The 56,387-nt window shown below is 71.8% G+C and carries 51 protein-coding genes and 2 pseudogenes (1 of these 53 running past the window's edge); 22 read left to right on the top strand and 31 right to left on the bottom strand.

The genetic code is table 11. The features are described from left to right. Both QIS99_RS09720 and QIS99_RS09715 read left to right on the top strand, forming a co-directional pair. On the top strand, window positions 1-258 hold the 3' end of the coding sequence (locus QIS99_RS09720; RefSeq protein WP_282512433.1) for an enoyl-CoA hydratase/isomerase family protein. Its footprint begins 534 nt before the window's first position; the window shows 258 of its 792 coding nt (coding positions 535-792); its start codon lies beyond the left edge, outside the window; the stop codon is at window positions 256-258. 109 nt (window positions 259-367) lie between these two features. Continuing rightward, window positions 368-991: a flavin reductase family protein gene (locus QIS99_RS09715; RefSeq protein WP_282512765.1), complete on the top strand. Its 624-nt coding sequence runs from the start codon at window positions 368-370 to the stop codon at window positions 989-991. Here QIS99_RS09715 and QIS99_RS09710 read toward each other — a convergent pair. Further along, a complete protein-coding gene (locus QIS99_RS09710; protein ID WP_408909524.1) occupies window positions 981-2,210 on the bottom strand; it encodes an MFS transporter in 1,230 nt (409 codons plus the stop codon). The two genes, QIS99_RS09715 and QIS99_RS09710, sit on opposite strands and share 11 nt — an antisense overlap. Before the next feature lie 218 nt (window positions 2,211-2,428). Here QIS99_RS09710 and QIS99_RS09705 point away from each other — a divergent pair, with 218 nt between their 5' ends. Further along, window positions 2,429-3,529, top strand: coding sequence for a GlxA family transcriptional regulator (locus tag QIS99_RS09705; protein ID WP_282512429.1), 1,101 nt, complete (start codon window positions 2,429-2,431; stop codon window positions 3,527-3,529). 431 nt (window positions 3,530-3,960) lie between these two features. Here the strand turns inward: QIS99_RS09705 and tgmC are convergent, their stop codons facing one another. Genes tgmC through QIS99_RS09690 form a run of 3 tightly spaced genes read right to left on the bottom strand, consistent with a single transcriptional unit; the run spans window position 3,961 to window position 6,750 of the window. Continuing rightward, window positions 3,961-5,121, bottom strand: a complete 1,161-nt coding sequence (tgmC, locus tag QIS99_RS09700; protein WP_282512427.1) for an ATP-grasp peptide maturase system methyltransferase — start codon at window positions 5,119-5,121, stop codon at window positions 3,961-3,963. After that, the gene (gene tgmB, locus QIS99_RS09695) at window positions 5,118-6,083 is read right to left on the bottom strand and encodes an ATP-grasp ribosomal peptide maturase (RefSeq protein WP_282512426.1); all 966 of its coding nucleotides are present in this window, start codon (window positions 6,081-6,083) and stop codon (window positions 5,118-5,120) included. The genes tgmC and tgmB overlap by 4 nt, the downstream gene beginning before the upstream one ends. A 1-nt stretch (window position 6,084) precedes the next feature. Continuing rightward, the gene (locus QIS99_RS09690; RefSeq protein WP_282512424.1) at window positions 6,085-6,750 is read right to left on the bottom strand and encodes an ATP-binding protein; all 666 of its coding nucleotides are present in this window, start codon (window positions 6,748-6,750) and stop codon (window positions 6,085-6,087) included. 310 nt (window positions 6,751-7,060) lie between these two features. On the opposite strand from QIS99_RS09690, the gene QIS99_RS09685 reads away from it, so the two are divergent. Both QIS99_RS09685 and QIS99_RS09680 read left to right on the top strand, forming a co-directional pair. Beyond that, on the top strand, window positions 7,061-8,305 hold the full coding sequence (locus tag QIS99_RS09685; protein ID WP_282512422.1) for a helix-turn-helix transcriptional regulator: 1,245 nt from the start codon (window positions 7,061-7,063) through the stop codon (window positions 8,303-8,305). A gap of 14 nt (window positions 8,306-8,319) precedes the next feature. Further along, the gene (locus tag QIS99_RS09680) at window positions 8,320-8,685 is read left to right on the top strand and encodes a hypothetical protein (RefSeq protein WP_282512420.1); all 366 of its coding nucleotides are present in this window, start codon (window positions 8,320-8,322) and stop codon (window positions 8,683-8,685) included. Window positions 8,686-8,731: 46 nt separating this feature from the next. Here the strand turns inward: QIS99_RS09680 and QIS99_RS09675 are convergent, their stop codons facing one another. Both QIS99_RS09675 and QIS99_RS09670 read right to left on the bottom strand, forming a co-directional pair. Beyond that, on the bottom strand, window positions 8,732-9,799 hold the full coding sequence (locus QIS99_RS09675; RefSeq protein WP_282512418.1) for a Zn-dependent alcohol dehydrogenase: 1,068 nt from the start codon (window positions 9,797-9,799) through the stop codon (window positions 8,732-8,734). A 70-nt stretch (window positions 9,800-9,869) separates the two neighbouring features. Continuing rightward, complete coding sequence (locus QIS99_RS09670; protein WP_282512416.1) at window positions 9,870-10,781, bottom strand: SDR family NAD(P)-dependent oxidoreductase; 912 nt, start codon at window positions 10,779-10,781, stop codon at window positions 9,870-9,872. 84 nt (window positions 10,782-10,865) lie between these two features. On the opposite strand from QIS99_RS09670, the gene QIS99_RS09665 reads away from it, so the two are divergent. Further along, window positions 10,866-11,792: a cyclase family protein gene (locus QIS99_RS09665; protein WP_282512414.1), complete on the top strand. Its 927-nt coding sequence runs from the start codon at window positions 10,866-10,868 to the stop codon at window positions 11,790-11,792. A 248-nt stretch (window positions 11,793-12,040) separates the two neighbouring features. On the opposite strand, the gene QIS99_RS09660 is transcribed toward QIS99_RS09665, so the two are convergent. The 4 genes from QIS99_RS09660 to QIS99_RS09645 all read right to left on the bottom strand — a co-directional run bounded on the left by QIS99_RS09660 (window position 12,041) and on the right by QIS99_RS09645 (window position 16,186). Next, complete coding sequence (locus tag QIS99_RS09660; protein WP_282512412.1) at window positions 12,041-12,505, bottom strand: ATP-binding protein; 465 nt, start codon at window positions 12,503-12,505, stop codon at window positions 12,041-12,043. Window positions 12,506-12,945: 440 nt separating this feature from the next. Continuing rightward, window positions 12,946-13,818, bottom strand: a complete 873-nt coding sequence (locus QIS99_RS09655) for an acyl-CoA dehydrogenase family protein (protein WP_282512410.1) — start codon at window positions 13,816-13,818, stop codon at window positions 12,946-12,948. 8 nt (window positions 13,819-13,826) lie between these two features. After that, on the bottom strand, window positions 13,827-14,990 hold the full coding sequence (locus QIS99_RS09650) for an acyl-CoA dehydrogenase (RefSeq protein ID WP_282512408.1): 1,164 nt from the start codon (window positions 14,988-14,990) through the stop codon (window positions 13,827-13,829). A gap of 5 nt (window positions 14,991-14,995) precedes the next feature. Then, window positions 14,996-16,186, bottom strand: coding sequence for an amidohydrolase family protein (locus QIS99_RS09645; RefSeq protein WP_282512406.1), 1,191 nt, complete (start codon window positions 16,184-16,186; stop codon window positions 14,996-14,998). A gap of 205 nt (window positions 16,187-16,391) precedes the next feature. Between QIS99_RS09645 and QIS99_RS09640 the strand changes: the two genes are divergently transcribed. Continuing rightward, complete coding sequence (locus QIS99_RS09640) at window positions 16,392-17,939, top strand: class I adenylate-forming enzyme family protein (RefSeq protein WP_282512404.1); 1,548 nt, start codon at window positions 16,392-16,394, stop codon at window positions 17,937-17,939. A gap of 4 nt (window positions 17,940-17,943) precedes the next feature. Here the strand turns inward: QIS99_RS09640 and QIS99_RS09635 are convergent, their stop codons facing one another. After that, window positions 17,944-18,462: an EF-hand domain-containing protein gene (locus QIS99_RS09635; RefSeq protein ID WP_282512402.1), complete on the bottom strand. Its 519-nt coding sequence runs from the start codon at window positions 18,460-18,462 to the stop codon at window positions 17,944-17,946. A 314-nt stretch (window positions 18,463-18,776) separates the two neighbouring features. Continuing rightward, complete coding sequence (locus QIS99_RS09630) at window positions 18,777-19,151, bottom strand: STAS domain-containing protein (RefSeq protein ID WP_282512400.1); 375 nt, start codon at window positions 19,149-19,151, stop codon at window positions 18,777-18,779. 418 nt (window positions 19,152-19,569) lie between these two features. On the opposite strand from QIS99_RS09630, the gene QIS99_RS09625 reads away from it, so the two are divergent. Together QIS99_RS09625 and QIS99_RS09620 are read left to right on the top strand one after the other, a co-directional pair. Continuing rightward, window positions 19,570-20,151, top strand: a complete 582-nt coding sequence (locus QIS99_RS09625; RefSeq protein ID WP_282512398.1) for a sigma-70 family RNA polymerase sigma factor — start codon at window positions 19,570-19,572, stop codon at window positions 20,149-20,151. After that, window positions 20,148-21,713: a zf-HC2 domain-containing protein gene (locus QIS99_RS09620; RefSeq protein WP_408909517.1), complete on the top strand. Its 1,566-nt coding sequence runs from the start codon at window positions 20,148-20,150 to the stop codon at window positions 21,711-21,713. Before QIS99_RS09625 ends, QIS99_RS09620 begins: the two co-directional genes overlap by 4 nt. Before the next feature lie 57 nt (window positions 21,714-21,770). On the opposite strand, the gene purU is transcribed toward QIS99_RS09620, so the two are convergent. Together purU and QIS99_RS09610 are read right to left on the bottom strand one after the other, a co-directional pair. After that, entirely contained in the window at window positions 21,771-22,619 is an 849-nt protein-coding gene (gene purU / locus QIS99_RS09615) for a formyltetrahydrofolate deformylase (RefSeq protein WP_282512396.1), read from the bottom strand. Window positions 22,620-22,737: 118 nt separating this feature from the next. Next, window positions 22,738-23,184 carry an SCO4402 family protein gene (locus tag QIS99_RS09610; protein WP_282512761.1) on the bottom strand — a complete coding sequence of 149 codons (447 nt, stop codon included), beginning with the start codon at window positions 23,182-23,184 and terminating at the stop codon, window positions 22,738-22,740. A gap of 171 nt (window positions 23,185-23,355) precedes the next feature. Between QIS99_RS09610 and QIS99_RS09605 the strand changes: the two genes are divergently transcribed. After that, entirely contained in the window at window positions 23,356-24,678 is a 1,323-nt protein-coding gene (locus QIS99_RS09605) for an ABC transporter substrate-binding protein (protein WP_282512759.1), read from the top strand. A 172-nt stretch (window positions 24,679-24,850) separates the two neighbouring features. Here QIS99_RS09605 and QIS99_RS09600 read toward each other — a convergent pair whose 3' ends face one another. Then, window positions 24,851-26,725 carry a chromosomal replication initiator protein DnaA gene (locus QIS99_RS09600; protein ID WP_282512394.1) on the bottom strand — a complete coding sequence of 625 codons (1,875 nt, stop codon included), beginning with the start codon at window positions 26,723-26,725 and terminating at the stop codon, window positions 24,851-24,853. 159 nt (window positions 26,726-26,884) lie between these two features. Continuing rightward, window positions 26,885-28,264 carry a transcriptional regulator gene (locus QIS99_RS09595; protein WP_282512392.1) on the bottom strand — a complete coding sequence of 460 codons (1,380 nt, stop codon included), beginning with the start codon at window positions 28,262-28,264 and terminating at the stop codon, window positions 26,885-26,887. A gap of 429 nt (window positions 28,265-28,693) precedes the next feature. On the opposite strand from QIS99_RS09595, the gene QIS99_RS09590 reads away from it, so the two are divergent. Continuing rightward, window positions 28,694-29,353, top strand: coding sequence for a bifunctional DNA primase/polymerase (locus QIS99_RS09590; RefSeq protein WP_282512390.1), 660 nt, complete (start codon window positions 28,694-28,696; stop codon window positions 29,351-29,353). 248 nt (window positions 29,354-29,601) lie between these two features. Here QIS99_RS09590 and QIS99_RS09585 read toward each other — a convergent pair whose 3' ends face one another. Continuing rightward, complete coding sequence (locus QIS99_RS09585; RefSeq protein ID WP_282512388.1) at window positions 29,602-30,453, bottom strand: alpha/beta fold hydrolase; 852 nt, start codon at window positions 30,451-30,453, stop codon at window positions 29,602-29,604. A 556-nt stretch (window positions 30,454-31,009) separates the two neighbouring features. Then, window positions 31,010-31,702 (bottom strand): metal-dependent transcriptional regulator, encoded by a 693-nt coding sequence (locus QIS99_RS09580; RefSeq protein ID WP_282512386.1) that lies wholly within the window; start codon window positions 31,700-31,702, stop codon window positions 31,010-31,012. Between the two features lie 237 nt (window positions 31,703-31,939). Here QIS99_RS09580 and QIS99_RS09575 point away from each other — a divergent pair, with 237 nt between their 5' ends. Further along, on the top strand, window positions 31,940-32,734 hold the full coding sequence (locus QIS99_RS09575) for an SIS domain-containing protein (protein WP_282512384.1): 795 nt from the start codon (window positions 31,940-31,942) through the stop codon (window positions 32,732-32,734). A gap of 127 nt (window positions 32,735-32,861) precedes the next feature. Here the strand turns inward: QIS99_RS09575 and QIS99_RS09570 are convergent, their stop codons facing one another. Together QIS99_RS09570 and QIS99_RS09565 are read right to left on the bottom strand one after the other, a co-directional pair. Next, a complete protein-coding gene (locus QIS99_RS09570; protein ID WP_408909516.1) occupies window positions 32,862-34,310 on the bottom strand; it encodes a PAS domain-containing protein in 1,449 nt (482 codons plus the stop codon). Between the two features lie 517 nt (window positions 34,311-34,827). Further along, window positions 34,828-35,928 (bottom strand): citrate synthase 2, encoded by a 1,101-nt coding sequence (locus tag QIS99_RS09565; RefSeq protein ID WP_282512382.1) that lies wholly within the window; start codon window positions 35,926-35,928, stop codon window positions 34,828-34,830. Window positions 35,929-36,188: 260 nt separating this feature from the next. On the opposite strand from QIS99_RS09565, the gene pdxH reads away from it, so the two are divergent. Next, window positions 36,189-36,881, top strand: a complete 693-nt coding sequence (gene pdxH, locus QIS99_RS09560; RefSeq protein ID WP_408909523.1) for a pyridoxamine 5'-phosphate oxidase — start codon at window positions 36,189-36,191, stop codon at window positions 36,879-36,881. Window positions 36,882-36,973: 92 nt separating this feature from the next. On the opposite strand, the gene QIS99_RS09555 is transcribed toward pdxH, so the two are convergent. The 3 genes from QIS99_RS09555 to QIS99_RS09545 are packed head-to-tail and all read right to left on the bottom strand — an operon-like array spanning window position 36,974 to window position 39,908. Next, on the bottom strand, window positions 36,974-37,576 hold the full coding sequence (locus tag QIS99_RS09555) for a TetR/AcrR family transcriptional regulator (protein ID WP_282512380.1): 603 nt from the start codon (window positions 37,574-37,576) through the stop codon (window positions 36,974-36,976). Continuing rightward, window positions 37,564-38,298: an enoyl-CoA hydratase family protein gene (locus tag QIS99_RS09550; protein WP_282512378.1), complete on the bottom strand. Its 735-nt coding sequence runs from the start codon at window positions 38,296-38,298 to the stop codon at window positions 37,564-37,566. Before QIS99_RS09550 ends, QIS99_RS09555 begins: the two co-directional genes overlap by 13 nt. Continuing rightward, window positions 38,295-39,908: a 4-coumarate--CoA ligase family protein gene (locus QIS99_RS09545; RefSeq protein WP_282512753.1), complete on the bottom strand. Its 1,614-nt coding sequence runs from the start codon at window positions 39,906-39,908 to the stop codon at window positions 38,295-38,297. The genes QIS99_RS09550 and QIS99_RS09545 overlap by 4 nt, the downstream gene beginning before the upstream one ends. Window positions 39,909-40,210: 302 nt before the next feature. Between QIS99_RS09545 and QIS99_RS09540 the strand changes: the two genes are divergently transcribed. The 4 genes from QIS99_RS09540 to QIS99_RS09525 all read left to right on the top strand — a co-directional run bounded on the left by QIS99_RS09540 (window position 40,211) and on the right by QIS99_RS09525 (window position 44,861). After that, complete coding sequence (locus QIS99_RS09540; RefSeq protein WP_282512376.1) at window positions 40,211-41,029, top strand: bestrophin-like domain; 819 nt, start codon at window positions 40,211-40,213, stop codon at window positions 41,027-41,029. A 240-nt stretch (window positions 41,030-41,269) separates the two neighbouring features. Next, window positions 41,270-42,685, top strand: coding sequence for a family 2B encapsulin nanocompartment shell protein (locus QIS99_RS09535; protein ID WP_282512374.1), 1,416 nt, complete (start codon window positions 41,270-41,272; stop codon window positions 42,683-42,685). A gap of 60 nt (window positions 42,686-42,745) precedes the next feature. Continuing rightward, window positions 42,746-43,606, top strand: coding sequence for a geranyl diphosphate 2-C-methyltransferase (locus QIS99_RS09530; protein WP_282512372.1), 861 nt, complete (start codon window positions 42,746-42,748; stop codon window positions 43,604-43,606). A gap of 145 nt (window positions 43,607-43,751) precedes the next feature. Then, entirely contained in the window at window positions 43,752-44,861 is a 1,110-nt protein-coding gene (locus tag QIS99_RS09525) for a family 2 encapsulin nanocompartment cargo protein terpene cyclase (RefSeq protein ID WP_282512370.1), read from the top strand. Between the two features lie 205 nt (window positions 44,862-45,066). Here the strand turns inward: QIS99_RS09525 and QIS99_RS09520 are convergent, their stop codons facing one another. Both QIS99_RS09520 and QIS99_RS09515 read right to left on the bottom strand, forming a co-directional pair. Beyond that, window positions 45,067-45,480, bottom strand: coding sequence for an NUDIX hydrolase (locus tag QIS99_RS09520; protein ID WP_282512368.1), 414 nt, complete (start codon window positions 45,478-45,480; stop codon window positions 45,067-45,069). Continuing rightward, window positions 45,477-46,136, bottom strand: a complete 660-nt coding sequence (locus QIS99_RS09515; protein ID WP_282512366.1) for an NUDIX hydrolase — start codon at window positions 46,134-46,136, stop codon at window positions 45,477-45,479. The genes QIS99_RS09520 and QIS99_RS09515 overlap by 4 nt, the downstream gene beginning before the upstream one ends. A 355-nt stretch (window positions 46,137-46,491) precedes the next feature. On the opposite strand from QIS99_RS09515, the pseudogene QIS99_RS09510 reads away from it, so the two are divergent. Beyond that, a pseudogene (locus QIS99_RS09510) lies at window positions 46,492-46,857 on the top strand (class I SAM-dependent methyltransferase); the annotation flags it as partial. Between the two features lie 7 nt (window positions 46,858-46,864). Continuing rightward, a complete protein-coding gene (locus tag QIS99_RS09505) occupies window positions 46,865-47,119 on the top strand; it encodes a DUF397 domain-containing protein (RefSeq protein WP_349017291.1) in 255 nt (84 codons plus the stop codon). Here QIS99_RS09505 and QIS99_RS09500 read toward each other — a convergent pair. The 5 genes from QIS99_RS09500 to QIS99_RS09480 form a co-directional block, all read right to left on the bottom strand. Further along, complete coding sequence (locus QIS99_RS09500; protein WP_282512364.1) at window positions 47,084-48,250, bottom strand: acyl-CoA dehydrogenase family protein; 1,167 nt, start codon at window positions 48,248-48,250, stop codon at window positions 47,084-47,086. The genes QIS99_RS09505 and QIS99_RS09500 overlap by 36 nt on opposite strands. Further along, window positions 48,247-50,106, bottom strand: coding sequence for an acetyl/propionyl/methylcrotonyl-CoA carboxylase subunit alpha (locus tag QIS99_RS09495; protein ID WP_282512362.1), 1,860 nt, complete (start codon window positions 50,104-50,106; stop codon window positions 48,247-48,249). Before QIS99_RS09495 ends, QIS99_RS09500 begins: the two co-directional genes overlap by 4 nt. Window positions 50,107-50,202: 96 nt before the next feature. Continuing rightward, window positions 50,203-51,816, bottom strand: coding sequence for an acyl-CoA carboxylase subunit beta (locus QIS99_RS09490; protein ID WP_282512360.1), 1,614 nt, complete (start codon window positions 51,814-51,816; stop codon window positions 50,203-50,205). Then, on the bottom strand, window positions 51,813-53,528 hold the full coding sequence (locus QIS99_RS09485; protein WP_282512358.1) for an acyclic terpene utilization AtuA family protein: 1,716 nt from the start codon (window positions 53,526-53,528) through the stop codon (window positions 51,813-51,815). The genes QIS99_RS09490 and QIS99_RS09485 overlap by 4 nt, the downstream gene beginning before the upstream one ends. Continuing rightward, window positions 53,521-54,315, bottom strand: a complete 795-nt coding sequence (locus QIS99_RS09480) for a TIGR03084 family metal-binding protein (RefSeq protein ID WP_282512356.1) — start codon at window positions 54,313-54,315, stop codon at window positions 53,521-53,523. Before QIS99_RS09480 ends, QIS99_RS09485 begins: the two co-directional genes overlap by 8 nt. 121 nt (window positions 54,316-54,436) lie before the next feature. Here QIS99_RS09480 and QIS99_RS09475 point away from each other — a divergent pair, with 121 nt between their 5' ends. Both QIS99_RS09475 and QIS99_RS09470 read left to right on the top strand, forming a co-directional pair. After that, entirely contained in the window at window positions 54,437-54,703 is a 267-nt protein-coding gene (locus QIS99_RS09475; protein ID WP_282512354.1) for an Arc family DNA-binding protein, read from the top strand. Beyond that, window positions 54,700-55,086 (top strand): PIN domain-containing protein, encoded by a 387-nt coding sequence (locus tag QIS99_RS09470; protein ID WP_282512352.1) that lies wholly within the window; start codon window positions 54,700-54,702, stop codon window positions 55,084-55,086. The genes QIS99_RS09475 and QIS99_RS09470 overlap by 4 nt, the downstream gene beginning before the upstream one ends. Before the next feature lie 55 nt (window positions 55,087-55,141). Here the strand turns inward: QIS99_RS09470 and QIS99_RS09465 are convergent, their stop codons facing one another. Further along, window positions 55,142-56,068 carry an EamA family transporter gene (locus QIS99_RS09465; RefSeq protein ID WP_408909515.1) on the bottom strand — a complete coding sequence of 309 codons (927 nt, stop codon included), beginning with the start codon at window positions 56,066-56,068 and terminating at the stop codon, window positions 55,142-55,144. Window positions 56,069-56,272: 204 nt separating this feature from the next. On the opposite strand from QIS99_RS09465, the pseudogene QIS99_RS09460 reads away from it, so the two are divergent. Beyond that, a pseudogene (locus QIS99_RS09460) lies at window positions 56,273-56,387 on the top strand (phosphoserine transaminase); the annotation flags it as partial.

Here is a 56,387-nt window from a genome sequence, read left to right as displayed (position 1 = left end):
CTCGGGCTCGTCAACCGCGTCGTACCGGCGGACGAGCTGGAGAAGACCGCGCACGCCTGGGCCGAACGGCTCGCGCAGGGGCCGACCCGGGCCATCGCCCTGACGAAACAGCTGGTCAACGCCTCCCTGGAGGTCGACCGCAGCGCGGCGTTCGCGGCGGAGGCGGCGGCGCAGGAGATCAACATGACGACGGCGGACGCGAACGAGGGCGTGGCGAGCTTCGTGGAGCGGCGCAGCCCGGTGTACCGCGGGCGTTGACGGGACGGGGTCGGTTGACGGGACGGGGTCGGTTGACGGGACGGGGTCGCGAGGGTTCCTATCTGACGCTCCGTCAGCTTCAATGAGAGGTGTGATGGGACACGCAGGGATGGCCGAAACGGCCGTCCGATACCTCAGGTCCGTCGGCGCCGCCACGGTCGCCGAGCCCGCCCCCGCGCGCGCCCACCCGGACGCGCACCCGCACCCCCGCCCTCGCCCCGGCCTGCGCGCCGTCCGCGAGGACGAGCGGCTGCCGCTCGACCCGGGCGAGTTCCGGCGGGTGCTCGGCCACTTCGCCTCCGGGGTCACCGTGATCACGGCCCGCGACGCCGAGGGCCCCGCCGGCTTCGCCTGCCAGTCGTTCGCCTCGCTCTCCCTGGACCCGCCGCTGATCGCGTTCATGGTCGCGCGTACGTCGACGACCTGGCCGCGGATCGCCCGCGCGGGCGCGTTCTGCGTGAACGTACTGGGCGCGGACCAGGGCGAATTGTGCCGCGGCTTCGCGGTGAGCGGCGCCGACAAGTTCGCGGGCGTCGGCCACGGACCGGCCCCGGTGTCCGGCGCGCCCCGCCTCACCGGCGTACCGGCGTGGCTGGACTGCACGATCCACGCCGTGCACACCGGGGGCGACCACCTGATCGTGGTGGGGCGGGTGGACGCCCTGGACGCGGTGGCGGAGGGGGGCGAGCCGTTGCTGTTCCACCGGGGCCGGTTCGGGCACTTCACCGCGTAGGCGCGACCCTGCGGATCACCACCGCCATCAGCGCCGCCGCCGCGCACAGCGCCCCCGACGCGTACCAGACCACGTCGTACGAACCCGTCACATCCCGTACGAGACCGCCGAGGAACGCCACCGCCGCCGCGCCGATCTGGTGCGAGGCGAGGACCCAGCCGAAGACGATGGCCGAGTCGTCGCCGTAGTGCTCGCGGCACAGGGCCAGGGTCGGCGGGACGGTGGCGACCCAGTCGAGGCCGTAGAACACAATGAAGAACAGCATCGGCGGGCGCACGTCGGGCGCGAGCAGCATCGGCAGGAAGAGCAGCGAGATGCCGCGCAGCGCGTAGTACACGCCGAGCAGGCGGCGGGCGTCGAAGCGGTCGGTGAGCCAGCCGGAGCAGATCGTGCCGATGACGTCGAAGACGCCGATCACCGCGAGCAGCGAGGCGGCGGCCGTGATCGGCATGCCGTGGTCGTGCGCGGCGGGCACGAAGTGGGTCTGGATCAGGCCGTTGGTGGAGGCGCCGCAGATCGCGAAGGTGCCCGCGAGCAGCCAGAACGGCCCGGTGCGGGCCGCCTTGAACAGCACCGTCACGGCACGGCGCGCGGCCCCGGTCACCGGCGGCGGCTTCGGCACGAACTCCTTGGCCCCGTACGGCGCGAGGCCCACGTCGGCCGGATGGTCGCGGAGCAGCAGCCAGACGAACGGCACGACGGCGAGCGCGGTCAGGGCGACGGTGATCGCGGCCGGGCGCCAGCCGTGGCCCTCGACCATCCAGGAGAGCAGCGGCAGGAAGATCAGCTGGCCGGAGGCGCTCGCGGCGGTGAGGATGCCGGTGACCAGGCCGCGCTTCTCGGTGAACCAGCGGTTGGTGACCGTGGCGGCGAACGCGAGCGCCATCGAGCCGGAGCCGAGGCCGACCAGGAACCCCCAGTAGAGGATGAGCTGCCAGGCGGCCGTCATCCACACGGCGAGCCCGGAGCCGAGCGCGATCACGGTCAGGGCCACGGCGACGACGCGGCGGATGCCGAAGCGGTCCATCAGCGCGGCGGCGAACGGCGCGGTGATCCCGTACAGCGCGAGGTTCACGGAGACGGCGAAGCCGATCGTGCTGCGCGACCAGTCGAACTCGCGGTGCAGCGGGTCGATGAGCAGGCCGGGCAGGGAGCGGAAGGCGGCGGCGCCGATGATCGTCACGAAGGCGACGGCGGCGACGAACCAGGCGCGGTGGATACGGCCGGAGGACGGCGCGGGACGGGGCTTGCGGGGGCTGCGAGGGCTGCTGGAGCTGCTGGGGCTGCTGGGGCTGCTGGGGCTGCTGGGGCTGCTGGGGCTGCTGGGGCTGCTGGGGGAGGCGTCGGCTGCGGTCGTCTCGGTCACGCACGCCAGCGTGCCGGGCGCGGACATGGCAATCGAGTGGCCCGAGAGACATGGTTCGCTAGGATCGGGCCATGGACGGAAACGGAAACGGGAACGGGAACGGAAACGGGAACGGAAACGGGAACGGGAACGGGAACGGGAACGGGAACGGGAACGGGCACAGCAACCGGAACCAGAACCGGAACGGCACGCCCCCGCCCCGCCACCGCGTCGTCGTCCTCGCCCTGGACGGCCTGCTCCCCTTCGAGCTCGGCATCCCGCACCGGATCTTCAACCGCGCCAGGGACGCCGACGGCTTCCGCCGGTACGAGACGGTGACCTGCTCGCTCCGGCCGCCGGGTCCGGTCCGTACGGACTCCGACTTCTCGGTGCTCGTCGAGCACGGCCCTGAGGCGCTGGCCACGGCGGACACGGTCGTCGTTCCCGCCTCGCACGAGCTGGGCCCGGTGTACGAGGAGGGCCGGCTCACCGACGAGCTGGCCGCCGCGCTCGCCCACGTCCGGCCCGGCACGCGCATGGTCGGCATCTGCACCGGCGGGTACGTCCTGGCCGCCGCCGGCTACCTGGACGGGCGCCCCGCGACCACGCACTGGGAGCGGGCCGAGCACTTCCAGCGGGTCTTCCCACAGGTCGAGGTGGACGCGGACGTGCTGTTCATCGACGACGGGGACGTGCTGACCTCCGCCGGGGTCGCGGCCGGCATCGACCTGTGTCTGCACATCGTGCGCCGCGACCACGGCACGGCCGTCGCCAACGAGGTCGCCCGCCGCACGGTCGTGCCGCCGCACCGCGACGGCGGCCAGGCCCAGTACATCGAACGCCCGCTCCCCGAGGACCAGTTGGCGACCACCACGGCGTCCCGCGCCTGGGCGCTCGCCCGCCTGCACGAGCCGATCCATCTGCGCGACCTGGCCGCGCAGGAGGCGATGTCGGTACGTACGTTCACCCGCCGCTTCCGCGAGGAGGTCGGCGTCAGCCCCGGCCAGTGGCTCACCCGCCAGCGCGTCGAACGCGCCCGGCACCTCCTGGAGTCCACGGAACTCTCCATGGACCAGGTGGCCCACGACGCCGGCTTCGGCACAGCCCAGTCCCTGCGCCAGCACCTGCAGTCATCCCTCGGCGTCACACCGACCGCCTACCGGCGCATGTTCCGTGCGCGGGCGACCGCCTGAGGCGACTTGCGTCGTACAGCCCCTGGTTGCCCGCTCCCCCACCGCGCCGACCACGGTCAGGACGAGGGTGAGGCCGACCCCGGCGAGGATCGGTCCGGCTCGACGGCCGTGAGCAGCGCGCCGGAGAGGCTGCCCGCGGCGGCGTAACCCGCGCCCACGGCCGCGTACATGCCAACTGCGGCCGCGCCCGAGCCGGGTTCAACCGCATCCCGAGCAGCGGCGCCCCCACGATCTCGCTCGCGATCAGAGCGGCCGGTACCTTGCCCGACAACGCACACGCATCCGGAGGTGGCCCTATGCCCCGCTCAGTCGACACCACGCTGAGGAAGAGCGCCGACCGGCGCCGCCGCACTGCCGCCGTGGCACGCATGCGGCACATGATCGCCACGGGCGAGATCGACTTCGCTCGCATCGGGCACCCCGAGCCCGGACTAGATGGGCAGCGCCCAGCTCGGCCCGTGCGCTGCGCCGAGCCAGACCCTCTGGGCGTCAGAGGTGAGGGCGATCCCGAACGCGGACAGGTTCGGTGAACCGTGGTCCTGCCAGGTGGTGACCGCGTTCTCGATGCAGTCCCAGAGCCGGACGGGTCCTCGCTGGATCACCGTCCAGCCCTCTCCGCTGTCGGCGATACGGACCCTGGTCTGGGACCCGGTGGCGACATCGAGCAGCACCTGCTCCGCACCCGCCCCGAAACGGCCGGCCGAGGGCACGGCGAGCTGCGCGACGAAACGGCCGGTCCAGTCGTCGAGGAGGGTCGGGTCGATCCGGCTTGGGCGCTCCTCGCCGGGGAGCAACTCGAAAGATCCGTGCGGCGGACGGCCGTGCTGACGGGCCACCATGAACGACGTGTGGCCGGGCAGGAAGCGGCCGTGCGCGTCTGCGCCCTCCTCGGCAGTGAGGCGTACGAGGCCGTACGCGCCGCTCCAGCCGGTGAGGGTGACCAGCAGTGTGCCGCCAGGGGCGACCTGCCGGAGCAGTGTGTACGGGATGTGCCGCATCGAGCAGAACGCGATGACGACGTCGTACGGGGCTCGCTCGGGGTGGCCGCACAGGCCGTCGGCGGTGACGAGTGTCGGGGCGTAGCCGGCCTGGCTGAGCGCTTCGCGGGCACGCTCCGCTGCCCGGGGGTCCGTCTCGACCGACGTCACGTTCTCCTCTCCGGCGACCTCGCAGGCGTACGCGGTCGAGAGACCTGTCCCGGTGCCGATGACGAGTACGCGTCGGCCTGGAGCGATCCCGGCCTGCTCGATCATCCACAGCACAAGGCCGGGCAGCGTCGAGGACGAGGTCGGGCTGCCGCCGGTCACGGGGCCGGTGGCACCCTCGGCCAGGACGCCGTCGATCTGGGTCACCCAGGTCTCGTTCTCGTACGTGAGGCGCAGCCAGGCATCGGCGGGCGTGGCGTCGCGGCGGGTGGGCGTCCAGACGGTGACGCCCGGGGCACTGCTCGGCCGGTAGATCGCGCTGCCGAGGAACACCTCACGGGGAACGGTCCCGGCGGCCCGGCGAACCTCCGGGTCGTGCAGTACGCCGTCGGCGGCGAGCTGCTCTACGAGCCGACGGCGCAGCTCGGCAGCGGTCTCCGAAGTCATGTGATGTCGCCCTTCTGCAGAGTGTCGGCGAGTGCCTGAGTGATGGCGTGTGTGGTCGCTTCGTCGACGAACGCCCACTGCCCGTTGGGGTTGCATTCGAGAAACCACCATCGGCCGTCCGCGTCGAGAGCGAAGTCGAAAGCACCGAAGCGGAGACCGAAGGCGTGAAGGAAGGAGTTCGCTGCGTCGCGAACAGGGCCCGGGACCGAGATGGGAGAACAGGAGATCAGGCTCTGGTCCTGACGCCAGTCGAGGTGCTCGCCCACGATGTCGATACGGCTCGCGAACGCTGCACTGCCGACCATGGCAAGGCGGATGTCGGCGACCTTCGGCACGCAGGCCTGGAAGAGGTGCGGGCACAGGGCGATCGAGTCGTCCAACTCGTGCGCGCCAACCGTGCGCACCCAGACCGTGCGGTTCCGGCCGTCCGCGCCGGCCAGGTGCACGCGGTGCACGGGCTTGTAGACCACTGCCTCGTGTTCGGCCGCGAACTGCACGGCGTCGCCCGGCACATCCGTGACCAGCGTGTCGGGAAGCGTGAACCCCGTGCGGGCCGCGGTGGCGAGCTGGAGCACCTTGTTCTCCGCGTCGCGGTTGCGCGCGGGATGGTTGACGTACCACGCACCCGGCAGCGCTCGCAGCACTCCCAAGTAGCCGTGGCTCGACTGCTCGATGGCGAACCGTTGCTGGGAAGTCTCCGCCTCTTGTGGAACGGTGAATGGTGTCGGACGACGCCAGTAGACGGAACGGACGCGGGAAAGATCGAGCTGCCGGGTCGAGGTGGTGACGGCTCCGGCGAAGGCGCCTCGTTCGATACGGGCACTCATCTCGGCGATACGGGAGAAGTCGGCGGAGGGGTCGAGCCGTACGACCGGGACGCCCCGGCCGTACAGCTCTTCCACCACAAGATCCGCCGTGACGTCGCCGAGGGCGGTGACAACAAGGATCTGTGCTTCACGCATGTCAGTCCGAGTCGCTGTCCGAAGTCAGGTCGGTGTCGGCGGGCGGAGGCGGGTTGGGCCCACCGCCGTCTGCTGATGTCGCGGTCTGGTTGGCGGTGGACGTCCCGGTGCCGTGTCCGCCCATGTCGATGCGGTTGCCGTTCGCATCGAAGTAGCGGGTCGACTGCGAGTCCGGGTCCATATCAGTTCGTACGTAGGGGACTTGAGTGACGTCGGAGTACAGCGCGAGTCGTCGCACGCCCCAGGGCGCCGCAGTGGAAAGGGAGGCCATATTGCTCCTTGAGGACTGGAGAAGTTCAGCGGCGGAGGGAAACGGGAAGGTGGCCCAGACACACTTCCCGGGGCCGGCACGCCGCGCAGTGCCCCACTCGTCAGCGAGCGCTGAGACGAGCAGCAGCCCGCGACCCCCGCCGTCGCCCTCGCCTGCCTCGCGCACGTGCGGAGTGCCGTTGCCCGCGTCGTGCACTTCGAGGCGTAACGCGTCGGACGCGAGGGTGAGGCAGACGCGGAACATCCGCCCGGGCGGGGTGTGTTGCAGGGCATTCGTGGCGAGTTCGGAGGCGCAGAGAAGGATGTCCTCGGCACGCTCGTCCGGTACGTGGTCGGCGATCGCGTTGCCGACGAACTGGCGTGCCCGGCCGACTGCCGCGCGGGTGCGACTGAACATCCGATCCGCACGCACCGGCCGTTTCGCCGGGGCGGGAGGGGTGTTGCAGGGTGCCCCGGCCGCCACCTGAAGCGCTCCGCTCCCGGACACGACGACGTCACGCTCCGAACGGTCGGCGCACTCGCGTTGCACCAGGTGATCCACTTCCATGGCGTGTTCCTCACCGGTTGTTGCTGGCTGACAACATCAAGGGAACCGGCAGGAGTCAGCGGACTCCACGGCATCGATGCGGCAGTCTTGATGCAGGTATGTGCACAAGGGGCGCGACACCCGCCCAGAGGCCAGGCGCATGCGTGGAAAGGGGACCTCGATGGGTCTTGCGGAACGGCGAAGGGTCCTCGGCTACAGTCAGGAACACCTCGCCGGCGAGCTCGGCGTCGACCGGACCACGGTCGGCCGCTGGGAAAAGGGCAAGACCGTGCCTCAACCGCCCTTACGGCCGAAGCTGGCCGAGCTTCTCAAGGTTGACCTTGTCGAACTCGACGACCTGTTGCACACACCTGGAGTCGCGCAGGCATCCGCAGGGTCGCCGCCCAGCGGCCACAGAGGGGACGACGACATGATTCGACGTGAATTTCTGCGGGTGCTCACCATCTCGGGAGCGGTCATGGCCTTACCGGCCGACGAGGCCGAAGCGCTCACGGAAGGAGCTGAGCGCGGGAGCGCTGCGGACTACGCCCGTATGAACGGCCACCTCTGGCAGGTGTATCAACTCGCCCGCTCAAAGAGATCCGTGTATCCCGTCGTGCGGGAACAGATCACATGTCTCACGAGCACTCTGGATGCACGCTCGGACACGGAATCCCGTGCCTTGTGCCATGCCGCGGCCGACCTGTTTCAGCTGGCCGGGGAACTCTCCTTCGACGGTAACCGCTATGTGGACGCCGCGGCGTCCTACACCTTGGCAGCCTCGGCAAGCCGGGACGCACGAGCCTTCGACCTGTGGGCCTGTGCGCTCGTGCGCCATGCGTATGTCGACCTGTATGAACGTCAATATGCGGGAGCCGTTCGTACATTGTCGGCAGCGCAGAGCGTAGCGAAGCGCGGTGACAGCACGCTCTCGACGCGATACTGGGTCGCTTCGGTCATGGCTGAGGCGTACGCAGGACTCGGGGACCTGACATCGTGTGAGCGTGCACTCGACCAGGCCGAGAAGGTGCACCACCTCACAGGCCCCGGACACAACGGCGGCTGGCTGCGGTTCGACGGATCCCGCTTGGCCGAGGAGCGCGGCGCCCGCTACGTCCAACTCGGACGTCTCGGCCTTGCCGAGACGGTGCTCGTCTCGGTCCTGGAGCATGGCGCACTGGCACAGGGACAGAGCCTCCGACGGCGTGGAGCCGTGCTCAGTGACCTGGCGTCCATCGGTGCCAAGCGCCGTGATCCCGACCAAGTACTCACCTACGGCAGAGAAGCAGTGCGACTTGCTCGCGAGTCCGCGTCGGGTTACGTCGCCCGTAGACTCCAGGAGCTACGCCGCGAGCTTGGCGCACTGAACCAGGACGCCCATGTCGCCGAGCTCGGGGCAGAGATCGCCGCTTTGAGCACGACGTGACGAAAGGGGCAGACATGTCACAGACCGAGGGAGCCCGCCACTTCCGAGAGGCGTGGATCACCGGTGTACGTGAGCACTTCCCCGGCGAGCCGAAGGCCGGGTACGTGACTTCGTGGGACGACACCCCCGAGTGGGAACGGCAAGCCGCCGGCTCGGTGTACGAGCAGGTGCGGCAGTTCCTCAACGTCAGCAGTGGGCAGGCCGCGCGCCTCACGAGGGAGCAGAAGAGCCGCTTCGTCGCGACGTGTTGGACCGCACAGATGTATCGCCACTTCGAGGACCCGAAGCCGGGCTATGTCGCAGACTGGCCTGATCTGCCCAAGTGGCAGCAGGAGACCGACGCGGACATCTTCGAGGCGATCGAGAAGGTGGTCGGCTGATCAACGCCTGGAGCGGTCGGGCACAACGTCCCGCCCCCGGACTCCCTCAAAACGTCACCACCCCCCGAGCCACCCTCCCCCCTCCCAAGTCCCGTACCGCAGAAGCGAATTCCTCCACCGGATACGTCGCCGACACCAGCTCGTCCAGCATCAGCTGCCCCTTCAGGTACAGCTCCGCGTACAGCGCCATGTCCCGTTGCGGGCGGCTGGAGCCGTAGCGGCAGCCGAGGATGGACTTGTCGAGGAACATCGACGCGGGCAGGAACGAGGCCTGAGCCTTCGGTGCGGTCATGCCGAGGAGGATCGCCTGGCCGTGGCGGTCGAGGAGGTCGACGGACTGGCGGATCAGCTCGGCGCGGCCCACGCACTCGAAGGCGTGGTCGGCGCCGGTCGGCAGGATCTCGCGGACCGCGGCCGGTACGTCGTCCGTCGCCGACGCGTCGACGAAGTGCGTGGCGCCGAACTGCCGGGCGGCGGCCTCCTTCGCCGGGTTCGCGTCGACGGCGACGATCGTCGTCGCCCCGGCGAGGCGCGCGCCCTGCAGGACGTTCAGGCCGATGCCGCCCGCGCCGGTCACCAGGACGCTGTCGCCGCGCTCGACCCGGGCCCGGTTGAGGACCGCGCCGACCCCGGTCACGACCCCGCAGCCGATCAGCGCCGCCGACGTCAGCGGCACCTCCTTCGGGATCTTCACCGCCTGTACGGCCTTCACCAGGGTGCGCTCGGCGAACGCGGAGTTCGCGGCGAACTGGTACACCGGCTCCCCGCCCCGCGTGAACGGCCGCTCCGGGCGCCCGATCGCGCGCCGGCACATCGTGGGGCGGCCCCGGTCGCAGTCCGCGCAGGCTCCGCAGCTGGCCAGGGTGGACAGGGCCACGTGGTCGCCGGGTGCCACGTGCGCGACTCCCTCGCCGACCGCCTCCACGGTCCCGGCGCCCTCGTGGCCGAGCACCACCGGCACCGGGAACGGGATCGTTCCGTCCACGACCGACAGGTCGCTGTGGCACAGCCCCGCCGCGGCGATGCGTACGAGGACGTCACCGGGGCCCGGGTCCCGTATCTCCAGGTCGTCGACGACCTGCGGCCGGTTGCCGTCGAATACGACACCTCTCATGGCTGTTCCCCTTCCCTGAAGTGCACGTTGCGCCCACGCTGCCGAGTCCCCCGCCCCGCCCGGGGCACGCCTACGCGTTGGGGCGGTCGCGGTTCGCCGCCGCCCGGGCCATCTCCTCCAGCCGCTCCAGCATCGGCATCGGATCGGTCCCCACCGTCCCCGGCAGGAAGTCCGCCACCTTCTCCGGCGTCCAGGAACCCTCCGCGTACCCCGCGCGCAGCTCCCGCGGCTGCGCCCACACCGCGATCTTCGGGCCCGCGATGGTGTATACCTGCCCGGTGATCTTCTCGGCGCGGGCCCGCTCGCTCAGCAGGTAGACGACGAGCGCCGCCACGTCCTTTGGCTCCCCGATCTCCTTCAGCTCCATCGGCACGTTCGCGGACATCCGCGTACGGGCCACGGGGGCGACGGCGTTCGCGGTCACCCCGTACTTGTGCAGGCCGAGCGCCGCGCTCCGTACGAGGGAGATGATGCCGCCCTTGGCCGCCGAGTAGTTGGCCTGCGCGACCGAGCCCTGGTGGTTGCCGGACGTGAAGCCGATCAGCGTGCCGCCGCCCTGCTTCCGCATCACCGCCGACGCCGCCTTGAACACGGTGAAGGTGCCCTTGAGGTGCGTGGCGACCACCGGGTCCCACTCCTCCTCGGACATGTTGAACAGCATCCGCTCGCGCAGGATCCCGGCGACGCACACCACCCCGTCGATGCGCCCGTACTCGGCGAGCGCCGTGTCGACTATGCGCTGGCCGCCCGCCATCGTCGCGATGTCGTCGGCCACCGCGACCGCCTCCCCGCCCGCGGCCACGATCTCCTTGACCACCGACTCGGCGACCTCGCTGGTGGGTTCGCCGCCCTCGATCGAGACTCCGTAGTCGTTGACGATCACCTTCGCGCCCTCGGCGGCCGCGGCGAGCGCCACGGCCCGGCCGATGCCGCGCCCGGCCCCGGTGACGGCGACGACCTTGCCTGCCAAGAAGTTCCCCACGCCGGCCCCTTCCCGCGTTTTCTGACGGACCGTTAGATTTTATGGGTCATCAGATACGGGAGCACAAGCCCTGGGGAGGCCCCGATGTCACTGCCGCCGGAGTTCCACGACATCGCCAAGCGCGTGAACAACTGGGGCCGTTGGGGCTCCGACGACGAGTCCGGCACCCTGAACCTGATCACCGACGAGGTCGTACGGGGCGCGACCGCCGAGGTCCGCGACGGGCGCCGCATACCGCTCGCGCTGCCGCTCAAGGAGGACGGCGTGCAGAGCGGCCTGATCCAGGGGCGGATCAACCCGTTCCACACGATGGTGCAGATCAACCAGGAGCTGTTCGGCCCGGGCACGGTCGCCTGCAGCGACGACGCCGTGACGATGGGCCTGCAGTGCGCGACCCACTGGGACGCCCTCTCCCACGTCTCGCACTCGGGCCGCCTCTACAACGGCCGACCGGCCGGCACCATCACGGCCCACGGCGGCGCCGAGTTCGGCGCCGCGGCCTCGATGCGGCACGTCGTCTCGCGCGGCGTCCTGCTCGACGTGGCCCGCGCGAAGGGCCTGGACCGCCTGCCCGGCGAGCACGCGGTCACCCCCGAAGACCTGGACGAGGCCGAGGAGTTCGCGGGTACGAAGGTCCGCGCGGGCGATGTCGTGCTCGTACGGACCGGGCAGGTGCAGGTCTATCTGGCGGGCGACAAGCACGGGTACGGCTATCCGTCGCCCGGCCTGTCGCTCCGCACGCCGGAGTGGTTCCACGCGCGGGACGTGGCGGCGGTCGCCAATGACACGCTGACCTTCGAGATCTTCCCGCCGGAGATCGAGAACCTGTGGCTGCCGGTGCACGCCCTGGACCTGGTCGAGATGGGCATGCCACAGGGCCAGAACTGGTTCCTGGAGGAGTTGTCCACAGCCTGTGCACAGGAGTCGCGGTACGCGTTCCTGCTGTCGGCGATGCCGGAGCCGTTCGTGGGCGCGACGGGCACGCCGGTGGCGCCGGTGGCGCTCCTCTGACCTGCGCACACACGGACCGCACAACACAAACCCCCACCCCGGGTGTTGACGTCACGTGTCCGTTTCCTCACCCTTGTGGCAGCGATCCGCCGTGAGGGGACGTCGAGAGCCTGGCGAGGGGCAGGCGCTCGGCGAGTGCGAGTCGTGTTCGTTGGCGGCGCGCGGTGTCGCGCTCGGGGCGACATGAGCGCGCCGCCATCCCCGTACGCCGCAGGGTCAACTCCCTTACGGATACGGTCCGTTCGGCGTCAGATAGGGAAGGCCGCGACCTGCGCGGCGGCATCGTCGGCGGTCCTCGGCTCCGGTCGCCCGCAGCGGTCCACCTCGCACCAGATGCGCTTGCCCCCGCCGTCCGACTGCCAGCCCCAGCGGTCCGCGAGGCCGTCCACAAGGGCCAGGCCGCGCCCGTTGGTGTCGTCGCCCTCGGCCTGCCGGGGGCGGGGCGGCCGGGCGCTGACGTCGGCCACCTCCACCCGCACGGTGCCCGGGGCCGACTGGGGCGCCGGCGGCAGCAGCAGGCGGAGCACGGCCGGGCAGCCCGTGTGCACCACGGCGTTGGTGACCAGCTCCGAGATGAGCAGCACCAGCGTCTCCGCCAGGGGCTCGTCCGCCTCTATGCCGGAACCGGCGAGCCGAGATCTCGCCCACCTACGGGCCCGCCCCACCTCCGCGGGGTCGGGGCGGACCTCCGTCTGAACTTGAAGCACCTGCACCGCTCACACCATCCGAACCGGCGGACACATCGCCTCGTGTCGCGTCGAGGTCACGGAACGTGAACCCCGTACGAGACAGCATGGTTGACGTACAGTCACCCCAACAAGCGCTTCGGGCATATTCCAGCGCGAAGGAGTACGCGTGCGGCATACTGTGCGACGCGCGCCGCGGGGTGTCGAACAGGGGGGCGTCGGACGCCGCCATGCCCTGCGAGAGGCGGGCATCGCCGGTCCCGGAAGCGCCACGCAGGCCCCACCGGTATGGCTCGCCAAGAGAACCACTCGCATCCCACGGAGCGTACCGGAGCGCCGCCCCGACTCCGCGCCGTGACGAGTCCCGCCCAGGACACAAGCCGATATCGACGCCCGCGGTCACTCTGTGCTGTGTTCGCCGACCGTTCTTGGCAGTCATTCGATCACTTACGGCAACGGCACCCGGCTCACAACGCCGCCGCCCACTCCTCCTCCACCGCGCCCGCCGACGGCCCGAGACCGGCCCGCAGCCAGGCCCGCTTGAGGTGCAGATGCACGTCGGCCTCCCAGGTGAAGCCCATGCCGCCGTGCACCTGCAGACAGTCCCGCGCACCCCGTACGGCCGCCTCGTCGGCGAGCAGGGCGGCGGCGCGGATCTCGGCGGGGACGGCGGTGACGGCGGCCGCGTAGACCGCGGCCCGGGCCAGCTCGGTGCGGACGAGCAGCTGCGCGCACAGGTGCTTCACGGCCTGGAACGCGCCGATCGGCTGCCCGAACTGGGTGCGCTCGCGCGCGTACGCCACGGCCGTCTCGCAGCTGCGGGCGGCGCTGCCGAGCTGTTCGGCGGCGGTGAGCAGCACGGCGACGGGGTCCGGGTCCGGCGGCGCGGCGGGCGTGCGGTGCAGCGGGGTGAGCGGGTCCACGGAGCGGACGGGCACGGCCCCGGCAAAGTCCCCTCGTACGACATCCGACGCGGCCAGCCAGGGCAGCAGGCCGGAGCTGTCCACCGCGGTGACCACCGTGGCGCCGGTGGCGGCGCCCTCGATCTCGCCGGCCGCGAGGTGCGTGGCGACCAGCGGGCCGGGGAGGAGCGCGCGGCCCGCCTCCTCGAAGGCGAGGACGGCCTCGGGCAGGCCGAGGCCGACGCCGCCCTCGGACTCCGGGAGCCGCAGCGCGAAGAACCCGGCCTCGCCGAGCTCGCGCCACAACTGCCGGTCGAGACGAGGCTCTTCGGGCGCGTCGGCGAGGGCACGGAGCTCGTCCCGGCCGAAGCGCCCGGCGAGCAGTTCGCGTACTCCTTTCCGCAACGCCCGCTGGTCCTCGGTGAGCTGGAAGTCCATGGCGGGCCTCACCGCCCCTTCGGCAGGCCGAGGATGCGCTCGGCGACGATGTTCTGCTGGATCTGCGAGGTGCCCGCGGCGATCGTGTACGAGAGGGAGGAGAGCCGGTCGAGCACCCACTCCTGGTCGAGGTCGAGCGCGCCCGCCCCGAGGACTTCGGCGGCCGTGTCGTACAACTCCTGGCGGGCGTGCGAGTAGCGGAGCTTGAAGACGGAGCCGCCGGTGCCGGGGACGCCGCCGGTGCGCTGGGCCTCGGAGACGTTCCACTGGGTGAGCCGCCACAGGGCGTGGAACTCGACGTTCAGGCGGCCGAGCCGGCGGCGCAGGACCGGGTCGTCCCAGCGGCCGCATCTGCGGGCCTCGGCGGCGAGCGCGGCGAGCGTGCGGCGGCAGGCGACGACCTCGCCGACGAAGGCGGTGCCGCGCTCGAAGGAGAGCGTGACCATGGTGACCCGCCAGCCGTCGTTCTCGTCGCCGACCCGGTTGCCGACGGGCACCCGCACCTCGTCGAGGAACATCTCCGCGAACTCGGTGGACCCGGCGAGGGTGCGCAGCGGCCGTACGGTGACGCCGGGCGCGTCCATGGGCATCGCGAGCCAGCTGATCCCGCGGTGCTTGGGCACGTCCTCGGTGACGGGGGAGGTACGGACGAGGAGTTCGCACCAGTCGGCGACTTCGGCGTGCGAGGTCCAGATCTTGGAGCCGCTGACGATGTAGTGGTCGCCGTCGCGCACCGCGCGCGTGCGCAGGGACGCCAGGTCGGACCCGGCGTCCGGCTCGCTGAAGCCCTGGCACCACACCTCGTCGCCGCGCAGGATCGGCGGCAGCCAGCGCGCCCGCTGCTCGGGGGTGCCCTCGGCGGCGATGGTCGGCCCGGCGTGCAGCAGCCCGACGAAGTTCGCGCCGACGTACGGGGCACCGGCGCGCTCCGTCTCCTCCAGGTAGATCAGGTGCTGGGTCGGGGTAGCCCCCCGGCCGCCCGCGTCGACGGGCCAGTGCAGGCCCGCGTACCCGGCGTCGTACAACCGCCGCTGCCAGCCCAGGTCGTAGGCGCGGCGGCCCGGCCAGTCGGTGGGGTCGGGGCGGGGCGGGAGCTGCGGGAGGGCGTCCGCGAGCCAGGAGCGCAGCCCGGCCCGGAACTCTTCCTCTTCCTCGGTGCAGGTGAGGTCCACGGCGGCTACTTGTCGAGGTCGAGGCTCAGCATGCGGATGGCGTTGCCCCGCATCAGCTTGTGGACGGTCGCGTCGTCGAGGCCCTTGACGTGGTCGAGGGCGACCTCCTTGGTGTGCGGGAACGTCGAGTCGACGTGCGGGTAGTCCGTCTCGAAGGTGGCGTTGTCCCGGCCGACGACGTCTAGGGAGGCGACCCCGTGCTTGTCGCGGAAGAAACAGCAGAAGATCTGCCGGTAGTAGTACGTGGACGGCGGCTCGGGGATCAGGTCACGGACGCCGCCCCAGGCGCGGTGCTCCTCCCACACGTCGTCGGCGCGCTCCAGGGCGTACGGAATCCAGCCCATCTGGCCTTCGCTGTACGCGAGTTTGAGCGTCGGGAACTTCACCAGGACCCCGGAGAACAGGAAGTCCATCATCGAGGCCATCGCGTTGTTGAAGGACAGGGACGCCTGCACGGCGGGCGGCGCGTCCGGCGAGGCGGCGGGCATCTGGCTCGACGACCCGATGTGCATGTTCACCACCGTGCCGGTCTCCTGGCAGACCGCGAAGAACGGGTCCCAGTAGCCGGAGTGGATGGACGGAAGGCCGAGGTAGGTCGGGATCTCGGAGAAGGTGACCGCCCTGACGCCCCGCGCGGCATTCCGCTTGACCTCGGCGACGGCCAGGTCGATGTCCCACAGCGGGATGATGCACAGCGGGATGAGCCTCCCCCCGCTGTCCCCGCACCACTCCTCGACCATCCAGTCGTTGTACGCGCGCACGCAGGCGAGGGCGACCTCCTTGTCCTGCGCCTCCGCGAAGGTCTGCCCGCAGAAACGGGGGAACGTCGGGAAGCAGAGGCTGGCCTCGACGTGGTTGAGGTCCATGTCCTTGAGGCGCTCGACCGGGTCCCAGCAGCCGCGCCGCATCTCGGCCCGGGTGATGCCCTCCAGGGTCATGTCGTCCCGGTCGAAGCCGACGGCGGCGATGTTCCGCTTGTACGGGAACCTCAGGTCCTCGTAGATCCACCAGTCGGTGGGCGGTCCTTCCGGGTCCATCGTGATGACGTACTTGCCGCCGGTGTACTCAAGCTCCCCGATGCCGGCGGTCAGCGGCTTGGGCCCGCGGTCGCGGTACTTCTGCGGCAGCCAGGTCTCGAAGAGGTGCGCCGGTTCGATGACGTGGTCGTCGACGCTGATGATCCGAGGCAGTTCCATGGGGGTCCCCTCGCCGCAGTACGAATCTGATGGGTCGTCGAATCTGATGTGCCGATCGCATCTGTTGGATCGGGTCGAATCTGATGGGTCGTCAGCTCTGCTCGCTCCGAGGCTAGCCTCCGCACCTCTGGACCGACAAGGCGGTGGCGCCTACGCTCTGCCTCGATCTGACAGATCGTCAGCTGTCGCGGATCGGGAGGTCGGCATGCGGGACACGGCACACGAACTGGGCGGCTCCCCGACGCTCTGGGAACTCATCCGCCGCCGCGCCGAACTCACCCCGCAGCGCCCGGTGCTGATCCAGGCCGAGGCCGACCCGGCCGACGACCGCACGCTCACCTTCGGCGCCCTGCGCGAGCGCGCGGAACGCGTCGCGGCCGGGCTGTACGAGCGGGGCGTACGTCCCGGCACGGTCGTCGCCTGGCAGCTGCCCACCCGCATCGAGACCGTCCTGCTCACCGCCGCCCTGGCCCGCCTCGGCGCAACGCAGTCCCCCGTCATCCCCTTCTACCGCGAGAAGGAGGTCGGCTTCGCGCTGCGCGAGTCCAGGGCCGAGTTCTTCGCGACGCCCGGCGTGTGGCGCGGCTTCGACCACACGGAGATGGCCCGCCGCCTGGGTGCGCACGGCGTCTTCGAGGCGTACGCGGACCTCCCCGAGGCGGACCCCGCCGCACTGCCCGCGCCGCCCGCGAACGGCACGGACGTCCGCTGGATCTACTGGACCTCCGGCACGACCTCCGACCCCAAGGGCGTCCTGCACACCGACCGTTCACTGATCGCGGGCGGCTCCTGCCTGGCCCACGCGCTGCGCCTGACCTCCGCCGACGTGGGCTCGATCGCGTTCCCCTTCGCGCACATAGGCGGCCCGGACTACCTGGTCATGCTGCTGCTCTACGGGTTCCCCGCGGTGCTCTTCGAGAAGTTCGCGCTGCCGGACGCCCTCGACGGCTACCGACGCCACGGGGTGACCACGGCAGGCGGCTCCACGGCGTTCTACTCCATGTTCCTGGCCGAGCAGCGCAAGGACCCGGCCCGCAGACTCATCCCCACCCTGCGGCTCCTCGCGGGCGGCGGCGCCCCGAAGCCCCCGGAGCTCTACCACGCGGTCGTACGGGAGCTGGGCTGCCGGCTCACCCACGGGTACGGCATGACCGAGGTCCCCATGATCACCATGGGTGCCCCGGACGACACCGAGGAGAACCTCGCCGGTACGGAGGGACGGCCCCCGGCCGGGATGGAGATCCGTATCACCGACGCCGACGGCAAGCCGCTGCCGGCGGGGGTCGACGGGGAGGTGCGGCTGCGCGGGGAGGCGGTGTGCCGGGGCTACCTGGAGCCGTCGCAGTCGGCCGAAGCCTTCGACCCGGACGGCTTCCTGATCACGGGCGACCTGGGGCACGTACGGGAGAGCGGCCATCTCGTCCTCACGGGCCGCGCGAAGGACGTGATCATCCGCAAGGGGGAGAACATCTCGGCGAAGGAGATCGAGGATCTGCTGCACGCGCACCCCGCGGTGGGCGAGGCGGCGGTCGTCGGCCTGCCGGACCCGGAGCGCGGGGAGCGGGTCTGCGCGGTGCTCGAACTCCCGCCGGGGGGCGCGGCGTTGAGCCTGGCCGAGGTCGTCTCGTACCTCCGCGAGGCGGGCCTCTCCCCCCACAAGCTGCCGGAACAGCTGGAGGTGGTGGAGGCCCTGCCCCGCAACGAGACGCTGCGCAAGGTGCTCAAGTACAAGCTGCGCGAGCGGTACGCGTAATCGCTCAGGCGTCGGGCGCGGGCGTCGTGAAGTAGGCGGCGAAGGCGGTCAGGATCTCGTCCTCGGAGATCCGGCCGTCCCCGTCGGTGTCCAGGGCGGCGGCCGCGGCGGCGGCGGTCTGCGGGGCGGCGCCGAGGACCTTCAGGACGCGCTCGGCGCCCTTCGGGGTGGCGCCCCTGCCGTCCTCGTCGGCGACGGCGATCGCGGCCTTCAGGAACGGCCGCGCGATCTCGGCGAACCGCTGCGGGCTGTCCCGCAGCCGCTTGACCGCACCGGTCACGAACTCCTCGCGGGTCACCCGCTGGTCCCCGTCGACATCGGCGATCCCGGCCATGCCCTGCCAGAACGCCTCCGCCCCGATGTACAGCGCCTGGCCCTTGTCGCACCGCGCGGTCGTGCCGAACTCGGCGAGCACGGCCTTCGCCGCGCCGCTGAAGTCCTCGCGGTCGATGTAGCCGTTGCCGTCCTGGTCGAAGCTCGCGAATCGCGCGGCAATCCTGCGCTCGTACTCTGCGCTGTCCATCTCGGCCTCACTGATCAGGTGGGTGCGGTGCGTTCCACTGCGTTCACGAGGGAGCGTACGTCGAGGGTCGTCCCTCACGCCCCGAAAGTCACAGCTTCGCCGTGGCTTGTGTCAGGACCGGTGAGATTCTGCGACCAGATCGACGTCCGGCCGCTGAGACTCGTGACCCGGGCGAGGCGCGGCACACCAAGGCCGAGCACACTTACGGCCGGAAGGAGGACGGCTCGTGAACCACTCCCAGTGGAGGACTCGGCGCGGCGCGGGCCCCGGCGTCGCGAGCAGCGAAGCTGCGACGGACTGAGGGGCGGGCGGCCTCACGCCGAGAGCGGTGAGGCCTCCTCGTCGACCGCCGAGTGCAGGTCCGGGAAGACCTCGAAGAGGCGGCGGACGCCGAGGGCAGCAAGGACGCGGTTCACGTGGGAGCCGTCCTGAGCGCCCTGCGCCGGGAGGATCAGGCGGAGGCGGCCGCGGCAGGAGCGGATGAGGCGGCGGGTGGCTATGAGGACGCCGACGCCGGAGGAGTCGCAGAACAGCACCTCGGAGAGGTCGAGGACGAGGCTGCGGCGGCCCTCGGCGACCGCGTCGTGCACGCGCTGGCGCACGATCGGCGACGTCACCAGGTCCATCTCACCGCTGACCTGGATGACGGCCCAGCCGCCCTGATCGCCATCGGTCACTTCGAGCGCCATCCGCCACGCCGCCTCTCGTTCCACTCGTACGCCGCGAACGGCTCCGGTGCCGGTCCGGGTTCCGGGCGCCGGTCTCCCACCTTCGGCCATCACGGCCGCATCCGGAAGCCCCGCTTACGCTTCCCTGTCTCGCGGTTGCCCCGCCACTCCCCCGTAAAACACCCCACCTGAACAACAGGCCATCGTGCAGACCTATCACATATGCACCGATTCGATCTACGTCGAGCCAGTTCGTTCAACGGACTTCAACGGAATCCGACGCACTATCGGCACAACTTCCAGCAGAGAGTGACCCATTCACTACCATCCGCAGTCGCCCCGCGGCCCCGTTGCCGGAAACCGAGGTGCGTTGTCAGTGGCGGGCACTACATTCGATGGAGGCAGAAAGACGGTTCGCGCCACGGCAGGAGGGGGCCTCATGGCGAAAGACGCACCGCCCCGCTGGGACCGCAAGATGCAGCAGCGGCTCGCCCGCGGCGAGGCGGCCGCGCTCGGCGAGCTGTACGACAGACTCGCCTCCCTCGTGCACAGCCTCGCCCACCGCGTCCTCGACGACGACGCGGCGGCGGACCGGGTCACCCGCGAGGTCTTCGCCCACGTCTGGGAGAGCCCCGGGGAGTACGACCCGAAGAAGGGCTCGATGCGCTCCTGGCTCGCCGGCCTCACCCACCGGTACGCGGTGGCCCGGCTGCGGCAGACCGAGACCGCGGCCCTCGCCGACGGCGGCCGGGGCACCACGGAGGACATGGAGCAGAAGGTCCGCCGCGCCTCCGTCGCCGCCCGCGCCGACTACATCGTGACGTCCATGCCCGCCCCGCTGCGCGCCGCCCTGGAGCTCGCCTACTTCCAGCGCAGGGACTACCGCCAGACCGCCGCCGACCTCGGCGTGACCGAGGACGAGGCCCGCCGCCGCCTCCGCCTCGGCCTGCAACTCCTGTCCACCGCCAACGAACAGCGGCCGGCCGCCGCCCCTCCGCCCGGCTACGGGAGCGCACTGTGAACGCCGACCCCTTCGAGCCGGACGACGGCCACGAGGGTCACGACGGCCCGGACCGGCGCGCGGAGCCGGACCGGTGCGGCGAGACCGACCCCCGCCACGGCCGCACGGACGACGACATCGCGACCGGCGGCGCCCTCGCCGAAGGCGCCCCCGCTGCGGACGGCGGACCGTCCGCCCGCCCGTACTCCACCGGCCGCCCCCGCGACGACGGCAGCGGCGACGGCACGCACACCGAACGCGACCACACCGACCGCAACCACACCGGCAGCGACCGCACCGACGGCCACACCGCCGACCACCACAGCACCGACCCCGGCGGGCACCCGTCCGCCCGGCCCCCGCGCGGCGGCGGGCTGCGCATACCGCCGCCGCGCAGCTCGATAGAGGACACCGGCCGCCCGCTGCCCGACCCGCCGCCGCTGCCCGCGCAGCCGGCGCCCGTCCCGCCGGTCCTGGAGCACAAGGTCCTCAAGTCGCTGCTCGGCGCCTGGGCACTGACCGCCTGCTCCGCCGAGGAGGCCGCCGCCGTCGAGCTGCACCTCGGCAGCTGCGGCGCCTGCGCGGACGAGGCGCTGCGGCTGCGGGACGCCGTCGGCCTGCTGCACCCCGAGGAGAGCCTCGACCTCGACCCCGGCCTGCGCTCCCGCGTCCTCGCCGGCTGCCTGGACCGCCGACCGCCCCGCATACCGGTCCCCGACTGGGCCGCACCCTACGACGCCGAGACCGCCCGGCTCGACGCCCTGCTCCAGGACTTCGGCAACGGCGAGTGGCACGCCCCGGTCCGCCTGAAGTGGTACGAGGACGACCGCGCCGTGTCCCGCCGCACCACCGTCGCCGGGGTGATCGCGTACCTCCTGACGGTCGACGGCCTCATCGCGACGGCCCTCGGCCTGGACGACCCGCTGCCGGAGTCCGCGCGCGCCGCCCTCACCGGCGCCTCCCCCGCCGAACGCACCGAGGCGTACTGGAACGCCTCCCGGTTCCCGCTCACCCGCGCCGTACGCCTGCCGTGGCGGGAGCAGAGCCACACCGTCATCCGGACCGTGTCGTTCGCGGGCGGCGGCGCCGCCGAACTCGCCGTGCCCTACGGCGAGTTCCCCCTGCCCCTGCGGGACTCGATGCTCGACCGGGCCTTCGAGTGCTGGGTGCACGCGGGCGACATCGCGGACGCGGTGGACTACCCGTACAAACCGCCCGCGCCCCGGCATCTCAACGGGATGATCGACCTCGCCGCCCGCATGCTGCCCGGCGCGCTCGCCGAGCGGCGCCGCGCGGGTCTGGCCGCACCGGCGAAGGAGCTGGTCGCCGCCGGTGCGCCCGGGCGGAGCCTGCGCCTTGAGGTCGAGGGGCACGGCGGCGGCGAGTGGCTGATCCCGCTCGACTCGCCGGGCGCGGTCGCCACGGCCGACCACGAGGTGGCCCATGTCGCCCTGGACGGCGTGGAGTTCTGCCGCCTCGCCGCGGGGCACGTACCGCCCGAGGACGCAGCGGCCGGGCAGGACGGGGACCGCGAGGCGATCCGGGACATGCTGTCGGCGGCGGCCTCGCTCAGCCGCATGTAGCCGCCGTACGCAGACGTCTCCGGCGTACGCAGACGTCCTACGCCGTACGCAGACGTCCTACGCGAAGACGACCGTGCGGCGGCCGTTGAGCAGGACGCGGCGCTCGCTGTGCCACTTCACCGCGCGGGCGAGCGCCTGGCACTCCACGTCCCGGCCGACGGCGACGAGCTGCTGCGGCGTGACCTCGTGGCCGACGCGCTCGACCTCCTGCTCGATGATCGGGCCCTCGTCGAGGTCGGCCGTCACATAGTGCGCGGTCGCGCCGATCAGCTTCACGCCCCGCGCGTGCGCCTGGTGGTAGGGCTTGGCGCCCTTGAAGCTCGGCAGGAACGAGTGGTGGATGTTGATGATCCGCCCGCTGAGCGCCTTGCACAGGTCGTCCGAGAGCACCTGCATATAGCGGGCGAGGACGACCAGCTCGACGTTCTCCGCCCGTACGAGAGCGAGCAGCTCCGCCTCGGCCTCGGCCTTGTTCTCCTTCGTCACCGGGATGTGGTGGAAGGGGATGCTGTACGACGCCACGAGCTCGGCGAAGTCCGTATGGTTCGACACCACAGCGGCGATCTCGACCGGCAGCGCGCCGCTCCGGGCCCGGAACAGCAGGTCGTTCAGGCAGTGCCCGAACTTGCTCACCATCAGGACGATGCGCATCTTCTCGTCGGCCCGGTGGATCTGCCAGTCCATCTGGAAGGAGTCACCGACGGCGGCGAAGCTGGCCCGCAGCTTCTCCGCGTTCACGGCCTCGGCGGAGAAGTGCACCCGCATGAAGAACAGCCCGGTGTCGTGGTCGCCGAACTGCTGACTGTCCTCGATGTTGCAGCCGGTCATGAAGAGATAGCTGGACACGGCGTGCACGATGCCCTGCTTGTCGGGGCAGGACAGCGTGAGGACGTACTGGTCAGTCATACGGGGAAGGCTACCTGCCCCGCTGTGGACGGATGTTCCGCAGGGCGGAACGGGTGGGCACAGCGCCCCGGTGCCGGGCACCTTCGGGTCCGACCTCTGCCAGGACCGTGTCCAAGTGCTAAGCCGACCGCGTCAGGATCCGCAGCACCTCCAGCGTGCTGGGCGCCGCGTCCGGATCGTCACCGTCCCCGGTGGCCAGCCGCACATGCGCGTCCCGAGCCGCCCGCACCGCCTCGTCCCAGCCGTGGTGGTCCAGGTAGGCGGAGACCGGGGCGTCGGGGCCGACCTGGTGCATGATCCGCAGCACCCGCAGCACCGCCACGTCGACGAGGGCCGCCTCCTGCGAGTCGCGGAAGATCGTCCCCACGTACTTCTCCGCGGACCAGTTGTCGAGCCAGGTGTCCTCGACCAGGCGGTAGACCGCGTCCGTCACGTCTCCGTACCCGTCGACGCCCGCGAGCCAGACGGTCTGCTGGAACTCCGGGTCCGCGAGCATGTGCAGCGCCGAGCGCACATTGCTGCGCCAGCGCCACCACGGCATGTCGTTCAGAGGCATGCCGCCCATGGTGGAGGAGCGGCGGCCGCGACGGGAAGACTTCTCCGAGCTTTGCACGGTTGTCGATCGTACGTTCCCCACCCGCGTGCGCCGACCGACCCCTGGAGTTCACCTCCACGTCACCCACCGTTGACCCAAGATCACTCAAAGGTTAGGGACCGACCGGAATGGTGCATGACCATGACCGTCCGGCGCCGCGTCCCGCTCACCCGCCCGCTCAAGACCGCCGTACTCACGGTAACCGCCCTGGCGGCGATCGCGTCGTCGGCGGTCGCCTGCGGCGCGCTCCCCGGGTCGTCGGGGAATTCCGGGGACCCCGTCACCGTGATGACCTGGGCGCCGGACCGCACCACGGGGACCGACATGCCCGGCATGCCCGCGATGGCGCGCGCGTACGCCCGCTGGGTCAACAACCACGGCGGTCTGAACGGCCGCCCCCTCAAGGTCCTCACCTGCAACGACCACAACGACTCGGTGGGCGCCGCGAACTGCGCCCGGCGCGCGGTCAGGGAGAACGTGGCCGCCGTGGTCGGCTCGTACAGCCAGCACGGCCAGGCCTTCCTCTCCCCCCTTGAGGCCGCGGGCATCCCGTACATCGGCGGGTACGGGCTGACCGAGGAGGAGTTCGTCAGCCCGATGTCGTTCCCGGTCAACGGCGGTGTCGTCGCGCTGCTCGCCGGGAACGGGCGGCAGCTGGCCGAGGTCTGCGAGCGCGTCGCCCTGGTCCGCCCCGACACGCTCGCCGGCGACCTGCTGCCCGAACTGCTCAACTCCGGTCTCGCGCAGGGCGATCGGAAGCCGGCCACGGACATCCTCGCGGCGGAGGACTCCGGCGACTACAGCGAGGAGGCCGAGCAGGCCCTCACCGCCGCGGGCGCCGACCCGTCCCTCGTCGCGACGCTCGGCCGGGAGGGCGCGGCCGAGCGGGCCCGCGAAGGCTGTGTGACGGCCGCGCTCGGCGACCGCACGGACAGCTTCTTCGACTCGTTCCGGCGCACCCAGGAGGACGGCCAGAAGGTGCAGATCTCCTCGGTGCTCGGCAGCGTCGACCAGACCTCCGTGGACCGCACGGGCGGCGCGTCCGGCCCGTACGAGGGTGCGTACGTGACGAGTTGGTACCCGGCGGCCGACGACGCGCGCTGGGACCCGATGCGCAAGGTGATCCGCGAGGAGGCCTTCGGGGACCACCGGATCGACCCGGCGAACGCGGGCGTGCAGACGACCTGGATCGCGTACACCGTGTTCAAGCAGGTCGTCGAGTCGCTCGGCGACGGCGAGGTGAACGCGCGGACCGTGGCGCGGGCGCTCAACGACGGCGTGCGCGTCGACACGGGCGGCCTCACGCCGACGCTCAGCTGGCGCTTCGAGGACACGGTGGCGGCGAGCGAGTTCCCGCGCCTGGTGAACGCGAACGTGACGTACCAGGTGGTCAAGGACGGCCGCCTGGTCGCGGCCCGCAAGTCGGCGGTGGACGTGTCACGGACGCTGGAGGAGGCGGCCTGATCGGCCGGGGGCGGGCTGATCCGCCGGGTGACCGGCTGATCCGCCGGGTGACCGGCTGATCCGCCGGGTGGCGGGCTGATCCATCAGGTGGCGGCCTGATCCGTCAGGCGGCCCTCTCCGCCGGAAGAACCGTCAGGCCCGGCCGGTCGGCCCGGCCGGTCGGCCCGGCCGGTCACAGCTGGATCCAGCTGTGCTTCGTCAGGCCGTACTCGCCCGCGATCTTGTTCCACAGCGGCGCCGCCTGCTTCTTCGCCTTGGTGGCGTCGCCGCTGGCGGCGTTCCCGGCGGAACGTGACTTGGTCGTACGGGCCTTGCCCTTGTGGCAGCCCTTCTTGCCCTTCGCGGCGACCTGGTCGGCCCACGCGGCATAGTGCTTGTCGGCCGCGGCGGACGCCTTCCAGGCCTTGTTGAGGGACGCGGTCAGGGTGGTGTGGCCGGGGAGCTGGTCGACATCCAGCTGCGCAAGGCGGGTCACCAGGCCGTTGCGCTGCTTGGCGGCGTCGCGCAGGTCGGTGGCGGACTTGTCGAGGTTGCGGCAGGACTCGATGCTCTTGACCGCGTTGATGACGGCCTCACGGCTGTCGTTGCTCTCGGCGAGCAACTTGTCCAGCGCCGCGGCCTGTTGCTCGGCCGGGTCGGCCGTCGGGGACGGCTTCTCCTCGGCGGGCGAGGACTCGGCGACGGTCTTCGGCTCGTCCTTCTCCTCGTCGCCGCCGGACGCGATCAGCGCGCCCGCACCGACGCCGAGCACCGCGATGGCCACCCCGATCGCGGCGAACATCGGCACCTTTGAACCCGTACGACGGGACGGCGGCTCCGGCGGACCGGCGTACTGCGCCTGCCCCGCGCCCGGACCCGGCTGCGCCGGCGGCTGGTTGTAGTGCGGCATCTGCTGGGTGGACTCGGCGCCGCCGCCCCCGGCCGGCTCACTGCGGAAGAGGCTGTCGAACTCGGCGGGCGGCTGCCGGTCGCCGGGCGCGCCGGGCCGGATGCCGTACGGGGCGGCGGCGGGCGCCGGGGGTACGGGCGCGATGTACTGCGTGGCCTCGGCGTCCGGGTCGCCGCCGCCCGCGCCCGGGCCCTGGGGCTGCGGCATGGCCTGCCGGCCGAGGAACTGAGTCGCGTCGGCGGCGGGCGCCTCCGGCGGCAGCGCACCGGGAAGCGGAGCGCCCCCCTGCGCGCCCTCCTGCGCGCTCCCCTGCGGGGCGTTCTGCGGGGCGTTCTGCGGTACGGAGGACAGGTACTGCGTCGCCTCGGAGTCGGCGGGCGGCATCGGCGCCCCGCCCGGTGCCCCGCCGGGCGCGGTCGGCGGGAGCGGAGCGGACTGCGGCGGTTGCTGCGGCTGCGGGAGGGCCGCGCCCTGCTGGGCCTGGTGCGGCTCGGGGAGCGCACCGCCGGTCTGCGGCTGATGCGGCTCGGGGAGCGCACCGCCGGACGGCTGCTGCGAGGGCGGCTGCGACGGCTGCTGCGACGGCGACTGCGGCTGCGTGGGCAGCGCGCCGAGCGGGGCCTGCTGGGGCTGCGGCTGCTCGAAAGTCTGGGGCTGTTCATAAGGCTGGGGCTGTTCGTAAGGCTGGGGCTGCGGCTGCGGCTGCTGCGCGTAGGGCTGCGGGTCCTGCGGCGCGTACGGCTGCGGGGCGGGAGGCTGCTGCGGCGGGTACTGCTCGTACGCCTGCGGAGCCTGCTCGTACGCCTGCGGAGCCTGGTCGTACGCCTGCTGCTGCGGGGCCTGGTCGTACGCCTGCTGCTGCGGGGCCTGCGGCATGGCGTCGTACGGGGGCGGCGCGGGCATTCCGTACGGCTGCTGCTGGTCCTGGCCCCACGCCTGGCCCGGCGCGAAGCCCTCGCCCGGGCCGTACGAGGGCGCGGCCTGCGGGGTGTCCGGGCCCCAGGGCTGTCCCCACGGGGTGCCACCGGCCGGCACCGCCTGGTCTCCGTAGGTGCCCGGAACCAGGGGCTCGCCGCCGTCGGCGGGCAGCACGACACCTTCGTGCGCGGGCCGCGCCGCGGGTATCTGCGGCTCCTCGCCCTGTCCGCTCTGCGTCACCGGGACTCCTACTACTGGGGGACCTACGGAATCGTCGGCTCACGCTACCGGGTCCCCCGTAAGGGGTGCTACGCAGCTCCTGCGCGTGATCCGTTCCGTGACCTGCCGTGACCGGTGGTTCACCGGAGCGACGTGGAATGCCTCACGTGCCGGGCCCGTTCACGCCGCCCGCTCCTGGCGCCGGGCGCCGAACTCCCGTACCGCCCGCTGGTCGTGGAAGGGGGCGAGGCGGCCCTGGAAGTCGTCCAGGTACTCGCTGCCGCGGTCGGAGCGCAGCGTGCCCAGCAGCTCCATCGCGCGCGTGCCGGTGTGGCAGGCCTGCTCGACCTCGCGCTGTTGCAGCTGCGCGGTGGCGAGCAGGACCAGGCCGATGGCGCGGCGGCGGGCCCGGGACTCGGGGTGGCCGTCGAGGGAGTCCTGCGCGGCGCGCGCGGCGGCGTCCGCGTGGCCGAGGTCGCGGTGGCAGTGCGCCAGCTCGTCCGCGAGGTACGCCCCGTCGAAGTGCCGGATCCACACCGGGTCCTCGACCGCCGAGTCGGCCCGGTCGAGCGCGGCCTGGGCCCTGGCGGCGGCGGTGTGCGTCGAGCGGGCGTCCCGGAGCAGGGCGTGCCCCCGCGCCTCGGCCGCGTGGAACATCGCCTCGGCCCGCGGCGTGACCCGGCCCCGCGCGCCTTCCTGCGCGGCCCGGGCCAGCTGGGCGATCTCGCGCGGGTTGCCGAGCTGGGCGGCGAGGTGGCTCATGGACGCGGCGAGTACGTACCCGCCGTAGCCGCGGTCGCCGGCCGCCTGGGCCAGGCGCAGGGCCTGGATGTAGTACCGCTGGGCGAGGCCGGCCTGGCCGGTGTCCACCGCCATGTAGCCGGCGAGTTCCGTCAACCGGGCCACGGCGGCGAAGAGTTCACGCCCGACGGCCTCCCGGTAGGCCCCGGCGAGCAGCCCGGAGACGACGGAGTTGAGGTAGTGCACGACGACCGGGCGGACGTGTCCGCTGCCGTACTGGCGGTCGAGCTGGACGAGGGACTCGGTCATGGCGCGTACGGCGGCCACGTCCGAGCGGCCCACGCGGGCGCCCGCGGTCCTGGCGACCTGGGTGTCCGTCGCGCTGATCAGCCAGTCCCGGCTGGGCTCGACCAGCGCGGAGGCGGCGACGGTCGAGCCGGAGAGGAAGTCGCGCCGGCCGACGTCGCTGCGCCACAGCTCGCAGACCTGCTCGATCGCGCCGAGCACCGTCGGCGAGAACTGCAGGCCGACGCCGGAGGCGAGGTTCCTGCCGCCCGCCATCCCGATATCGTCGATCGTGACCGCGCGGCCCAGTTTCCGCCCGATCGCCTCGGCGATGATGCCGGGCGCCCGGCCGCGCGGCTGCTGTCCGCGCAGCCAGCGGGCCACGGAGGTCTTGTCGTACCGGAGATCGAGGCCGTGCTCCGCGCCGCACATGTTGACGCGGCGGGCCAGGCCGGCGTTGGAGCAGCCGGCCTCCTGGATGAGCGCCTGCAGCCGTTCGTTGGGCTGTCGCGCGACGAGAGGCCTTGCGGCCATGGCGTACCCCCTGTGTGCGCCGGAAGAAGCGTGCCCGGTGATCGATGCCCATCGGGTCGACGAAAATGCGGAACAATTTCCGGCATAGCGCGACATAGCATCCGCGGCTCCCGGCCGCTGCCCCGACTGCTGCCTCAGCCGCTGCCCCGGCCGCTGCCCCAGCCTCTGCCCCAGCCGGTCGGTCGGTCCGTCGGTCCGTCGGTCGGTCCGTCGGTCGGCCGGTCTCCGGAAACCTCTCTCCTCAAGCGGCTACCCGCCCCCGCTGCCGATCCGCGTGCGCGCCCCCGGCCGTGCACCCGTGCGCCCCGTGTGCAGGAACGATGCGCCGGGTCGGCGTACCGGACCCTCCCAGGTCAGCGCCGCGCGAGCGGTCCGGAACGGGCCGAAGGGAGGGCGTAACCCAAGGTGACGGCGGGAGTTGAGCTGGGCGTGGAAGAGACCATCGAAGTCGCCCGAGCCGCGCAGGTCCCCCAGCAGCGCGGGGAACAGCTGCCCGACACCGCGGTGCGCTACGCGAAAGAGCGGCACTGGGACGTGTTCCCCGGCGCCTGGCTGGAGGCCGAGGGCGGCGTGGAGCGGTGCAGCTGCGGCGAGCCGTCCTGCGCACGGCCCGGCGCCCATCCCGTACGCGAGGACTGGACGAACCAGGCGACGGGCAGCGCCACCGTGGCCCGCCGGCTGTGGTCGAAGCAGCCGAACGCGTCGGTCCTGCTGCCGACGGGGCGGACGTTCGACGCGGTCGACGTGCCGGAGACCGCCGGGTTCCTGGCGCTCGCGCGGATGGAGCGGATGGATCTCGCGCTCGGCCCGGTCACGCTCACCCCGGGCCGCCGGATGCAGTTCTTCGTGCTGCCGGGTGCCGCGACCAAGGCCCCCGATCTGGTACGGAAGCTGGGCTGGCCGCCCGCCTCGCTCGACCTGCGGGTGCTCGGCGAGGGCGACTGGGTGGCGGCGCCGCCGACCCGGGTGGGCGGGCGCGGCGCGGTCCAGTGGGTACGCAAGCCCACCACCGCGAACCGCTGGCTGCCGGACACGGAGGAGCTGATCAGCCCGCTGGCGTACGCGTGCGGGCGGGAGCGGCGCCCGTAGCCGCCCGCTGGTCCACGGCACGACCGCCCTTCCGGAGCCCGTCCCGCACCTGGGGCGGGCTCCGTCCGACTCCAGGTGGAGGCTCCTTCCGGTGGGCCTCCATCCGGTGTCGGCTCCTTCCGGTGTCGGCTCCTTCCGGTGGCAGCTCCATCCGGTGACGGCTCCATCCGGTGACGGCTCCATCCGGTGGCAGCTCCATCCGGTGGCAGCTCCATCCGGTGGGGGCGGCTCCGCCGCGGCGCGCGCCGTCAGCCTATGAGCGCCCCGTGCAGGAACGGCTCGATCGCCGCGCGCCAGGCGCTCGGCTGGTCGTAGTGCACGAGGTGGCCCGCCTCGGGGACCTCCGCGTACGTCCCGTGCGGCAGGACGCGGACCATCTCCTGGGCCTCCGCGCGGCCCAGCTGCCCGTCCAGGCCCCGGACGACGAGGGCCGGGCACTGGACCTGGGCGAGCTCTTCCCAGTGCGCGTCGTGCACCCATGTCTCGCGGGAGGTCAGCATCCGGGCCGGGTCGAAGACGGGGCGCCAGCCGTCCTCGCGCCGGGCCATCACCTCGGCGTAGAACGCGCCGCGGGCCGGGTTGGGGCGCTCAACCCAGGGGTCGTCCTCGCCGAACCAGCGCCGGACGTCGTCCAGCGTGGCGAAGGGCACGGGCCAGGTCCTGAACCAGTCGGTCCACTCCCGCTGCGAGGCGGCGCCGAGCGCGGAGGCCCGCATGTCGCAGATGACGAGCCCGCGCACCAGGTCGGGCCGGCGGGCCGCCAGCTGCCAGGCGGTGAGCGCCCCCATGGAGTGCCCGACGAGGACGGCGGGGGCGAGGCCGAGCTGGACCAGGGCGGCCTCGGCGTCCTCGACATAGGCCTCCCGTGTGTACGGCGCCACGGGCTTGTCGCTCTCGCCGTGGCCGCGCTGGTCGAGGGCGACCGTGCGGTGCCGCTCGGCGAGCCAGGAGGCGGTGCCCGCCCAGTGCGTGGCGCAGCCCATCAGGCCGTGCAGCAACAGCACCCCGGGCCCCTCGGCCTCCTGGGTCTTGGGAGGTTCGCCGAACTCCCAGGCGGCGAGGCCTGTGCCGCCCGCCCCGATCACGTCGATGCGCCGCATATTTCTGGCACCCCCTTTGTGGGCCCGGATTCCCTTGATTCGCCCCCGTACGCCGCTCTTCACGCCGCACGGATCACGTTATCGAACCCCCATTCGAGAAGGGAGTCTCCGGCGCCAACACCCCTCATTCGAGTGACCGCACTCAAGGATTGACGCGCGTGACCGAGGGGAGATCTTCAGCGGGAGGCGGGCCGCTCGGGGAAAACGGTCCGAGGGGATTGACCTTGAGAGCTCGGGGCTCCGGGTCAGCACAGGGGAGGACGGGCCCCGGCGCTTCACGGCGCCGGGGCTCACCCGTTCCGTACGGCACATCGCCAAGACCCCTCCCCGATGGCCAAACGCCTCACGGGACAGGCTTGCACGCAAATCGCCCGGCCGCTGCGGTTCCGCACATTGCATCTTGGAATCGCCCGCCCGAGAGCACCCCCGAGGAGCACCCCATTACCGTCTTCGTAGCCCCGCAAGGCAGTGGACACAGCGCTGCCCGCCGGGCGGAACCCGGCGGGCAGAGAGCGCCGGGCGGAACCCGGCGGGCAGGAAGCGCCGCAGGGACGGCTCAGCGCTTGGCCACGAAGACGTGCGAGGCGATCTCCGCCTCCAACTCGGCGGCCTCGCCACTGCTGCCCACCAGGACACCGCCCGGCGACTGCGTCACGCTCACCACGGCGCCCGGCTGCACACCGGCCCGCCGCAGCGTGTACATCAACTGCGCGTCCGTCTGGATCGGTTCGCCGATGCGGCGCACGACGACCGTCTTGCCTTCGCCGTCCGCCTCCAGGTCGGCCAGGCTGACCATGCCCTCGTCCAGGAACGGGTCGGCCTCGGCCTTCTCGCCCAGCTCCTCCAGGCCCGGGATCGGGTTGCCGTACGGCGACTCGGTGGGGTGGCGGAGCAGTTCGAGGACGCGGCGCTCCACGGCCTCGCTCATCACGTGCTCCCAGCGGCAGGCCTCGGCGTGCACCTGCTCCCACTCCAGGCCGATCACGTCGACGAGCAGGCACTCGGCGAGCCGGTGCTTGCGCATCACGCGGGTGGCGAGGCGGCGGCCCTCGTCGGTGAGCTCCAGATGGCGGTCGCTGGCGACGGACACCAGCCCGTCCCGCTCCATGCGCGCCACCGTCTGGCTGACCGTCGGGCCGCTCTGGTCGAGCCGCTCGGCGATCCGGGCGCGCATGGGGACCACACCTTCCTCCTCAAGCTCAAGGATGGTGCGGAGATACATCTCCGTCGTATCGATCAGTCCGGACATACGTGCCCCTCATGCTGTGACAGAAAAGAGAGCTGCGGCTGTCGCTCCGCAGCGTCCTGCGCTGGCCCTGCATCAATTCTGACGCATAGCGCCGACAACCGTGCCGTGCCGGGGGATCCGGCCCCGCGGGCGGCGGTCCGGCCGTATTGACAGGGCACTGGTCCAGACCGCAACGTGAGCGGCGGCGGGCATCCGTGCCGCCCTTGTCAGGCACCTTCCCGGGAGAGGCCCGCGGCGATGAGCCCCACGAGCGACGGCGGCGGTACGCACGCCGCCCACGGCGAGAACAAGTCGGCCGGACAGTATTTCGACGCCGCGATCGGGCTGCTTGAGCGGGTGCGGGACGAGGAGCGGGACGCGATCGCCGCAGCGGCCACGGCGATCGCCGACACCGTCGAGTCCGGCGGCCGGCTCTTCGCCTTCGGCGCCGGGCACTCCTCGCTCGCCGCGCAGGACGTGGTGTACCGCGCGGGCGGCCTGGCCCTGATGAACCTGCTCGCGGTGCCCGGCGTGGTCGGTGTGGACATCATGCCCGCCACGCTCGGCTCCGCCCTGGAGCGGGTCGACGGTCTCGCGGCCGCCGTGCTCGACACCAGCCCGGCGAAGCCCGGTGACGTCCTGGTGATCATCTCGCTCTCGGGCCGGAACGCGCTGCCGGTCGAGATGGCGCTGCACGCCCGCGCGCTCGGCCTGAAGGTGATCGGCGTGACGTCGGTGGTGTACGCGACGGAGACCCGCTCCCGGCACGTGTCCGGGACCTTCCTGAAGGACCACTGCGACATCGTCCTCGACAGCAAGATCGCGGTCGGGGACGCGGAGCTGACGGCGGACGGCGTGGCCGCGCCCTTCGGCCCCGCCTCCGGCGTGGTCACGAACGCGCTGCTCCAGGCCACGATGGCGGCCGCCGCCGGCGAGCTGGCGTCCCGCGGCTTCGACCCGCCGATGCTGCGCTCGGGCAATGTGGACGGCGGCCACGAGTGGAACGGCCGGGTCTTCGAGGAGTACGGGGACCGGATCTTCTACCGCCGCTGAGTTCTCGTACGCCCCTCAGGGTGTTCTCGTACGACTCCTCAGGGTGTTCTCGTACGACTCCTCGGGACGTTCCCGTACGACGCTCCTCAGGACGTTCCGTACGACTCCTCGGTACATTCCGTACGACTCAGGACCTCTCCTCGACAAGTCGCGCCAGGTCGATCGCCGAGGCCACGCGCGCGGCGACGCTCTCCGCGTACCCGGCGTCGGTGCGCTCGAACGGGGTGCGGCTGGCCGAGCGCAGGAACGTGACCACGCCGAGCGTCACGCCCCGGCTGCGCAGCACCGCGCACAGGGCGTGCACCGAGTCCTGAGGCCACTGCCGCGCCCGCGCCCACTCCCCCACCGGGGAAGCCGCGCCCGCGCTCGCCCGCACCGGCCCCGCCCGCGTCACGCACTGCAGCGCCGGATGCCCCTCCGCGTACCGCACCGGAAGCCCCGCCCGGTCGCCCGGCACCACCGGGCCCGGCGTCTCGGCGGGCGTGGCGGCGGCGCGGACGAGGCGCGGCGCACCGGTCGGGGACGCCGGGTCGAGTACGTCGACCAGGGCGTGATCGGCGAATCCGGCGAGGGCGAAGTCCAGGTGGACGCCGACCGCCTCCATCGGGTCCTCGCACTCGCCCGCGGCCCGGGCGGCGCGCTGGAGCTGGTTGCCGCGGAAGCGCAGCTGGGCCGCCTCCTGCTCGGCGAGCTTGGCCTCGGTGACGTCCTGGAAGAGCCAGCCGACGCCGAGCGGAACGGGTTCCTCCGCGAGCGGTGAGGCGAGCCGCAGGAAGCCGCTCCGCCAGCACCGCCGCTCACCCCCACCGCCCCCGGCGCCGTCGGCTCTGCCGCCCTTGCCGCCCTCGCCGCGCTTGTCTCCCCTGTCGCTCCCGTCGTCCCCGTCGGCCCGGCGCACCGACACCCACAGCTCGGCGGGCGCGGGCGGCGCGCCTTCGGCGAGTACGTGGGTGAGGGCGCTCTCCAGTTCCTCCACGCCCTGGGCGAGGAGTTCGCCGAGAGGGCGGCCGAGGGGGGCGGTGCGGTTGGTGCCGAGGAGGCGGGCCGCGTGCGCGTTGACGACGGCGGGGCGCAGGTCGGCGTCGATCAGGACGACGCCCCAGGAGGCGTCCTCGAAGAGGGCCTCGCTGAGGGCGATCGAGCGCTCCAGGTCGATCTGCGTGTGCACCTCGCTGAATGCGCAGTACACCCCGGCGGGCTTGCCGTCGGGTCCGCGGACGGCGGCGGACTGGGTGCGTACGAGCACGCGCCCGCCGTCCTTGGTGACGAGGGCGAACTCGTGGACCTGGCGGCCGTGCGCGGACATCGCGGCGAGCAGCCGCTCCTCGACCTCGGCCGCGTCGGCGCTGCGCACGGCCCAGCCGGCGAAGCCGTGCCGGCCGACGGCTTCGTCGGCCGTCCAGCCGAGGATGCGCTCGGCCTCGCGGTTCCAGTGCGTGACGACTCCGTCGGCGTCGAGGGCGCAGAGTGCGGCGTCCATGCCGTCGAGCAGGGCCGCGAGGAGATCGTCGGACGCGGGTGCCTCGCGGCCCTCGCCGGCCGCGTCCGTCATTCCACTGTGCCGGGATGCACTCACCTGGCCACCCCCTGCAGGACGAGTGAGCCTTACGGCATGCACCGCGCATGCAGTGCACACCGATCATTCAACTCGAACGTGACGCATCCCACATCAACTTCCGGGAAAAAATCGTGCCCGGAATCGTCCGCGAAATTCGGTTGTGGCGGCCGGGCCGGGTTCCTAGGCTGGAGTCACTTCGGAAAGGAGGTGGTTCGGCAGATGTATGCAAACCGGACAGGAGAGGTGACTGCGGGCTAGCGGCCTGCTGTCGCACTCAGTGCGGTGCCGGACCAGCGTGCGAGTGAGCACGCAGCCGGCCAATCCAACGCAGTCACCCGATCCGCGGGCCGCCGGTGATGTCCGGCCGGCTTCCCGCCGCTCACCGCGGCGGGAACCATGGCCCGCGGATCGTCTGCGTTTCCGGGCCCGTACACACGCGCCGGACGCACGCGCCGTACAAACGCGCCGTACGCACGCGCCGTACAAACGCGCCGTACGCACGCCCGCACACACGCCCCGTACGCACGACGGGAACTCAGCCCGAGATCTCCCCGAACCCCTCGATCGACTGCGGCGTGCGCGAGCCCGGTCCGATGTACGTCGCCGAGGGGCGTACGAGCCGTCCGGTCCGCTTCTGTTCCAGGATGTGCGCCGACCAGCCGGCCGTGCGGGCGCAGGTGAACATCGACGTGAACATGTGCGCCGGGACCTCGGCGAAGTCCAGCATGATCGCCGCCCAGAACTCCACGTTCGTGGCGAGCACCCGGTCGGGGCGGCGGGCGTGCAGCTCCTCAAGGGCGGCCTTCTCCAGCGCCTCGGCGACCTCGAACCGCGGCGCCCCCAGCTCCTTCGCCGTACGCCGCAGCACGCGGGCGCGCGGGTCCTCGGCGCGGTAGACGCGGTGGCCGAAGCCCATCAGCCGCTCGCCCTTGTCGAGGGCACGCTTGACGTAGGCCGTCGCGTCGCCGGTGCGCTCGATCTCCTCGATCATGCCGAGGACGCGGGACGGGGCGCCGCCGTGCAGCGGCCCCGACATGGCGCCGACCGCACCCGAGAGAGCCGCGGCCACGTCCGCGCCCGTCGAGGCGATGACGCGGGCAGTGAACGTCGAGGCGTTCATGCCGTGCTCGGCGGCGGAGGTCCAGTAGGCGTCGACGGCCTTGACGTGCTTGGGGTCCGGCTCGCCCCGCCAGCGGATCATGAACCGCTCGACGACGCTGGACGCCTTGTCGATCTCGCGCTGCGGCACCATCGGCAGGCCCTGCCCGCGCGCCGACTGGGCGACGTACGACAGCGCCATCACGGCGGCGCGCGCGAGGTCGTCGCGGGCCTGCGCGGAGTCGATGTCGAGCAGCGGCTTCAGGCCCCACACCGGGGCGAGCATGGCGAGCGCGGACTGCACGTCGACGCGGATGTCGCCGGAGTGCACGGGAATGGGGAACGGCTCGGCGGGCGGCAGGCCGGGGTTGAAGGCGCCGTCGACCAGGAGCCCCCACACGTTGCCGAACGAGACGTGGCCGACCAGATCCTCGATGTCGACGCCGCGATAGCGAAGCGCGCCGCCTTCCTTGTCCGGTTCGGCGATCTCCGTCTCGAACGCGACGACTCCTTCAAGTCCGGGTACGAAGTCGGACATCGGGCGGCTCCTCAGGTGTGGACGTGCGCGCGTTCCGGGTCGGTCCCCCCGGTGATGCCCCGCTCGGCCGGTGGTCATCCGGCCGACTCGGGCGGTCCTCGGACGATAACCCCTGGTGCGTCGTTTGGGGAGCCCTCAGTGCCACTTGGGGTGAATTACGCGGCACTCAGTGCCATCCGGGTGCGGGAACGGTGGGCGGGAACGGTGGGCGGGAGGGGTGCACGAGAGGGGTGCGTGAACTGCCGTGCGCGTACGGCAGGATGGCCCGCGTGAACGCTTCCGACCCCGTGGTGCCGCCCGAGCCGGCGGCGATGCGCCGCCACTACCGCGCCGAGGGCATCACCCCCGACGCCCTCGCCGCCGACCCGATGACCCAGTTCGCCCGCTGGTTCCACGACGCCGCGCGGGCCGAGGATCAGGGCGCCCTGTACGAGCCGAACGCGATGGTCGTCGCCACCGCCGACGCCGAGGGCCGGCCCAGCACGCGCACGGTCCTGCTGAAGGCGTACGACGACCGCGGCTTCGTCTTCTTCACCAACTACGAGTCCCGCAAGGCCGCCGACATCACGGCCCACCCGTACGTCTCACTTCTCTTCCCCTGGCACCCGATGGCCCGCCAGGTGATCGTCTCGGGTACGGCGCTGCGCACCGGCCGGGACGAGACGGCGGCGTACTTCCGCACCCGCCCGCACGGCTCGCAGCTCGGCGCGTGGGCGAGCCCCCAGTCGACGGTGATCGGCTCCCGCACCGAACTCGACTCGTCGTACGCGGACCTGGAGCGCCGCTACCCGGAGGGCGAGCAGGTGCCGGTGCCGCCGCACTGGGGCGGGTACCGGGTGGTGCCGCAGAGCGTGGAGTTCTGGCAGGGGCGGGAGAACCGGCTGCACGACCGGTTGCGTTACGTACGGGAGCCGGGGTCCGACGGCTGGCGGCTGGAGCGCTTGGCGCCGTAAGCCGTAAGCCGTGAGCCGTGAGCCGTGAGCCGTGAGCCGTGAGCGGTAAGCGGTAAGCGGTAAGCCGTAAGGGCTCTGCGGGGCACGGGAATTCAGCCGTCCAGCGCCTCGTCCAGCAACCGCCCCCACTGCTCCACCACCCGCTCCCGGCGCACCCGGTCGTCCGTGAGGACATTGGCGAGGCCGAGCCCCCGGGCCATGTCCAGGAACCCCTGCACGGTCTCCCGCACCCCCGGCACGGACTCGTCCGCCCCGAGCAGCTCCACCGCCATCCGGTGCGTCTCGCGGCCGACCCGCGCCTCCAGCTCCGTCACGCGCGCGTGCAGCTGCTCCTCGTGGGAGGCGGCGACCCACAGGTGCAGGGCGGCCCGGAACAGCGGCCCGGTGTAGAGGTCGACGAGGGCCGCGACGACGGCCCGGCGGTCCTGCGCGGACACCGAACGCAGCGCGCTCGACCGCTGCTCGGCGACGTACTCGACGGCCGCCGTGAACAGGTCCTCGCGGGTCGGGAAGTGATGCTGGGCCGCACCGCGCGAGACCCCGGCGCGCTCGGCGACGACGGTCACCGTGGACCCGGACCAGCCGTGCTCGGCGAGGCAGGCCACGGCGGCCTCCAGGAGTTTCTGCCGGGTGGCTCGACTGCGGTCCTGCTTGGGATAGCGGTCCGATCGCGCCGTCGCGTCTACAACACCCATGCAGGATCCCGTCGTTCGAAGAATGCCGTCATGCCTTCCCTGGCCTCCTTGGACGCGAACAGCGAGGCGGAGCGCTGTACGAGGTCCTCCGCATCGCGGTCGAAGGCCTCCAGGACTCTAGCCGTGGCCAGCGCCTTCGACTCCGCGAGCCCCTGCGGAGAGGCCTTCCGGAAAGCGTTGAGCACGGTCTCCAGAGCCCCGTCGACCTCCGCCGCCGCCTCCGTGACAAGCCCGATCTCCGCCGCCCGCACCGCGTCGAACCGCTCCCCGGTGAGGTAGTACCGGGAGGCGGCGCGCGGTTCGAGGCGCGGAAGCAGCGGCAGCGAGATCACGGCGGGCGCGACCCCGAGCCGCACCTCGGTGAACGCGAAGTCGGAGCCGTACGAGGCCAGCGCGAGGTCGCAGGCCCCGACGAGCCCGAGCCCGCCCGCCCGTACGTGCCCGTCGATCCGCGCCACCACCGGCTTGGGCAGCTCGACCAGCTGCCTCAGCAGCGCCACGAAGCCGTACGGGTTCGGCGGCTCCTTGAGGTCGGCGCCCGCGCTGAACGTGGAGCCGGTGTGGCTGAGCACGACGGCCCGTACGCCCGGGTCCTTGCCGCACTCGGCGACCGCCTGCGCCAGGGCGGTGACGAGCTGCGCGGAGAGTGCGTTGCGGTTCTCCGGGGCGTCCAGGGTGAGGGTGGTGACGCCCCGGTCCTCGCTAACGGTCAGCTGCTTCATTCCTGGTCCTCGGTTCCTTTCGTGCGTGCGCTCTCGCGGTCCCGCAGTTCCCTGCGCAGAATCTTTCCGCTGATCGCGCGCGGCACGCTCTCGACGAACTCGACGCGGCGGATCTTCTTGTGCGGGGCGACGCGCTCGGCGACGTACGCGGTGATCTCCTCGACACCGATCTCCTGCTCCTGCTCCCGCTCCCGCTCCTGGCGTACGACGAACGCCTTGGGGATCTCGTTGCCGTCCTCGTCGTACACCCCGATGACCGCCGCGTCGGCCACGCCGGGGTGGGTGAGCAGCAGGGCCTCCAGCTCGGCCGGGGCGACCTGGAAGCCCTTGTACTTGATGAGTTCCTTCACGCGGTCCACGACGAACAGCCAGCCCTCGGCGTCGACCCGGCCGATGTCGCCGGTGTGCAGCCAGCCGTCCGCGTCGATCATGTCGGCGGTGGCCTCGGGCCGGCCGAGGTAGCCCTTCATGACCTGCGGTCCCCGGATGACGATCTCGCCGCGCTCGCCGGGCCCGAGGTCGCGGCCCGGCTCGTCGAGGGAGACGATGCGCATCTCGGTCCCGGCGATCAGCTTGCCGACGGTGCCGGGCGGCGGGTGCTGCTCGTCGAGCGGTACGAGGTGGGTGCCGGGCGAGAGTTCCGTCATGCCGTACGCCTGGATCACCGCGGGCAGGCCGAGGCGGCGCGCGCAGGCCGCGGCGAGCTCGGCGTCCAGCGGCGCGGCGGCGCTGAGCACCAGCTTCACCGACGACAGGTCGTACGCGTCGACCTTCGGGTGCTTGGCCAGCGCGAGCACGATCGGCGGGGCGACGTACAGGGCGGTGATGCGGTGCTGCTCGATCGCGGCGAGGAAGGTGTCGAGGTCGAAGCGGGGCAGGACGACGACGGTGGCGCCGTGGCGGAGCGGGGCGTTCACGAGCGCTGTGAGGCCGTAGATGTGGAAGAAGGGCAGCACCGCGAGAATCCGCTCGCCCTGTCCGAGGGGCATCGACGGGTGCAGCTGGGCCAGGTTGGTGGCGATGTTGCGGTGGGTGAGCATGACGCCCTTGGGGACGCCGGTGGTGCCCGAGGAGTACGGGAGGACGGCGAGGTCCCGCGCGGGGTCGAGGTCGACGTGCGGTTCGGGCGCGGTGGACGCGGCGAGTTCGAGGACGGAGCGGTGGCCGTCCGCTTCGTCGCACACGAGGATCTCCCGTACCCCGCCCGCGAGTTCGGCCGCCGCGCGGGCCACGTCGAGCAGCGGCGACACGGTGACGACCCAGCTCGCCCCGGAGTCGCGCAGCTGCTTGGCGAACTCCTCGGGCGTGGACAGCGGGTGCACGGTGGTGACGGCGGCGCCGGTGCGGGTCGCGGCGTGGAACACGGCCGGGAAGGCGAGGGTGTTGGGGCTGTGCAGGGCGAGCACGTCGCCCTTGCCGAGGCCTGATGCGGCCAGCGCGGCGGCTATGCGGCGGTGGGCGGTGTCGAGTTGGGCGTAGGTGAGGGTGGCGCCGGTGACGCCGTCGATCAGGGCTTCGGTGTCGCCGTACGTGGGGGCTTCGCCCAGGACGGCGTCGTGGATGGGGAGTTCGAGCGGGGGTACGTCGTCGTACTCGCTGCGGAAGACCATGGGCGCCATGGGCGCACTCCCTTGCCTCGGGTGCGGTGCGAGGACTCTTCGCGGAACGTGCGGGGCTCTCGAACGCCCTGCGAGGCTCAGAGCGTGGCAGCAGACCCAGAAACAATCAAGCGTGCTGGTTCAGCTCGGGCGGGGCTCGCAGCGGGCCGGACTCGCAGCCGGACCGGATGGCGAGGGTGATAGCCCGGCGGGGGTGACGGCCGGGCGGGGGTGACGGCCAGGCGAGGGGGGCCGGGCGACGTGCGCGTGTTCCGCCGCCTTCCGGAGGCCGCCTTCCCCGATGATCGTCGATCATGTGGGTCACTGCGATCGTCGCCGTCTCAGCGCTGGTCATCGGACTGCTTCTCAAGCGCTTCCTCCGTGCACGCCTGGTCGGCGAGAACGCCGAATCGGTGACAGTGCGGGACCTCATCAGCCCGGTGGAAACGCTCGCCACGCTGATTCTCGCCTTCGCCATCGTCGTTGCCGCCGAGTCCTTCGGGGCGGCCGGAGAAGCGAGCCGCACCGAGGCCGGGGCGGTGGATCACCTCTACGAGGTGGCGGACTTCGTGGAGGGGCCGACCCGGGAGAGGCTCCAGGCGGACACGGTCTGCTACGCGCGTGCCGTCCAGTTTCACGAATGGCCGCACATGGCCAGGAGAGGGACCTCCGACGTGCCGAGCGTGTGGAGCACCCGGCTGCGAAAGGACCTGAAGGAGACCGACAAGAACGGGCCGGCCTTCGAGATGATCGTGGCGGCTGACGACGAGCGGTCCCAGGCGCGCCAGAAGAGGATCTCCGAGGCGTCGCCGACCATTCCCGCAGTCATGTACTGGTTCATGCTCCTGGCACTGGCCGTCGTGATCGCCGGCCTTGCTTTCTGCCTCCCCCACCGCAAACTGGGCACCGAACTCACCTGCCTTGTCGTGCTGTCCGCGCTGATCGCGGGCTGCCTGATGCTGACGCGCGACATCGACCGCCCCTTCGACGGCCTGATCAGAGTCGACGCCTCGGCGATGCGCGCCACCCAGATGGACATCAGCGACGACTTCGCCCGGGACTACCCGAAGCAGCCACTCCCGTGCGACGCCTCCGGAGCCAGCACGACACGCCCTGTCGCCGCCGCATCCTGACCGCCGGCCGTCACCGCACTCCGCCCCGCACGCCGTCCCGCACTCCGCCCCGCACGCCGCCCCCTTGGCGCGCGGGGCGATTCATTCGAGCGACTGCCGCCGCCCGCTGCCGGTTTGCGCGTTGCCGCCGCAAAGCACTCTCTGTTACCTTCCGCTACGTTACGTAACGACCGCTGGTGGCGGGCAGCCCCGCCGGCTCACTCGCGGGCGCGCGGACCACCGAGTTCAAGGAGGACGCACATGACAGTCGAGACGGACACGGCCCCGGCAGACGCCTCGCAGGAACAGCAGAGTCTCAGCACGGGCAGTGCACGAAATCTCGCGACGACGACCAAGTCGGTCCCGCAGAACCAGGAGCTCAGCTCCCGGTGGCTGACCCGGATGCTCCCCTGGGTGGAGGTCGCAGGCGGTACCTACCGGGTGAACCGGCGTCTGGCCTACGCGGTCGGCGACGGCCGGGTGACGTTCATCAAGACCGGCTCCGACGTCCAGGTCATCCCGGCGGAGCTGGGCGAACTGCCGTTGCTGCGCGGCTTCGACGACCCCGACGTCCTCGCCGCACTGGCCTCGCGGTTCGTGCAGCAGGAGTTCGAACCGGGCCAGGTGATCGCGCAGGAGGGGCAGCCCGCCGACCACGTCTACCTGATCGCGCACGGCAAGGTCGAACGGGCCGCCGCCGGAAAGTACGGGGACGAGGCACGCCTCGCGCTGCTGGCCGACGGCGAGACCTTCGGCGGGCAGGTACTGGGGGAGGCGGACGGCACGTGGGACTTCACGGCCCGCGCCGCGACCGCCTGTACGGTCCTCGCGCTGTCGCAGCTGGAGTACCGGGCGGTGGCCGACCAGCACGAGGAGCTGGCCCGCTACGTAGAAGAGCAGCAGCGTGCCGACGGCAGCCAGCGGCGGAACAAGCACGGAGAGGCGGAGATCTCCCTGTCGGCCGGGCACGCGGGCGAACCCGACCTGCCCGCGACCTTCGTGGACTACCAGGCCAAGCCGCGCGAGTACGAGTTGAGCGTGGCGCAGACCGTGCTGCGGGTGCACTCCAGGGTCGCCGACCTCTACAACGACCCGATGAACCAGCTGGAGCAGCAACTGCGGCTCACCGCCGAGGCCCTGCGCGAGCGCCAGGAGCACGAGCTGGTCAACGACAGGGACTTCGGGCTGCTCGCCAACGCCGACTACAACCAGCGCATCCAGACCCACTCCGGCCCGCCGACCCCGGACGACCTGGACGAGCTGCTGTCCATGCGGCGCAACACCCAGTTCCTGTTCGCTCACCCCAAGGCCATCGCGGCCTTCGGGCGCGAGTGCAACAAGCGGGGCCTGACCTTCGGCACCGCCGACATCGGCGGCCAGCCGGTACCGGCCTGGCGGGGGGTGCCGCTGCTGCCGTGCGGGAAGATCCCGGTCGTCGGCGGGCACACCACGTCGATCATCGCGATGCGAACGGGCGAGGACAACCAGGGCGTGGTCGGCCTGCGCCCCACCTCGCTGCCCGACCAGGTGGAGCCCGGCCTCAACGTGCGCTTCATGGGCATCAACGAGAAGGCTGTCATGTCCTACCTGGTCAGCAGCTACTACTCCGTCGCGTCGCTCGTTCCCGACGCCCTCGGTCTCCTGGAGAACGTCGAGGTCAACCGCCCGCGCTCCTGACCGGCCCCCACACCCGAGGACATGAGTCCCCGCCACGTCACCAGAATGGAAACCTTTCTTATGACCACCAGTGCGCCCGCGTCGGCCCAGGTCCTGCGCACCGCGTTCCAGCAGTCGGTCGCCGACTACTGGAACGCCGAGAAGGACCCCGTCAACCTGCGGCTCGGTGAGGTCGACGGCCTCTACCACCACCACTACGGGCTCGGCGAGTACGACACCTCCGTACTCGAAGGACCCGAGGACACCCGGGAGGTGCGCATCATCGAGGAGATGCACCGCCTGGAGACGCAGCAGGCCCGGGTCCTCATCGACCGCCTCGGCGACGTCGGGAGCGAGGACCGCCTCCTGGACGCCGGTTCGGGCCGGGGCGGCACCAGCTTCATGGTCAACAAGCGCTTCGGCTGCTCGGTGGACGGGGTGTCGATCTCCCAGACTCAGGTCGACTTCGCCAATCAGCAGGCCCAGAAGCGCCAGGTGGCCGACAAGGTGCGCTTCCACTTCCGGAACATGCTGCACACGGAGTTCGAAACAGGCTCGCGCCGGTCCATCTGGACCAACGAGACCACCATGTACGTCGACCTGTTCGAGCTGTACGCCGAATTCTCGCGGATGCTGGAGAGCGGGGGCCGCTACGTCTGCATCACCGGCTGCTCCAACGACGTCATGGGCCTGCGCTCCAAGGCGGTGAGCCGGATCGACGAGCACTACACCTGCAACATCCACCCCCGCAGCGAGTACTTCAAGGCCCTCGCGGCCAACGGCCTCGTCCCCATCGACGTCGTCGACCTGACGGCGGACACGATCCCCTACTGGGAGCTGCGGGCGAAGTCGTCCGTCGCCACCGGCATCGAGGAGCCCTTCCTCACCGCCTACAAGGAAGGCAGCTTCCACTACCTGATGATCGTCGCCGACAAGATCTGACGAACCTCAGCCGCCGGCGCGTTTCAGGGCGCCGGCGCAGCCATGACACTCCACGCTGCCCGGCACACCCCGGCGCCGGGCAGCCCCGCCCGCGGCACCTCAGGCTGCCGCCCCACCGCTCCCGCTCCGAAGGGAACTGACCACCGTGGCATCCAGCATCCCGCTCGGGCCGACCGGCATGGGCACCGCCGGTCTGCGCATCATCGAGGCGCCGCCCGCCGATGAGGCGTCAGCAGAGTCCGCGCACACGCCTTCTGGTGAGCAGCCGGTACGTCCCATCCCGGGCCTGCGTTTCCAGCCGGCCGTCCAGCCGGACCCGGCGCTGGTCGCCGAGGTGGACCGCCGTACCAAGGAATGGGCGCAGGAACTCGACCTCGTCCCGGCGAAGTGGGACGACCAGTTCGAAGGCTTCGGCTTCGGACGCGCCGTCTGCCTCGGGCACCCCGACCACGCGGATGTCGACCGCCTGGTCGTCGCGGCTCGCCTCCTGGTCGCAGAGAACGTCGTCGACGACTGCTACTGCGAGGACCACGGCGGCTCCCCCGAAGGGCTCGGCGCCCGTCTCCTGATCGCCCACTCCGCGCTTGACCCCCTGCACACCACCCCCGGATACGCGGCGCACTGGCGCGAAGGGCTGCGGGCGGACGCCCCGTTGCGGGCCTACCAGTCGGCCATCGAGCACGCCGCACCATGGGCCGCGCCCGCCCAGCTGGACCGGCTCCGCCACGACCTGGGGCGCCTCCACCTCGGCTACCTGGCCGAAGCCGCCTGGAGCCTGGACGACACGACTCCGGACGTCTGGGAGTACCTGGTGATGCGCCAGTTCAACAACTTCCGGCCCTGCCTGACCCTCACCGATCTGGTCGCAGGCTACGAACTCCCCGCGCCGCTCCAGGCCCTCCCCGCCCTCCAGCGCCTGACCGCGCTCGCCGGGAACGCCGCCACCCTGGTCAACGACCTGTACTCCTACACCAAGGAGAAGCGCTCCCCGCGCCCCCACCTCAACCTGCCCGTCGTCATCGGCCGCCGCGAAGACCTCCCCGAACGCGAGGCCTACCTGAAGGCCCTCGACGTCCACAACGAGATCATGGGCCGGTTCGAGACCGAGAGCGCCCAACTGCGCGCCCAGTTCCCCGAAGCCGTTCTCGGCCGCTACCTCACCGGCCTGGCCGCCTGGGTCGCCGGCAACCACGAATGGCACGCCACCAACACCTTCCGCTACACCCTCCCCGACTTCTGGCCCCACGAGGACTGAACGGGACGCAGCCTCCCGCACCCGGACCGGGCGCCCGCGCCGATCCGCCGGTGCGCCTGCTCCCGGCGTTCGGCCTCGTGCGGGTCTTCCTCGACCGGCGTCAGATCGATGTACGGCCGTACGAGACCGCTCATGCCCGTGTACGGGTTCCACGCGGCGGGATCGACGGCGTACGGCTTCCGGTGGTACGGCCGTCGAACGCTGGTCAGGAAGGCAGAACCGAGTCGAGGTAGTCCTGCACCGGCTCGAACAGCCCGTACGGCACGTACTGCGGGATCTCGCCACGGGTGGCCCAAGCCAGTTCGGCCAGCTCTTCGGTGTCCGCGACGTAGGCAGTGCCGGCGATAACCTCGCAGGCCGTGTACGACATCAACCGGCCCGTCTTCGGGTGGACGCGCTCACCGAGGAGTTTTACGGCGGCCACGTCCAGGCCGGTCTCTTCCTTCGTCTCGCGCACGGCGGCGTCCTCGCGGGGCTCGCCGGGCTCGACCTCTCCGGCCGGGAACTGCCAGGAGAGCTGCCCCTCGCTGACCCGGCGGCGCACCATCAGCACGCGTCCCTCGTGCACAACGATGGCGGCGGCGATGCCCGGGCGCTCGTCCGTGTTCTGCTGCGTCACGTGTGCTCCTCCAGGACGGCCAGGATGGGTGGGAAGATCGTATCCACGGGGATGAAGCGGGTCACCGCGTTTCTGGGGACCCACATGACGTCGATGTTCTCGGCCGCGTCGCTGTTGGTGGCCTCGCCGGCCAGGTACTCGCACAGGAAGTACTCGCACAGCACGCCGGTCACGGGGTGAAGTCGGTTGCCGAGGTGCTGACGGATCGCGCAGTGAACGCCCGTCTCGTCCAGGGTCTCCCGCACGGTGGCGGTCTCTGCCTTGCCTCCCGGCTTGATGACCCCTGCCGGGAACTGCCATGTGATTCCGGCGGCGTCGTCGTCCCGGCGGCATACCAGGAGGACATCGCCGTCGCGGACGACCACCGCGATGGCAACTCGAAGTGCCTGCGCTCCAGGTGGTGTTGAGTCCGCTGCGGCCTGTTCCTTCGCTAGCAGGAGCGCGAAACGCTGTCGAGCTGTCGGCGGGGCCTGCTCGTGTGCCGTGTCGAGGAGTTGCTGCATCTCCCTGCGTGGCACGACGGACGCGTCCGAGTGCCAGGCGGCCACAGTCCTCACGGCAATGCCCAGGTGGGCGGCGAACTGTTCGTTGCCGAGCCGTAGGGCGGACTGCAACAGGCAGGCGTACCGGCCGCTCCAGCGCTCGATCACGTCCACAAGACTGCCCCCTCGTCGCCGTCCCGGTGCAGGAATCCGCGCGCCGAAAGTGCACTCCCACTGCACTGGCACTTCATGGTCACGCGAGAAGCGGCCCGGAAGAATCAGAGTCACCCAGAGGCCAGGAAATCACCCGCCGAAGGCTCTGTCCCTGGGAAGCGTAAGAGAGGCGCGAAAGTGCCAGACGACCGCAGGGAGATTCTAGATGCGTACCCCCAGCGGATAGCAGGCAAAGGGAAGTTGGCCGAATCGGAGCTCTCGGTCGGCTGCCCGACCACACCTCGCCCGGCATTCGATTGTCCGGGGCCTCGCCCGTACGCCCAAGCCGCTTCGCCAGCGCCGGTAACCTCAGCTCGTCCGCGAGGCCCACCGCGTACTCATCCCAGGCGGCCGGATCACCACCGGGGTCCCCGACGCCGCCTTCGCTCTGAGCCACTACCCCCGCCCCCTGGACACACCCGACGAGGCGATCGAGCGCTGGTATGCCAAGCGCGACTGCCTCGGCCACATCAACACCCGGCTCGACCTCGTCAACCTCGTCTTCCGTGACCAGGACGACGACCCCACGTACACCCCACACCTGTGGGCCTACGACCACGAGAAGCTCGTCCAGCTCTTCACCGAGGCCGGCTTCACCACCGTCGAGCCCTGGACGTACGACCCCACCTTGGCCAACCCCAAGCGCCGCTGGGGCAGCGTCTACGTCGTCGCCACGAAGTAGCCCCTGGCTGGCTCCCGGCGAGCGGCAGCTGGTCCGTGGAGTCGACTTCGACGCGGCCACGTGGCGCAAGTCGTCGTACAGCAACCAGGACGGCGGCAACTGCATCGAGATCTCCGACGACCACCCCACCCACACCCCCGTCCGAGACAGCAAGAACGCCCAAGGGCCGGTGCTCGTCTTCGAGTCGGCCGCCTGGGCGTCCTTCGTGTCCGGTGTGCGTGCGGGGTCAGTAGGACTTGGGCAGCCCCAGCGACTGATGTGACACATAGTTGAGGATCATGTCGCGGCTCACCGGAGCGATCCGGGCCACTCGGGCCGCCGTGATCAGCGAGGCCAACCCGTACTCGCGCGTCAGCCCGTTGCCGCCCAACGTGTGCACCGCCTGGTCGACCGCCTGGACGCACGCGTCCGCCGCCGCGAACTTCGCCATGTTGGCCGCCTCGCCGGCCCCCGCGTCGTCGCCCGTGTCGTACAGGTGGGCCGCCTTCTGCATCATCAGGCGGGCCAGCTCCAGGTCGATGTGGGACTTGGCAAGCGGGTGGGCGATCGACTGGTGGGCGCCGATGGGGTCGCGCCAGACCTGGCGTTCCTTCGCGTACGCCACCGCCCGCGCGACCGCGTACCGGCCCATGCCGATCGCGAACGCGGCCGTCATGATGCGCTCCGGGTTGAGGCCCGCGAAGAGTTGCAGCAGGCCCGCGTCCTCGTCGCCGACCAGCGCGTCCGCCGGGAGCCGGACCTCGTCCAGGACCAGCTCGAACTGCTTCTCCGGGGCCTGGAGTTCCATGTCGATCCGGTGGCGCTGAAAGCCCGGCGCGTCCCGGGGGACGATGAACAGGCAGGGCTTGAGACGGCCCGTACGGGCGTCCTCCGTGCGGCCCACGATCAGCGTCGCGTCGGCGATGTCCACGCCGGAGATGAAGACCTTGCGCCCCGTCAGGACCCAGTCACCGGAGGCGCCGTCACGGCGGGCCGTCGTCGTGATGCGGTGCGAGTTGGAGCCCGCGTCGGGTTCCGTGATGCCGAAGGCCATCGTGCGGGAGCCGTCGGCGAGGCCCGGCAGCCAGGCCCGCTTCTGCTCGTCCGTACCGAAGCGGGCGATGACCGTCCCGCAGATCGCAGGGGACACCACCATCATGAGCAACGGGCTGCCCGCCGCCCCCAACTCCTCAAGGACGATGGACAGTTCGGCTATGCCGCAGCCCCCTCCCCCGTACTCCTCCGGGAGGCTGACCCCCAGGTACCCGAGCTTCGCCGCCTCCGCCCACAGCTCCTCGGGGTGGCCGCCCTCGCGGACGACTCTGGTCATGTAGTCGCGGCCGTACCGCTTGCCGAGCGCGGCGACGGCGGCGCGCAGTTGCTTGTGCTCCTCGGTTTCCAGGGTGGCGGTCATGACTCTTTCTCCTCCTGTACGACGGCGAGCAGGGCGCCCACCTCGACCTGGCGGCCGGGTGCGGCGTGGAGCGCGGTGAGCGTGCCGGAGGCGGGAGCGGTGACGCGGTGCTCCATCTTCATCGCCTCCAGCCAGAGCAGGGGCTGCCCGGCCCGGACGGACACGCCCTCGGCCAGACCCTCCGCGAGGCGTACGACCGTGCCGGGCATGGGCGCGAGCAGGGAGCCGGGTGCCTGGTCGGCGGTGGCGTCGGGGAAGCGGGGCAGGGCGGTGTACGCGGCGCCGTTCACGTGGACGCGGCCGTCCGGGTACGACGCGACCCTGAACTGCCGCCGCACGCCCGCGACTTCGAGGGCCACAAGATCCGGACGCACCCGCAGCACCCGCACCCCGTCCGCGTCGAGCCCCGTCCGCGTGTGCCGGTACCGCACCTCGTGCTCGGCCCCGTCCGGCTCGCTCCGGTACCGCTTGACCTGGTCCTGCGCGTGCAGGTTGCGGAAGCCGCCGAAGCGGGACCGGCCGTGCGCGTCGGCGAGCGCTGCGGCGAGAGGGGCGTACGGGTCGAGCCCGGGCTCGGTGAGTGCATCCAGGTGGCGGTCGTAGAAGCCGGTGTCCATGCGGGCGGCGGCGAACTCCGGGTGCCGGAGCGACCGTACGAGGAAGTCGCGGTTCGTCACCGGTCCGTGCACCTCGGCCCGCTCCAGGGCCCCGGCCAGGCGGCGCAGCGCCTCCGCGCGCGTCGGGGCGTGCGCGACGGCCTTGGCGAGCATCGGGTCGTAGTGCACGCCGATGGTGTCGCCGTCCGTGCAGCCGGTGTCGACCCGCACCCCGGGTACGGAGAACCTGTGCAGCGTGCCCGTCTGCGGGGCGAAGCCGTTCGCCGGGTCCTCGGCGTACAGGCGCGCCTCGACCGCGTGCCCGCGCGGGGCGGGCGGCTCCGGGTCAAGGGCGAGACCTTCGGCGACGTGCAGCTGGAGCGCGACCAGGTCGACGCCGAACACCGCTTCCGTGACGGGGTGTTCGACCTGGAGGCGGGTGTTCATCTCCAGGAACTGGGCCGTGCCGTCGTGCCCGACCAGGAACTCGACCGTGCCCGCGCCGACGTAACCCGTGGCGCGCGCGGCCCGTACGGCCTGCTCGTACAGCGACTCCACGAGCGAAGGGTCGAGTCCCGGCGCCGGGGCCTCCTCGACGACCTTCTGGTGACGGCGCTGGAGCGAGCAGTCGCGGGTGCCGAGCGGCCACACCGTGCCGTGCCGGTCCGCGAGCAGCTGTACCTCGACGTGCCGCCCTCCCTCCACGTACGGCTCGACGAACACCTCCCCGTCCCCGAACGCGCTCGCGGCCTCGGCCTGCGCCGCCTTCAACTCGGCGTCCAGCACGGAAAGTTCCCGTACGACCCGCATGCCGCGCCCGCCACCGCCCGCCGCCGCCTTCACGAGGACCGGAAGATCCGCCTCCGTGACCTCGGCGAGCGGCGCGATGCCCATCAGCTCCTTGGCCCGCGTCTTCGACGCCATCGCCTCGATCGCCTCGGGCGGCGGGCCGATCCACAGCAGGCCCGCGTCCGTGACGGCCCGCGCGAAGTCGGCGTTCTCGGAGAGGAAGCCGTACCCGGGGTGCACCGCGTCCGCCCCGGCGGCCTGCGCGGCCTTCACGATCAGGTCGCCGCGCAGATACGTGTCGGCGGGCGCCGAGCCCGGCAGCCGTACCGCCGCATCGGCCTCGCGTACGTGCAGGGCGTCCGCGTCGGCGTCGGAGTGCACGGCGACCGTGGCGATGCCGAGCTCGCGGCAGGTACGGAAGACACGGCAGGCGATCTCGCCCCGGTTGGCGACGAGGAGAGTTCCGATCATGGGGAGTGCTCTTTCCACTGGATCACCGCAACCATCAATTGAGGAACCACCGCGGCGAGCAACCAGATCCGCGAGAGCGGCGGCGGTTCAGCCGCACTAGAGGCGAAAGACGCCGAAGCCACCCCGCGCCCCCTCGTACGGGGCCGTGTGGATCGCGGACAGGCACATGCCGAGGACCGTCCGCGTGTCCCTCGGGTCGATCACGCCGTCGTCGTAGAGCCGCCCGGACAGGAACATCGGCAGCGACTCGGACTCGATCTGCTGCTCCACCATGGCGCGGAGTGCGGCGTCCGCGTCCTCGTCGTACGGCTTGCCCTTCGCGGCGGCCGACTGCCGGGCCACGATCGACAGCACGCCCGCGAGCTGCTGCGGGCCCATGACGGCGGACTTGGCGCTGGGCCAGGCGAACAGGAAGCGCGGGTCGTAGGCGCGGCCGCACATGCCGTAGTGACCGGCGCCGTACGAGGCGCCCATCAGCACGGACAGGTGCGGCACCCGCGAATTGGACACCGCGTTGATCATCATCGCGCCGTGCTTGATGATCCCGCCCTGCTCGTACTCCTTGCCGACCATGTAGCCGGTGGTGTTGTGCAGGAAGAGCAGCGGGATGTCGCGCTGGTTGGCCAGCTGGATGAACTGGGCGGCCTTCTGCGACTCCTCGCTGAACAGCACGCCCTGCGCGTTGGCGAGGATGCCGACCGGGTAGCCGTGCAGCGCCGCCCACCCGGTGACCAGGGACGACCCGTACAGCGGCTTGAACTCGTCGAAGTCCGAGCCGTCGACAATCCGGGCGATCACCTCGCGCGGGTCGAAGGGGATCTTGAGGTCGCCGGGCACGATGCCGAGCAGTTCCTCGGGGTCGTACTTCGGTTCCGCCACCGCCGCCGGGTCCGGATCGGCGTACGCCTTGCGCCAGTTGAGGCGGGCGACGACGCGGCGGGCCTGGCGCAGCGCGTCCGGCTCGTCGGCCGCGAGGTAGTCGGCGAGGCCGGAGGTCCGGGCGTGCATCTCGGCCCCGCCGAGGGACTCGTCGTCGCTCTCCTCGCCGGTGGCCATCTTGACCAGCGGCGGCCCGCCGAGGAACACCTTCGCCCGCTCCTTCACCATGATCACGTGGTCGCACATGCCGGGTACGTACGCGCCTCCGGCGGTGGAGTTGCCGAAGACCACGGCGACCGTCGGGATGCCGGCGGCGCTGGACTGCGTGAGGTGTTTGAAGAGGGCGCCGCCCGGGATGAAGATCTCCTTCTGCGAGGGCAGGTCGGCGCCGCCGGACTCGACCAGGTGGATCGACGGGAGCCGGTTGGCGAGCCCGATCTCATGCGAGCGGAACGCCTTCTTCAGCGTCCAGGGGTTGCTGGCCCCGCCGCGTACGGTCGGGTCGTTGGCGGTGATCAGGCACTCGACGCCCTCGACGACACCGATGCCGCACACCATGGCGGCGCCCACGGCGTACTCGGGGGAGGCGCTGCCCCAGGCGGCGAGCGGGGACAGTTCGAGGAACGGCGTATCCGGGTCGAGCAGCAGCTCGATCCGCTCCCGGGCGAGCAGCTTGCCGCGCCCCCGGTGCCGTTCGACGTACTTCTCCCCGCCGCCCGCGAGCGCCTTGGCATGCTCGGCGTCCAGCTCGGCGAGCTTGTCGAGCATCGCGGCGCGGTGCGCGGTGTGGTCGGCGGCAGTGGGGTCGATGCCGCTGTTCAGGACGGTCACAGCAAGTCCTCCGGAATCTCGACGTGCCGGGAGCGCAGCCACTCCCCCAGGCCCTTGGCCTGCGGATCGAACCGCGCCTGCGCGGCCACGCCCTCGCCGAGCAGCCCCTCGACGACGAAGTTCACGGCACGCAGATTCGGCAGCACATGACGTACGACGGTCAACTGGGCGGTCTCCGGGAGGAGTTGGGCCAGCCGGTCCACGGTCAGCTCGTGCACGAGCCAGCGCCAGGCTTCCTCGTCGCGCACCCACACCCCGAGGTTGGCGTCCCCGCCCTTGTCCCCGCTGCGGGCCCCGGCGACCAGGCCGAGCGGGGCGCGCCGGGTCGGGCCGGGCGGCAGCGGCTCGGGCAGGGCGGGTTCCGGTACGGCCTCCAGGGCCCGGGTGTGCGACGGCGGCGGGACCTCCACCCGCGCCCCGTCCGGCAGTACGGCGGTGTGCGGTACGACCCCCTGCTCGACGTGGGCGGCGCGGAACACCCCGTACGGGGCGCCCTTGCCGGGCGGCGCCGTGACGTGGAAGCCGGGGTAGCTGCCGAGGGCCAGCTCGACCGCGGCGCCGCTGACGGCCCGGCCGACCGCGTCCTGCTCCGGGTCGCGGACCACGAGCCGGAGCAGTGCGCTGGCGGTCTCCTCGGTCCCGGCGTCGGCGCGGTCGGTACGGGACAGTTCCCACCGCACCTCGGCGGGGCGGGACGTGGCGCGGTCGAAGGCGTCCTCGACCTGGGCGCGTACGACGGCGGCCTTGGCGTCGACGGCGAGTCCGGTGAGCACGAACACGACCTCGTTGCGGAATCCGCCGAGCCGGTTCAGCCCGACCTTCAGCGTCGGCGGCGGCGCCTCCCCGCGCACCCCGTCGACCCGCACCCGGTCCTTGCCGTCCTGCGTCAGCCGTACGGAGTCCAGGCGGGCGGTGACGTCGGGGCCCGCGTACCGGGCGGGGCCGGTCTCGTAGAGGAGCTGGGCGGTGACGGTGCCGAGGTCGACGTGGCCGCCGGTGCCGTCGTGCTTGGTGATGACGCCGGACCCGTCCGCGTGGATCTCCGCCAATGGGAAGCCGGGGCGCAGCAGTTGGCGCACGGGATCGCGGCCGTCCGCGTCGAAGAAGGCGTAGTTCCCGCCGGTCGCCTGCGTCCCGCACTCCAGGACGTGCCCGGCGACGACGGCCCCCGCCAGCTCGTCGTACGCCTCGGGCCCCCACCCGAAGTGCGCGGCCGCGGCGCCGGTGACCAGCGCGGCGTCGGTGACGCGGCCGGTGACGACGACGTCCGCCCCGGCCCGCAGGCAGGCGGCGATGCCGTGCCCGCCGAGGTAGGCGTTGGCGGTGAGGGTGCCCTCGCCCCAGTTCCCGCGCCCGCTCAGGTCGTCGCCCTCGACGTGGGCGACGGCGGCCGGAACGCCGAGCCGTGCGCTCAACTCCCGTACCCGGTCGGCCAGTCCGGCCGGGTTGAGCCCGCCGGCGTTGACGACGATCCGTACGCCCCGGTCGTGCGCGAGCCCCAGACACTCCTCGGCCTGCCGCAGAAAGGTCCTGGCGTAGCCGAGCTGCGGGTCGCGCAGCCGGTCGCGGCCGAGGATGAGCATCGTCAGCTCGGCGAGGTAGTCGCCGGTCAGGACGTCGAGGGGGCCGTCGGTGAGCATGTCGCGCAGGGCGTCGAAGCGGTCACCGTAGAACCCTGAGGCGTTGCCGATCCGCAGCGGCCGGTCAGGCATGGGCGCTCCCCCGGGTACGGCCCTTGCCCGGCAGCCCGGCGAAGCACTGGGCGATGTCCAGCCAGCGGTCCGCGTCCGCGCCCTCGGCCCGCAGGTCGAGGTCGTCGCGGTGGGCGCGCTGGGTGACGAGCAGACAGAAGCCGTACGCGGACCCGGTCACGCGCTGCGGCGCCTCCTCGGGCCCGTACGCCCACACCTCCCCGCCGGGCGCGCGGAGTTCGACGCGGAACTCGCCGTGCGGCACGGGCAGCCCGCGCACCCCGAACGCGAAGTCCCGGGTCCGTACGCCGATGTGCGCGATGTGCCGCAGGCGCGCGGTGGGCTCCCGGCGCACGCCGAGCGCGTCCGCGACGTCCTGCCCGTGCGCCCAGGTCTCCATCAGGCGGGCGGTGCCCATGGACGTCACGCTCATGGGCGGCCCGTACCAGGGCAGCCGCTCCCCCGCAGGCCGGGCCCGGAGTACGCGCTGCAACTCCTCGCGCCCGTTCCGCCAGCGCGCGAGCAGTGCGCGGTACGGGAGCACGACCAGCTCCTCGGCCGCCTCGTCGACGAACGTCTCGGGCGCGGCGACCGCCTTCTCCACCTCGCGGGCGAAGCCCTCGGCGTCGGTGGCGGCGAGCAGGGCGGCCCGGTCGGTCCAGGTGAGGTGCGCGATCTGGTGGGCGACGCTCCACCCGGGCGCGGGCGTGGGCGAAGCCCACCCCTCCGCCCCCAACTCCGCCACCAGGGCGTCGAGTCCGGCACTCTCGTCACGCAGGTCGTCGAGCACGTACACGGGGTCGGGCACGAGCGCTCCCCTCACGGATGCGGTGTGCGGCGAGCATGGCAGCGGCACCGGAAACAATCAAGCGTGCTTGGAAAGTTTCGGCACACCGTGGCGGCGTTTACGCGGACGTATACCCACCCTCATGACTGACGCCGTGATCCGAGTCCCAGCCGAGGTGCGAGACCGCCTCGCGGTCATCGCCGAGTCCCGCGGCACGTCGATCCGCTCGCTGGTGCAGGAGTTCGCCGAGACCTCCATGACCGAGGAGGAGCGCCGCGAGCGAGCCGAGCGGACCCGCGCCTACCTGGCCGAGCACTTCGGGGTCGAGGTGACCGACGAGGAGAGTGCCGCGATGGGGCGCCGACTCCGCGAAGCCTTCGCACAACCCCGGGGTGACGAGGCAGCGTGATCCAGCACCATCTGATCCTCGACACCCCCACCCTCCTCGCCCTGTCGGGCAATCGGCAGGTCTCCGCGTTGATCCACCGAGCGGGCATCGAGCCCGAGTCGCGACTATGGGCCCCGGTCCTGTCGATCCTGGAGGCCGACCGCGAGTTCCTGGGTATCGCTGAGCACATCGGCGAGCTCGATGTAATCCACACCGTCGACCTGGACTACGCCGCCACCCTCACCGTCGCTCAGCTCCATCGTGACGGCGTACCGCCGGGCATCGGGGCCGCAGTGCACGCCATGCGGCACGTAACGGAGTGGGGAGCCGACGCACGGGTCGCCACCGTGACCCCCAAGGCGTACCAGGGGCGCGGCGTGCCGATCCTCGACCTGAACCGCTGACCTCACCCCGCTGAACGCCGGGCCGCTCAGTCCGTACCGGAGCCCGCGCCCCGCCTCACCCCTCCCGCAAAGCCCCCCTCACCTGCGTCCGTACCGCCCCCATGCTCGCCGCCACCACCAGGGCGATCGCCAGCGCGCCCGTCCAGGACAGGGCCTGATGGAGGATCAGGAAGCCAGCCGTCGCCGCGATGGCGGGCTCCAGGCTCATCAGGATCGCGAAGGTGGGCGCCGGCATCCGGCGCAGCGCGAGGAGTTCGAGGGTGTACGGCAGGACGGACGACAGGACCGCGACCCCCGCGCCGAGCGCCAGCGTCGTCGGGTTCAGAAGCTTCGAGCCGGACTCCACGATGCCGAACGGCAGGCTCAGCACCGCGCCGACGGCCATGGCGAGGGCGAGCCCGTCCGCCTGCGGGAAGCGGCGTCCCGTACGGGAGCTGAACACGATGTACGCGGCCCACATCGAGCCCGCGCCGACCGCGAACGCCGCACCCACCGGGTCGAGCCCGCCGAGGCCGCCCGCGCCGCCGAGCAGGAACACCCCGACGAGGGCGAGCGCCGCCCACAGCGCGTTGACCGCGCGCCGGGAGGCGAGGACCGAGAGCGCGAGCGGGCCGAGCACTTCGAGGGTGACGGCCGGGCCGAGCGGAATCCGGGCGACCGCCTGGTAGAACAGCCCGTTCATCGCGGCCATCGTCGCGCCGAAGACGAGTACCGTGCCCCAGTCGGCCCGCGTGTAGCCGCGTACCTTCGGACGGCACACGACGAGCAGGATGACGGCGGCCGCGACCAGGCGGATCGTCACCACGCCGAGCGCACCGGCGCGCGGCATCAGCGTCGCGGCGAGCGCCGCACCGAACTGCACGGACACGCACCCCGCGAGCACCAGCCCGACCGGACCGGCACCGCCGCCGGGCACCCGGCGCCGCCCCACCGCCTCGGGGGCGAGGGTTGCCTGTTCGGCGGTCTGCGGGCCAGCGTTCACGGGGTTCTCCGATGACGTACGTGCATAGCGGGCACTGTGCAGGATCTTGCACTGCCCAGACCAAGGTACTGCACCGCCGACGCCCGGGCCGCCCCTTTCCCTCCGTTTCCCTCCGTGGACACCCGTCTCGGAGGATGGACTCCGCCCCGTCTCGGGAGATGGACCGCGCAAACCGCCCGGCCAGGGACCCGCTAGGCTCCCGACGTGGCTGAGATCCAGATTCCCGCTGACATCAAGCCCGCCGACGGCCGGTTCGGCGCGGGCCCCTCCAAGGTGCGTACGGAAGCGCTCGACGCTCTGGCCGCCACCGGAACCTCCT

Source organism: Streptomyces solicavernae, from assembly GCF_029968095.1.
Lineage (GTDB): Bacteria > Actinomycetota > Actinomycetes > Streptomycetales > Streptomycetaceae > Streptomyces > Streptomyces solicavernae.
This window is presented reverse-complemented; position numbering and strand designations above follow the sequence as displayed.

Coding starts and splice junctions, on each gene's coding strand:
- QIS99_RS09715 (WP_282512765.1), top strand. CDS start 368: ATGGCCGAAACGGCCGTCCGATACCTCAGGTCCGTCGGCGCCGCCACG.
- QIS99_RS09705 (WP_282512429.1), top strand. CDS start 2,429: ATGGACGGAAACGGAAACGGGAACGGGAACGGAAACGGGAACGGAAAC.
- tgmC (WP_282512427.1), bottom strand. CDS start 5,121: ATGACTTCGGAGACCGCTGCCGAGCTGCGCCGTCGGCTCGTAGAGCAG.
- tgmB (WP_282512426.1), bottom strand. CDS start 6,083: ATGCGTGAAGCACAGATCCTTGTTGTCACCGCCCTCGGCGACGTCACG.
- QIS99_RS09690 (WP_282512424.1), bottom strand. CDS start 6,750: ATGTTCAGTCGCACCCGCGCGGCAGTCGGCCGGGCACGCCAGTTCGTC.
- QIS99_RS09685 (WP_282512422.1), top strand. CDS start 7,061: ATGGGTCTTGCGGAACGGCGAAGGGTCCTCGGCTACAGTCAGGAACAC.
- QIS99_RS09680 (WP_282512420.1), top strand. CDS start 8,320: ATGTCACAGACCGAGGGAGCCCGCCACTTCCGAGAGGCGTGGATCACC.
- QIS99_RS09675 (WP_282512418.1), bottom strand. CDS start 9,799: ATGAGAGGTGTCGTATTCGACGGCAACCGGCCGCAGGTCGTCGACGAC.
- QIS99_RS09665 (WP_282512414.1), top strand. CDS start 10,866: ATGTCACTGCCGCCGGAGTTCCACGACATCGCCAAGCGCGTGAACAAC.
- QIS99_RS09655 (WP_282512410.1), bottom strand. CDS start 13,818: ATGGACTTCCAGCTCACCGAGGACCAGCGGGCGTTGCGGAAAGGAGTA.
- QIS99_RS09645 (WP_282512406.1), bottom strand. CDS start 16,186: ATGGAACTGCCTCGGATCATCAGCGTCGACGACCACGTCATCGAACCG.
- QIS99_RS09640 (WP_282512404.1), top strand. CDS start 16,392: ATGCGGGACACGGCACACGAACTGGGCGGCTCCCCGACGCTCTGGGAA.
- QIS99_RS09635 (WP_282512402.1), bottom strand. CDS start 18,462: ATGGACAGCGCAGAGTACGAGCGCAGGATTGCCGCGCGATTCGCGAGC.
- QIS99_RS09630 (WP_282512400.1), bottom strand. CDS start 19,151: ATGGCGCTCGAAGTGACCGATGGCGATCAGGGCGGCTGGGCCGTCATC.
- QIS99_RS09625 (WP_282512398.1), top strand. CDS start 19,570: ATGGCGAAAGACGCACCGCCCCGCTGGGACCGCAAGATGCAGCAGCGG.
- purU (WP_282512396.1), bottom strand. CDS start 22,619: ATGACTGACCAGTACGTCCTCACGCTGTCCTGCCCCGACAAGCAGGGC.
- QIS99_RS09610 (WP_282512761.1), bottom strand. CDS start 23,184: ATGGGCGGCATGCCTCTGAACGACATGCCGTGGTGGCGCTGGCGCAGC.
- QIS99_RS09605 (WP_282512759.1), top strand. CDS start 23,356: ATGACCGTCCGGCGCCGCGTCCCGCTCACCCGCCCGCTCAAGACCGCC.
- QIS99_RS09595 (WP_282512392.1), bottom strand. CDS start 28,264: ATGGCCGCAAGGCCTCTCGTCGCGCGACAGCCCAACGAACGGCTGCAG.
- QIS99_RS09585 (WP_282512388.1), bottom strand. CDS start 30,453: ATGCGGCGCATCGACGTGATCGGGGCGGGCGGCACAGGCCTCGCCGCC.
- QIS99_RS09580 (WP_282512386.1), bottom strand. CDS start 31,702: ATGTCCGGACTGATCGATACGACGGAGATGTATCTCCGCACCATCCTT.
- QIS99_RS09575 (WP_282512384.1), top strand. CDS start 31,940: ATGAGCCCCACGAGCGACGGCGGCGGTACGCACGCCGCCCACGGCGAG.
- QIS99_RS09565 (WP_282512382.1), bottom strand. CDS start 35,928: ATGTCCGACTTCGTACCCGGACTTGAAGGAGTCGTCGCGTTCGAGACG.
- pdxH (WP_408909523.1), top strand. CDS start 36,189: ATGGCCCGCGTGAACGCTTCCGACCCCGTGGTGCCGCCCGAGCCGGCG.
- QIS99_RS09555 (WP_282512380.1), bottom strand. CDS start 37,576: ATGGGTGTTGTAGACGCGACGGCGCGATCGGACCGCTATCCCAAGCAG.
- QIS99_RS09550 (WP_282512378.1), bottom strand. CDS start 38,298: ATGAAGCAGCTGACCGTTAGCGAGGACCGGGGCGTCACCACCCTCACC.
- QIS99_RS09545 (WP_282512753.1), bottom strand. CDS start 39,908: ATGGTCTTCCGCAGCGAGTACGACGACGTACCCCCGCTCGAACTCCCC.
- QIS99_RS09540 (WP_282512376.1), top strand. CDS start 40,211: ATGTGGGTCACTGCGATCGTCGCCGTCTCAGCGCTGGTCATCGGACTG.
- QIS99_RS09535 (WP_282512374.1), top strand. CDS start 41,270: ATGACAGTCGAGACGGACACGGCCCCGGCAGACGCCTCGCAGGAACAG.
- QIS99_RS09530 (WP_282512372.1), top strand. CDS start 42,746: ATGACCACCAGTGCGCCCGCGTCGGCCCAGGTCCTGCGCACCGCGTTC.
- QIS99_RS09500 (WP_282512364.1), bottom strand. CDS start 48,250: ATGACCGCCACCCTGGAAACCGAGGAGCACAAGCAACTGCGCGCCGCC.
- QIS99_RS09495 (WP_282512362.1), bottom strand. CDS start 50,106: ATGATCGGAACTCTCCTCGTCGCCAACCGGGGCGAGATCGCCTGCCGT.
- QIS99_RS09485 (WP_282512358.1), bottom strand. CDS start 53,528: ATGCCTGACCGGCCGCTGCGGATCGGCAACGCCTCAGGGTTCTACGGT.
- QIS99_RS09475 (WP_282512354.1), top strand. CDS start 54,437: ATGACTGACGCCGTGATCCGAGTCCCAGCCGAGGTGCGAGACCGCCTC.